The organism is Cyclonatronum sp., assembly GCF_022565315.1.
In the GTDB taxonomy this organism is placed as follows: domain Bacteria; phylum Bacteroidota; class Rhodothermia; order Balneolales; family Cyclonatronaceae; genus Cyclonatronum.
This window is the reverse complement of the sequence record NZ_JAIUMX010000017.1, coordinates 1-47,069: the sequence shown is the minus strand read 5'-3', so window position 1 is coordinate 47,069 and position 47,069 is coordinate 1. Positions and strand designations below refer to the sequence as shown.

Sequence of the window (47,069 nt, the reverse complement as noted above, 5' to 3'; positions counted from 1 at the left end):
GGTGACAACGTAAACCTGACGGTAGATCTGATTCAGCCTATCGCTATGGAAGATGGTCTTCGCTTCGCTATTCGTGAAGGCGGCCGCACCGTAGGTGCAGGTGTTGTAGCAAAAATTCTTGACTAATCACCTCAGAGGTATTCGTGTACGGGTGTAGCTCAATTGGCAGAGTGTCGGTCTCCAAAACCGGTGGTTGGGGGTTCGAGTCCCTCCACCCGTGCTAATTCCAGTAATAATTTACTATGAGTAAAATTAAAAATTTCTCTGAAGGCGTAAGGAAAGAGTGGAATAAAATTTCCTGGCCAACGCAAAAAGAATTACAGGACAACACCGCAATCGTGGTGTTGTTTTCTATTATTCTGTCACTGTTTATCTTTTTTATTGATCAGATATACACCAAAGCTCTTGAATTCATTTTTGGATGACAGAACAAAACGACATACAATGGTACGTCATCAGGTGCTTTTCCGGTCATGAAAAAAAGGTAAAAGAAGCACTTCTTGAACGGTTTCGTGAAGAAGGTGCAATCGACAAAGTCGAACAGGTACTTATTCCTACTGAAACTGTAATTGAAATAAGAAGCGGAAAAAAACGCCAGCGCGAGAAAAACTTTTTCCCAGGGTACATCATGTACCAGGGAATCTATGATGAATCTATAAATGACATTGTGTCCGGCACAGCTTCGGTTATCGGTTTTCTTAAAGGGGGTAAAACTCAGGAAAGGCCAACGCCACTCCAGGAAAGTGAAGTAAACCGTATTCTGGGCAAAGTACTCAAGGATAAAGAAGTAGTAGCCAGCGGAGGATTGGTTGAAATCCCCTTTAGAAAAGGCGATCTGATAAAAATTACGGATGGTCCTTTTGTGAATTATGACGGAACAGTTGAAGAGGTTTACCCAGATCGCATGAAGCTCATTGTTCATGTGAGTATCTTCGGGCGTAAAACCCCCGTAGAGGTAGACGTTAATCAGGTTGAGCCCGATTAAGAAACGGGTTTAGAAAGCAGAACCGTACCAGCTGACATACGAATTATAAGGTCAAGAATTAAAATAAAAGCATCATCCTATTATGGCGAAGAAAATTGATAAAATAATCAAACTCCAGATTAAAGCCGGTCAAGCTACTCCGGCCCCACCTGTAGGACCTGCACTTGGTCAGGCCGGGGTGAACATCATGGAGTTTTGTAAGGCCTTTAATGCAAGAACGCAGGACAAGATGGGTACGGTTACACCGGTAGTAATCTCAGTTTACTCCGATAAATCATTTACTTTCGTAACCAAGACACCTCCTGCTCCTGTACTTCTTAAAAAAGCTGCAAATATCCAAAGTGGTTCAGGCGAACCAAACCGGGTAAAAGTGGCAACAGTAACCTTCTCCCAATGCCGGGAAATCGCTGAGCAGAAGCTTCCTGATTTAAACGCATATGACGTTGAATCAGCTGCCGAGATGATTGCCGGTACAGCACGCAGCATGGGTCTACGTGTAGACCGCAGTAAGTAATTCTAACATTCAAGCTCAGAAGTAATGTCGAAAAAAGGAAAAAAATACAAAGAAGCTGCCTCTTTGATCGAAGCAGGCAAAGAGTACAGCCTTGAAGAAGCTGCTGAGTTAATTGGCGCAACTTCAAAGGTTAACTTTGATGCTTCCGTAGATATTGACGTACGCCTGGGTGTTGATCCTCGTCAGGCCGACCAGATGGTAAGAGGTAATGTTTCTCTTCCTCATGGTATCGGAAAAGAAGTACGTGTACTCGCATTGGTAAACCCTGCCAAACAGCAGGAAGCCCGTGATGCTGGTGCAGATCATGTTGGCCTCGACGACTACATCGAAAAACTCGAATCCGGCTGGGCCGATATCGACGTTATTGTAGCAACACCTGATGTAATGGGTAAGCTTGGTAAACTCGGACGTTTCCTGGGCCCCAGAGGTCTGATGCCTAACCCCAAAAGTGGTACTGTAACGATGGATCCGGGTAATGCAATCAAAGAAGTGAAAGCTGGTAAAATAGACTTCCGTGTTGATAAATACGGTATCCTTCACACTTCGATTGGCAAAGCCAGCTTCAGTGCAGATAAGCTTGTCGATAACGCGAAAGCATTCATAAACACAGTTGTAAAGCTTCGCCCGGCATCAGCAAAAGGTACTTATGTAAAGAGTATTTATTTGAGTACCACAATGGGGCCAAGTATAACTGTTAACCGAACGGTTGCTTTAAAGTAATCATCCAAAAATAAGCTTAACATGGCAACATTAGAGCAAAAAAAAGCATCTGCCGAAGAAATTTTGGAGGTACTCAAGCAGTCTGATGCAGTGTATCTTGCTGAATACACCGGCATGACAGTTGCAGAAGTTAGTAATCTTCGTCGTGAGTTTCGTAAAGATGGTATTACCTATAAGGTTTTTAAAAATACTCTTGTAAAGCGTGCGATGGATGAAGTTGGCGGATATGAGGATGTTTATCCCTATCTGGAAAATCAGACAGCGTTTATGTTTGCGTCTGGAGATCCTGCTAAACCTGCCAAGATTCTTAAGGAGTACCTTAAGTCAAACAAGAAACCCTTATTCAAAGCTGCCTACATTGATGGTGTAGTTTACGGCGAAACTGAGCTTGATGCGCTGTCAACAATGAAGACCAAAGAGGAAGTCATTGGAGATATCATTGGTTTGCTTCTGTCACCAATTACCAACGTAGTTGGCGCACTTCAGGCACAGGGTTCAAACATTGTTGGCGCATTGAAAACAATCGCCGAAAAAGAAGAAAATTAAATCACGTTACTTAATAAATACAACAATCGGAGTTATACAATGGCTGACGTTAAATCATTAGCAGAACAATTAGTTAACCTCACCATCAAGGAAGCCAACGAATTGGCTCAGGTTCTTGAAGAAGAGTACGGTATTAAGCCTGCTGCTGCTGCAGTAGCTGTTGCCGGTCCTGCAGCTGGTGGCGATGCCCCTGCTGAAGAAGAGCAAACCGAATTTACGGTTATCCTTAAAGAAGCCGGTGCTAAGAAAATCGGCGTTATCAAAGAAGTTAGAGCTGTAACAGGTCTCGGCCTCAAAGAAGCCAAAGATCTTGTTGACGGTGCACCAAGCACCGTTAAAGAAGGTGTCAGCAAAGATGAAGCTGAGCAACTCAAGGCTAAACTCGAAGAGGCTGGTGCTACTGTAGAATTAAAATAATTAATCTACATAGCGTTCTTTTTTACCCAATAGCCAAGCCCGTAAGGGTATTGGCTATTGGTGTCTGATTAATACATGCTTGTTGTGGCTAACCTGCATCGCAACATGTGTGTATTTTTGCGTTTATTTTATACCCATCAACAAATCGTGAGGTATCCTTGAGTAAAGAGACCAACATTCTTCCGTTTACGAACCGCATTACGTTCGCGAAAACAAAAAAGGTGCTCGATTACCCCGATTTTCTGGATATCCAAATTGCTTCATTCCACAGGTTTACCCAATGGAATATTGCACCGGATGACAGAGAAGAGGCAGGTCTGCAGCGTATTTTTAACGAACATTTTCCAATAACAAATTCCAGAGAGCAAAACATACTGGAGTTTCTGTTTTATTCCATTGACACTCCAAAATACACTATTGAGGAATGTGTAGACCGAGGCCTTACCTACTCCGTACCGTTAAAGGCTAAATTACGGCTTTCTTCCATAGATCAAAGCGATGAAGCCTCCGAAACCATTGAACAGGATGTGTTTCTCGGCGAACTCCCCTGGATGACAAATCGCGGTACTTTTGTGATTAACGGCGCTGAACGCGTTATTGTTAGTCAGCTGCACCGCTCCCCGGGTGTGTTTTTTGGCATGTCTATGCACCCTAACGGTACACACTTGTACTCCGCACGGATTATCCCTTTTAAAGGGTCCTGGATCGAGTTCACTACCGATATCCGGGACGTATTATGGGCTTATATCGACCGTAAGAAGAAGCTCCCCCTCACTACCCTGCTTCGTGCTTTAGGTTTTTCAAGTGATTTTGAAATCCTGAATCTTTTTGATCTCTCTGAGGAAGTAAGTGTTAAGTCCCGTAAGGCTTTCGGAAGTGTTGTAGGAAAACGACTCGCTACCGATATCTATGAAGAAGTTGTGCAGGAAGTCGTAGATGATGAAACCGGTGAAGTTACTGAAGCTGTTACGCGGGAAGTAAGGCTTGCCCGTGAAAAAGAGCTTGAGGATTCGGATTACGAAATTCTCAAAGAACTTGATATCAAATCGGTTCATATCCTAAAAATTTCGCAGGAAGATGCCGATCGGTCCGTAGTGATTAACACACTTCGCAAGGATACCTCAACGGATCAGGAAAGTGCACTCGCTGAAGTTTACCGTCAAATCAGAACAGGCGAAATGCCTGACATTGAGACTGGTAAGGCTGTTATCGAACGTCTTTTCTTCAGTGATAAAAAATACGATCTTGGTGAAGTAGGTCGCTACAGGCTAAACAAAAGGCTTCGTATCGATGAGTCTCTTGATGTGCGTGTCCTCACAATCAATGATATTATCTGCATTATCAAAGAACTGATTCGTCTTAAAAACATGAAGTCAGTCGTAGATGATATCGATCACTTAAGTAACAGGCGTGTTCGTACTGTAGGTGAGCAACTTGCACAACAGTTCGGGCTTGGTCTTGCTCGGATGGCAAGAACTATTCGCGAACGCATGAACTCCCGGGATGCGGAGCAATTTACACCGCAGGATCTTGTTAATGCGCGTACGATTTCCAGCGTAATTAATACTTTCTTCGGTACAAATCAGCTGTCTCAGTTTATGGATCAAACGAATCCGCTTGCTGAGCTCACCCACAAACGGCGTATGTCGGCCCTTGGCCCGGGCGGTTTAACACGCGAACGTGCCGGATTTGAGGTTCGTGATGTTCACTATACCCATTATGGTCGGTTGTGTCCTATTGAAACACCTGAAGGCCCGAATATTGGTCTGATTTCCTCACTTTGTGTTCACGCAAAAGTGAATGATTTCGGTTTTATTGAAACGCCATACCGTAAAGTAACAGACGGAGTTGTTACTGATAAAGTAGAATACCTTGCAGCCGAGCAAGAAGATGAAACCATCATTGCACAGGCAAATGCAACACTGACTGAAGAGTCAACTTTTGCATATAATGAAATTTTCTCACGCTTCAGAGACAGTAATGTTGGTTTGGCAAGCCCGGATGAAGTGGAGTATATGGATGTTGCACCGAATCAGATTACATCAGTTGCGGCCTCAATGATTCCGTTTATTGAGCATGATGATGCTAACCGTGCACTCATGGGTTCGAACATGCAACGGCAGGGTGTTCCCCTTCTTCGGCCGGAGAAACCAATTGTCGGAACCGGTATGGAGTATCGTGCTGCAAAAGATTCACGTGCTATTGTATGCGCAGAAGGCGACGGAGAGGTTGTTTATGTTTCTGCTACTGAAATCCGCATTCGTTACAACCGAACCGAACAGGAAAACTACGCCTATTTTGATGATGGCGTTGTTAGTTACAAACTTCGCAAGTTTGAGCGAACCAATCAGGATACCTGCGCAAATCAGCGGCCTATTGTGAAAGTAGGCGATACTGTTACTCAGGGAAGCCCGATTGCAGATGGTTGCGCCACAAACGATGGCGAGCTCGCCCTCGGGCGTAACCTGCTTGTAGCCTTTATGCCCTGGCGCGGTTATAACTTCGAGGATGCGATTGTGGTGAGTGAGCGTGTGGTATCTGAAGATATTTACACTTCAATTCACATTTCCGAGTTCGAACAGCAAGTACGTGATACCAAGCGCGGAGAAGAAGAGCTTACAAGTGAAATCCCAAATGTGAGCGATGAAGCTACCCGTAATCTGGATGAAAACGGGGTTATTCGTGTTGGTGCGAAGATCAAACCGGGTGACATTATTGTTGGTAAAATTACGCCTAAAGGCGAAAGCGACCCGACTCCGGAAGAGAAACTGCTTCGTGCTATTTTTGGCGATAAAGCCGGTGATGTGAAAGATGCTTCCCTCAAAACCCCCCCGGGCGTTTCAGGTGTGGTTATAGGTACGAAAATGTTCAGCCGTAAAAAAGATGAGCAGCTTTCAAGAAAAGAAGAAAAAGAGCTTGTTGAGCGAGAAAATCAGCGTTTAGCTGAAAAAATAGCGAAGCTTAATGCCGAGTGGGCTGCCCGAATGTATCGCCTTCTCAAGGATAAAACCTCGCCTGGCATCGTTGATGTTCTGGGTATCGAAATTCTGCCGAAGGGTGATAAATACCGCAAGCAGATGTTTGATGATATCGCTGAACCTCTGTCTGTTAAAGCACGCCAGCCCTGGTGTACCGACGATGAAGTTAACCGTTTGGTAGCCGTTCTTTTCGATAATTATACCGAAATCCGCCGGCGTTACGAATCTGAAGCAAAGCGCAATAAATACCAGATTCAGGTTGGTGATGAGCTTCCGGCAGGTATCGTTAAGAAAGCCAAAGTTTATGTTGCCAAAAAGCGTAAGCTTCAGGTAGGTGATAAAATGGCCGGCCGCCACGGAAACAAAGGTGTTGTGGCTAAGGTTGTACCTGTTGAGGATATGCCGTTTCTTGAAGACGGCTCCCCTGTTGATATCGTACTGAATCCTTTGGGTGTACCATCAAGGATGAACCTGGGGCAGATCTATGAAACGATTCTTGGATGGGCCGGCAAAAAACTCGGCGTTACTTTTGCAACCCCAATTTTCGACGGTGCCAAGTACGACGACGTTCAGCATTGGTTGCGGGAAGCAGGCTTGCCTGCTGATGGCCGAACATTCCTTTACGATGGCCGGTCAGGCGAGCGGTTCGCACAGAAAACAACGGTTGGCGTTATGTACATCATGAAGCTTAACCACCTTGTTCAGGATAAAATGCACTCCCGCTCAATTGGCCCGTACTCACTTATTACACAGCAGCCGCTGGGTGGTAAGGCACAGTTTGGTGGCCAAAGGCTTGGAGAAATGGAGGTATGGGCACTTTATGCCTATGGTGCCGCCAATATCCTTAAGGAAATGCTTACTGTGAAGAGCGACGATGTGAAAGGACGCTCCAAAGTATATGAGGCTATTGTGAAGGGCGAAAACCTTCCGGACGGTAACACGCCGGAGTCTTTCAACGTGTTGCTTAAAGAACTGCAGGGTCTCGGCCTTGAAGTAACAATTGAGCAATAGGCCCGCAAAGCTTAGAAAAGGATATCATCCTACCGAGTTTAACGATTAATTCAAAACGGAGGTGGAACTTTGTCACATACTGTAAGCGACACCGTTTCCAAAGATTTCAAGTCAATTAAAATCTCCCTTGCGTCGGCAGAAGCAATTCTGTCGCGCTCAAGGGGTGAGGTGCTAACACCCGAAACCATCAATTACCGCACTTTCAAGCCGGAGATGAACGGCTTGTTTTGTGAGAAAATTTTCGGCCCTGTAAAGGATTGGGAATGCCATTGCGGTAAATACAAGCGCATTCGCTATAAAGGAATCATCTGCGACCGTTGTGGCGTGGAAGTTACCAGAAAAGCCGTACGCCGTGAGCGTATGGGCCATCTGAGCCTTTGCGTACCTATTGTACATATCTGGTACTTCAAGTCGCTTCCTAATAAGGTGGCCTACCTGCTGGGTCTGTCGTCCAAAAACCTGGATAAAATTGTTTATTACGAGAATTTTGTAGTAATCAATCCGGGAATGGCACGAGATCTTGGGTATAAGTATGGCGATATGATTACCGAAGAAGAATATTTCGATATCATGCGTCAGCTGCCCGAAGAACACAGCGAGCTCGACGACGACGATTCAGATAAGTTTTCAGCCAAAATGGGCGCGGAAGCTATCGAAGCAATGCTTGCCAAAATTGACCTCGAAAAAGATATTTATAAGTATCGCGAACAGGTCAAAAATGAGACATCAATGCTTCGCAAAAAGAAAACACTGAAGCGTCTTCAGGTTCTCGAAGCATTTCGTACGGCTAATAAATCAGTCGAAAACCGCCCCGAATGGATGGTTATGCGCGTTGTACCGGTTATACCACCGGAATTACGCCCGCTCGTACCTTTGGAAGGCGGCCGCTTTGCGACCTCAGACCTCAATGATCTGTACCGCCGGGTAATTATCCGCAACAACCGCCTTAAGCGTCTTATTGATATTAAGGCTCCTGATGTAATCCTGCGCAACGAAAAGCGTATGCTTCAGGAAGCAGTTGATTCCTTGTTCGATAACTCACGTAAAACCAACGCTGTACGTAATAACAACCGTCCGCTGAAATCACTTAGCGATATGTTGAAGGGGAAAGGCGGTCGTTTCCGTCAGAACCTGCTTGGCAAGCGTGTCGATTACTCCGGCCGTTCAGTAATTGTAGTAGGCCCGGAGCTTAAAATGCATCAGTGCGGTCTGCCTAAAGAAATGGCTATTGAGCTTTATAAGCCATTTGTAATTCGTCACCTTATCGAGCGCGGTTACGTGAAAACCGTAAAAAGCGCAAAGAAAATGGTGGACCGTCGCGATGAGGTCATATGGGATGTGCTTGAAAATGTGATTAGCGGGCACCCCGTTCTGCTCAACCGTGCACCAACACTTCACAGGCTTGGTATTCAGGCATTTCAGCCTGTACTAATCGAACATAAAGCTATTCAGCTTCACCCGCTTGCATGTACAGCGTTTAACGCTGACTTTGACGGGGATCAGATGGCTGTTCACCTTCCGCTTAGCAACGATGCCATTCTTGAGGCGTCGGTTCTGATGCTCGGTGCCCACAACATTCTTAATCCCGCAAGTGGTGGCCCTATTACGGTACCTTCTCAGGATATGATTCTGGGTCTGTACTACATGACCAAAGTAGGCCCGAGTTCTGAAACAGACGAGAAAGTTTTCGCTTCACCTGATGAAGTAATCATCGCTTTCGATCAGGGAAAACTCACTCTTCATAACAGAATTAAGGTAAGACTGCGCGCAGGTATTGATGGTGTTGATGCTGATGAAATAGTACCAACAACATCAGGAAGAGTTCTTTTTAATGAAATCATTCCGAACGATATTGGCTTCAAAAACCTCACTTTCGGAAAGAAAGAGCTGCGTAATCTAATCGGTGAAGTTTTCACAGCCGTAGGAACTGCCCGTACAGCTCAGTTTTTGGATGATATGAAGTATCTCGGGTTTGAAAATGCAACCCGTGGCGGTTTGTCATTCAGTTTGGAAGACATCGTGATCCCGGATACAAAAGCTGAACTCATCGAAAAAGCTCAAAATGAGGTTCGTCTTATTCAGGATCGTTACGATAATGGTTTCATTACCGATAACGAACGATATAATCAGGTTATCGATAAATGGACGAGCACAACAAACAGGGTTTCTGAAACCCTGTTTAACGCACTTGCCAACGATAAAGAGGGATTCAACTCGGTTTATATGATGGCCGATTCCGGCGCCCGTGGTTCCAAAGAGCAGATTCGTCAGCTTGGCGGTATGCGGGGTCTGATGGCTAAACCGCAAAAAAGTTCCCTTGAATCGTCAGGCAGTGAAGTTATTGAAACTCCGATTCTTTCTTCTTTCAAGGAAGGCCTTACGGTACTTGAGTACTTTATCTCAACACACGGTGCGCGTAAGGGCCTTGCCGATACCGCTCTTAAAACAGCCGACGCCGGTTACCTTACACGCCGGCTTGTGGATGTATCGCAGGATGTAGTCGTTACCGAGCATGACTGCGGAACCCTTCGCGGGATTCGTATTTCTGCACTTAAGGATAACGAAGATATCGTAGAAAGCCTGGAAGATCGTATTGTTGGCCGAACTTCAATGCATGATGTGTACGATCCGCTAACGGATGAATTGCTGGTGCGTTCTAATCAGCTTATCAGTGAGCAGATTGCCCGTAACATTGCGCAAACCTCGATTGAAGAGGTTGAAATCCGCTCGGTACTTACCTGTGAATCAGCACGCGGTGTATGTTCTATGTGCTACGGTCGTGACCTTACCCGTGGCAAACTCGTTCAGGTTGGTGAAGCGGTAGGGGTAATCGCGGCTCAGTCAATTGGTGAACCGGGAACGCAGCTTACCCTTCGTACTTTCCACGTTGGGGGTACCGCTGCCCGTCTTGAAGCCGAATCGCAGCATAAAGCTAAATTCAACGGCAAGCTTGAATTCGATAACCTTCGTGTAGTAAACTACAACGACGGCGAAGAAGAAGTGAGCGTCGTACTCAGCCGGGGAAGCGAAATTAAGGTTGTTGATGATACCGGAAAGGTACTTAACACACATACTGTACCTTACGGTGCAGAAATGCTTGTGGAAGACGGCGATATGGTGATGAAAGGACAGCCCCTCTGTAAGTGGGACCCTTACAACGCCCGTATCTACTCTGAAATGAACGGAACCGTGACCTTCAAAGATATCATCGATGATGTTACCTGTGCTGACGAAAGTGATGCACAGACCGGTTTCAAAGAGAAAGTGATTATCGACAGTAAAGACCGTTCGCTCGTACCGACCCTTATTATTAACGATGGTACCCGTGACAAGGAAATTCCGCTGCCGGTGCGTACGCACATCGTTGTTGAAGACGGTGCAAGCGTTGCCGCAGGGCAGGTAATTGCCAAAATTCCGCGAAAAGCAGCTAAATCGAAAGATATTACCGCTGGTTTGCCGCGTGTAACCGAGCTGTTTGAGGCGCGTCCGCCAAACGACCCGGCTACCGTTTCTGAAATAGACGGTATTGTGAAGTTTGGCAATCGGAAGCGTGGTTCGCAGGAAATCATCGTTACCAGCAAAGACGGTGTAGATCAGCGTACGTACCTTATTCCGCTGTCCAAGCACATCCTCATTCAGGAAAACGACTTTGTAACGGCTGGTCAGGCGATGTCTGAAGGAGCTATCCTTCCACAGGATATCCTCAACATACTCGGTCCGTTTGCAGTACAATCTTATATCGTGAATGAGATTCAGGAAGTTTACCGGCTTCAGGGTGTGAAAATCAACGATAAGCACATTGAAGTAATCGTGCGCACCATGATGCAAAAGGTAGAAATCACTGAACCCGGTGATACCATGTACCTTGAAGGCGATAAAGTTGACCGCTTTGAAGTAGCACGAACAAACGACAGCCTCATAGGCAAGTTTGTGGTTACTGATGCCGGCGGATCGGACCTGTCGCTTGGAACACTGCTCACACGCCGTGAAGTTCGGGAAATAAACTCTCAGCTCATCAAAGAAGACAAGCCTGAAATGGAGGTTCGCGAAGCCGAATCTGCAATTTCCCGACCGATACTGTTGGGTATTACCCGGGCCGCTCTTTCTACTGATAGCTGGCTTTCGGCTGCTTCCTTCCAGGAAACAACCAAAGTGCTTACTTCGGCTGCGGTTGAAGGTAAATCTGACTTCCTGCTTGGTCTCAAAGAAAATGTTGTGGTCGGCCATCGTGTACCTGCCGGTACAGGTATGCGTACCTACCAAAATCTTATCGTGGGACCAATGCAGCAGCAGCCCGCAAATGATGCAGAGGAGCGCAGCAAGTCTATTGCTGATATTCTCCGTTCGGAAGACTAAACGTCTTTTCCGTCTTACTGAAAAACATCAATTTAGCCCTGATACTCTTTGGAGTGTCAGGGCTTTTTGTTAGTATATTTATTTCGCGCATAAACATGAAGCCTAACATCCCGCACATACGTCAGAAATGAATCAGATCATCCGCTTTGGGGTGTTTCAACTCCTACAGTAACCATATTAACTGAGTTTTTTCTATGTTTCAAAATGAGTTACAGGATTTGTACAACGAACTGTTTGTGTTTCGTAATGAAATGGCGTGCAAGTTTGATGCTGATACACGTCTGATCGTTGTAAATGATGCTTATGCGCAGGCTTTAAATTCAACTGCTGAGGAACTTATTGGCAGAAAGTTTATCGATCTGATCCCAGAAGATGAGCACGAAGAAGTTATTTCTCATCTGAAGGCTCTTACCCTTAAATCGCCCGAACGAACCTACGAACATAAAGTGATTCTGAAAGACGGTACCGAAAAATGGCAGCAATGGTACGACCGTGCAATTTTTGACGAGCAGGGAGACCTTAAATACTTTATCTCACTGGGTCGGGATATTACAGATAAAAAACTACTCGAGCTTGAAATAGAGCACAGAAACCGGTTTCAGGCTATTCTTGCTGATCTTGCCATAAGGCTCGTGAACCTGCCTGTGGCTGAGTTTGATGCCGCTATGGATGATGTCTTGTCAATCATCGGAATTTATACACAAATGGAGTTCGCTTTTGTCAACTTCAGAAACAGTTCAGGTGAAATAAAAAAACGATTTTACTGGACCGAACACAAAAACGTTGACGATCAGCTTAAACAATGCAGCAGTGTCTTTGCGGCTTTTGAAGAGCTGATTAAGGAGAGAAAGCTGGAAACGCGGTTTATCGAAGATCTCGGGAAGCTTCCGGAAACCAACAAGATGAGAAGCAAGCTGGGAAGCATGGGAGTGAAATCCGTAATTACAACTCCTTTACTTCAAAACGGGCAGCCTGTAGGTGTAGTAGCATTTTTCACCATTAGCGAGAAAAGGTATATCTCTGAAATTGAAGCCCGGCTGCTGAAGGTACTTGCAGAGCTCATAACCAACGTTGAAGTTCGAAGGTCTTATGAAAACAGGCTGATTGCAGCACGAAATGAAGCTGAGTCAGCAAATGAAGCAAAATCACAGTTTTTGGCAAACATGAGCCATGAAATCCGAACGCCTCTAAATGGAATGCTGGGGATGGCAGGCTTACTTTCAGGCACAAAGCTGGATGAACGTCAGCGAAAGTATGTTAATGTACTTACAACAAGTGGCGAAAGCCTGCAGTACATCATCAATGATTTGCTGGACATGAATAAGCTGGGCGGTGAAAAGCTCTTGCTCGACCGCTCGGTATTAAGGCTGGGTGATGTGATTACTGAAGTCACTGAACTCATGAAAGTTGATGCCATGGAGAAAAAACTTGCCTGTGATATTGAGATTCATGAAGGCACAACCGGCTTTATTTTTCGCGGTGCTAAACTGAGATTCAAACAAATTCTGATCAACCTTGTAAGCAACGCAATTAAATTTACCAGTAAAGGCGGGGTAAGAATTGAATGTACAGCCTCACAAAGTGATGAAACTCCCGGGAAAATAAAAGTTTTGTGCCGTATTACTGATACCGGGATCGGTATAGAGAAAAAAGATTTTGGAAAGCTGTTTAAGCCTTTTTCGCAAATTGATCCAAGTACAAGCCGTAAATACGGCGGTACCGGCTTAGGTTTGCATATAAGTAAAACGCTGGTTGAAAACATGGGCGGAAAGATAGGAGTCGAAAGCACCCCGGGAATCCGCACAACGTTTTGGTTTTATGTGTTTTTTGAACAGGTAACAGAAGCAGAAGCTGCTAAAATACCAGGTTTTACTGAAAAAGAACGACCGCTTGGTATAGATGCATTGCTTGTTGCTTTTCCCGCCGGTAGTGTACGCAGCCTTCTTCGGGAATTTGAAGTTCTACAGCTGAGAACCAACGCAGTTAGGGATATTAATGAAGCGAAAAAGTTTTTAGATGAGGTAGGAAGAGGGGGGCCGGAGTACATTTTTATGGATTTTAGTACCGTTGGCCGGGATGCTCTTGTTCTAACGGATGAGCTCAAAAATGATTTCAGACATATGAACCGAAAAGTCATTTTGATCGCAAATCCCAATGATGATACAAGTAACAACTGGCTTGATGAACACGACATCCATTACATTTTAAAGCGTCCGGTAACAACGGAAAGCCTTAGTCAGGTCATTTTTGATGATTTGCCTGTTGGTAAAACGGGCCGTACCGGAACAGCCGGTACCAGTACACACAGCGATAAAACGCTGAAAAAGAGCAGCGGAGCTGACAGAGATTCAAAGCCAGAAAAAGGGGGGAAACCCAAAGTGCTGATTGCCGAAGACAATAAGGTGAATCAGGAGCTGATTTCGGTAATCATGCAGGAGTTAAATGCGGCCTTTCATATTGTTGAAAACGGATTTGAAGCAGTTGAAGCCGTACAGGAAAACGATTATGATATTGTATTGATGGATTGCCAGATGCCGGAAATGGATGGTTTTGATGCAACCAGAAATATTCGTGCTCTTAAAGATCCTGTAAAGAAAAAAATTCCGATCATTGCTGTAACTGCTCATGTAATGTCTGGCTATCAGCAAAAGTGCGAAGCAGCAGGAATGAACGGTTACATTTCTAAGCCTTACAGCGTGAAAGATCTGCAGGCAGCCATTTATGGCAGAAAACCGACCTCTGCCGTTTTGCATGGCGAAGAATTTCGTGCCCTTAAAGTCATCAATTATGATCTTTATAAACAACGGTTCGGCAATGATACAGAACTGTGCAGCAGAATTCTTCGGCGCTTTGTAGAAGAAACGGAGAAACAAATTCCACAAATAGACCCGCAGTGGGATGAACGCAGTTATCACAAATTGTTCGACCTCGTGCACAGTATCAAAGGTGCATCCGCAAATATTGACGCAGAGCGCTTATTTAGTGCTGCTCAAAAACTTTCAGCTTCCATTGAGCGCAGGCAGGATGCAATTATCCCCAAACGGATTGAAAGACTGAAGAATGAGTTTACAAGGCTTCGTAATAAGCTTGAAGACACAAACTTTAGCGTTACAGAAAAGGGCGATCAGAACTGAATCTGAACGCCCTCAAAGTACTTTTTTAAGTAATTCCGAATTCCGCGTGTTAAATTTTCTCGCGGCTTATGTTTGACAGCAGGTCTTCAGCTTCGCGCAGTAAATCTTCTGCTTTCTTTTTTGCATCCTGAACCACTTCGTCGCTCTGCGCTTTGGCTGTGTTAACAGAAAAATTTTCATCTTTAAGTTCATCAATCAGACCTTTAAGTTCATCAATGTAGGTCTGTATCTGATAGCTGAGCCGGCTCCGGGTATTACTGCCTTTATCGGGCGCGAGCAATACTGCTGTAACGGATCCGAGAACTGCCCCGGTTAGTAAACCGAATCCAAAACCTCTTGAAAAATTTGCCATGATAGTGTGTAATCGGGTTTAGTGAGCTGTTTCAATTGTAGTATATATAAGCAAAAAATAAGTCATTGTCATGCAGTTTAAGCATTCCGCTGCTTTGATTTCGTTCTGAAGCTATAGCATCAGCTTTTATTCAGCAGCTGAAATCTGCTGCCGTGCCTGTTTCTCGCTCACTTTAACGGCTTTGAGCAACCGGTATTTTGTGCGGGAAATACCGGCATAAATTACCGGTACCACAAACAGTGTGAACACAGAGGCAAAGAACAGACCCCCGATTACCGCCCGTGCCAGCGGACTCCAGGTCTCGGAGCCATCACCTATGGCCAAAGCAAGCGGAATCATGGAGAATATGGTTGTGAGCATGGTGAGTAGTACCGGGCGGAGCCTTCTGCCGGCTGCGCTCAGAAAGCGTTCAAGGTACTCCTCCGGGCTCATATCGGTACGGGTGTTCTGGTTGATGTAGTCAACAAGCACAATACCGTTGTTCACCACAATCCCAACGAGGATGAGCATACCGATACCAGCGGGCACGCTGAACGGTGTGCCGGTTGCGTACAGCATCAGATAGGCACCAAAGAAAGCCAGGGGTATCGTGAACAGAATCACGAAGGGGTCGCGGATGCTCTCAAATTTGGCAGCCATCACCATAAAGGTGAGCACAATTGCTGCAAGCAGGGCCAGAAACAGCTCCCGCTGACTGCTCTGCTGATCCTGAATGGCACCGGTAAATTCGTAGCGGTATCCGTCAGGCAGTACAATTTCTTCTTCGAAAAAGGCTATGAGGCGGTCACGGTGCACTGCTGCGCTGCCCTGAACCCTGATGTTCACATCAAGCCGGGTTTCGCGGTTCGTTCGCCGGATGGTGTTGAAGCCTTCAAATTCTTCAAAAAAGCCCACGGCCTGCACCGGAATTCCCTGCTCGCCAACCCGTGCAACCTGCAGCCGGTTCAGGCTTTCAAGGCCTCTGCGATAGTGGTCTTCCAGGCGTACTTCAATCGGGAACTCCCGCCCGTCGATGCGGAATTGCCCGACCTGTGTGCCGCGGGTCTGGGTTTTGAAACTGTTGGCAGCTTCGTTAAATGAGCTGCCCATGCGGCCCAGGGCAAAGCGGTCGAGCTGATAAACCACTTCAGGCAGGGTGCCAACGCGCGGGTTGTCAACGGCAATAACGGTGCTGTCCTGCAGCATTACGGTTTCGATGCGGTCGGTAAGTCCCTGAAGGATGCTCACATCGGGGCCGATCAGGCTCACGGTAATATTCCCCATGCCCTGTCCGAAACCGCCTCCGCCTCCGCCGCCGGGACCAAAGCCCTGCTGACCAAATACCCGGATGGTAGTGTCGTCGTAAATGAGTGACCGGCGAAGCTCCATCGCAACTTCATCGGTAGTTTGGGTGCGCTCGCGGGAGGGAACGAGCGAAACCGTAATCCGGCCCACGTTGCTTTCCCTGCGCCAGCCGCTCCGGCCGATGGTCGTTACGGTTGTCTGAACCCGCTCATCGTCGAGCAGCCTGCCGGTAATATCCCGCAGGGTTTCTGCGGTTTGGGTAAGCTGCGCGCCGCTCACGAGGGAAACATCCACCACAAGGTCGCCGGTGTCGTTATCGGGGAAAAACTCTCCTTCAACCTGCGTGAAAAGCCAGCCAATGCCAAACAGCACGCCGAGGATAAGCAGTACGGTGTAACGCTTGTGCAGCAGCTGCCAGCGGAGAATCCGCTCGTAACGCCCCTGCGTTTTTTCGATGAAGCGAAACATAAAGCTGTTCGTGTTCACGCTGTCAGGCCGCAAAAACTTCGAAGCAAAAACCGGCAGCAGCACAATTGAAGCGATGAACGAAAGCGAAATGGCATAGGAAATGGTGAGCGCCAGATCTTTGGCAATCTGCCCGGTAAAGCCGCTGAGGAAAAAGATCGGGATGAAAACCGCCAGGGTCGTAAGCGTTGAGCCCAGCAGCGCTTCCTTCATTTCGTTGGTTCCGTTGAGGACCGCCTCAAAAATGGCCTCTCCCTTTTCGATTTTGGCGATGATGTTATCGAGCACCACAATCGAATTATCCACCAGAAGCCCGACCGCCAAAGCAAGACCGGTGATGGAGATAATGTTGAGCGTTACCCCGCTGAAATACATGGCCGCAAAGGTAGCCGTCATCGAAATCGGGATGCTGAAAGCTACGATGGTCGCGGCGCGGTAGCTTCCCATAAAAATAAACAAAATGAGCGCTACGAGCGCCAAAGCCACGAGGGCCGATTGGGTGAGGTTGCGGATGGAGTTCTCAATAAACTCTCCCTCATTGTTGAGTACCTGCAGGTTTACCCCCGGCGGCATGATGGCTTCAATTGAGGGAATAGCCGCAATTACATCCATCGCAACGTCAAGCGTGTTGGCGTCGGATTGTTTCTGAATGTCAAGCGTTACGCTGTTCAGGCCGTTTACTTCCACGAGCGCCGTGATGTCCACAAAGGTATCAATCGCTTCCCCCACATCCGAAAGCCGCACCGGTACGCCGTTTTCGGTAAACCGGATGATGGTGTCGTTTATTTCTTCGATCGAGCGGTAAATGGCTTCTGCGCGTATGCTGTAGCTTTGCCGGTCGCTCACCAGGTTGCCGATGGGGATCTGCACATTGTTGCCGGAAAGCGCCCGCTCAACATCTCCGGTTACGACCCGGTGCTGCGCCATGCGTTCGGGGCTCAGGTTCACATAGATGGCCCGCTGCAGCCCGCCCTGCGTTTCGGCGGAGGCTACGCCCTGAATGCGCTCGAACATGGGCTCAATCATGGTTTCGCTCAGCAGGCGGAGTTCATCGAGGCCGCGGTTGGCAGCCGACACGCTCAGGCTCATAATCGGGCGGCGCTCGGGGTCGAACTGAAAAATCAGCGGCTGACCCGCCTCACGCGGTATGGTTGCCCGGATGCGGTCGATGGCTTCCCGCGCATCCATTTCCACCCGCTGTGCGTTGGTTCCGCCTTTTAGGCGCATCACCAGAAACATCCCTCCCTTGCGCACCGTCGTTTCGATGCTTTCAACGCCGTCGATCGAGGCTACCGCGTTTTCGATGGGGATGGCGAGGATTCGTTTGATGTCCTCAGGGGCAACATCACGGTAATTCGCTGAAATGGCCACCACCGGAATATCGATGTTGGGCAGCAGCGTAATTTTGAGGTTGGCCAGGGCAAACAGCCCGAATCCGATGGTGAGCAGGGTCACCATCAGCACCGTAACCGGCCGCCGCAGGAGTTTGTAAATGATGCCTTTTGTATTCATAAGAGATGTGTTGCGTGTTGCGGAGGGGAGATGGGGGGAGCGGCTTGCTATTCAGCCAGCGGATCTGATTTGGTGTTGGTGCTGAATCCGAGTTTCTCGAGCATGCGGTTGAACAGGTAGTACAGGCAGGGCACGAAAAACAGCATCAGGATGGTGGATGCGGTTAGCCCGCCGATTACCGTGCGTGCCATCGGGCTCCAGGTTTCGGCGCCTTCACCCAGCTCAAAAGCCAGGGGAATCATACACAGAATAGTTGTTGCGGCCGTCATGATGATGGGCCGTAGCCTGCGGCTTGCTCCGGTGATGATGGCCTTCTCCCGGCTGAGGCCGCGCGCCTGCAGAATCTTGATGTAGTCGATCATCACGATGCCGTTGTTCACCACAATACCGGAGAGCAGAATGAGGCCTATGAGCGCGGTTACACTCACCGGTGTGCCGGAGATGGCCAAAGCCGCGAATACGCCCGAAAGTGCGAGCGGAATGGTAAAAATGATGATGAAGGGCTCGAGCAGGCTTTCGAACTGTGAGGCCATCACCATATAAGCCAGCGTTGCTGCTACAATGAATGCGATGAGCAGGAAGATGAACGACTGCCGCTGCTCGTCGGCTGTACCGCCGATTTCGAAGCGGTAGCTGTCGGGCCACTGAATCTGATTGAGCCGCTGCGTTACCAGGTTGGTTGCGGTCTGAAGATCAATGTTGCCCAGATCCGCCTGAATTTCGGTTACGCGTTCCTGATTGATGCGCAGGATGTTCGACGGGCCGGTGTAGCGCTCAACCCGCGCGAGGTTCGACAGGGGCATCCATGTGCCGGCATCGGTGCGAATTTGGATGCGCTCAAGGTCAGCCGAGTTCACGGTTTCGGCGGCTGCCAGCTGCACATTTATATCGAACTGCAGCCCCTGATCGATGAAGGTAGTTGCCGTGTTGCCGCGGATGGCATCGCTGATGGCGTTGGCCACCTGCGCGGTTGTGAGGCCGTTGCGGCTGATGCGCTCGCGGTCCATTATCACGCGAAGCTCCGGGCGGCCTTCGTCGGCTGAGGAGGAGGCAGCCACAATGCCGTCAATTTCGAGCATGGCAGCCATCACCCCGTCGGAAAGCTCCCGCTTGGTTTCCAGATCAAAACCGAAAATATTCACGATCAGGCCGTCGTCGCCGTCGGGGTTGAGCGGATTCTGCCGCAGTTCGCGGGTCGTTGCGCCGGGCACTTCGCGGAGGTCGTCGAGCAGCTGTGCCACAATAGCCAGCTGACCCCGGCTGCGCTCCCGCGAGGAAACCAGCTCCACCCGGATGATGCCGCGGAAGCCGCCCGGAAACTCGGCCCCTTCAACCCCGCGCTTATCCCCGTAATCGGAAACAATCAGGCGGGCTTCGGGTATGGTTTCCTGAATGATGCGCTCCGCATGTTTGAACGACTCTTCCAGCTCAAACAAATTCACGCCGGGCTCACGGGTGAGCTCAATCACGAAGGCGTTTTCATCCACCTGCGGGAAAAACTCCCCGCCAAGATTGAAGATCAGGGGTGTTGTCAGTATCAGGAACAGAATGGCGATACCAACCACGAATCCGCTCTTGCCCAGCAGTTTTTCCAGAGTGCTGGCGTATGCCGTGCTGAGTCGTTCAAAAAACGGATTTCTCTTTTCCTGAAATCCTTCATCTTCCTGATCCGGTCCGGATGCCGCTGCCGTATTATCACTCACCTTTTTCGTTTTCCCTTTAAACAACCTCGAGGTCATAAGCGGGATGAGGGTCAGGGCCACAACCGTTGAAACCCCGAGGGCGAAGGAAATGGTGAGGGCGAGGTCGCGGAACAGAAAGCCTGCAATGCCCGGCACAAAAAGCACGGGCAGAAAAACCACAACAGTTGTGAGGGTTGAAACAATGATGGGCCCGGCTACTTCCTGTGCGCCCTTCACCGAGGCTTCATCACCCTTGTATTTGTCTTCCCTGAACCGGAAGATGTTTTCGAGCACCACCACGGCATTATCCACCACAAGGCCCACGGCAAGCGTGAGGCCGGAGAGCGAAATCACGTTCAGGGTAACGTTTCCGAAATCCATGATGCTGAAGGTCGCGATGATGGATACCGGAATGGAGATCGCCACAATAATGGCCGTGCGGAAGCTCCTCAGGAACAGCAGCAGGATGGTTACCACGAGCCCGATTGCGATCAGGGCGGTGATGTAAATGTTGCGGATGGAAAGCTCGATAAACTCGGAGCGGTCGGTGAGCACTTCCAGCGAAACGCCGGCGGGGAGGGTGCGGCGGATGTTATCGAGCTCGGTGCGCACATTCTGAGCGGTCGAAACGATGTTGACGTCGCTTTGCCGGTACAGATTTATGATCACGCCTTCCTCACCCTGTACCCGCACGTTTCCGATCGGCTGCCGCACGCCGTCTTCCACTTCGGCGATGTCGCGCAGGCGCACCGGCTCGCCGTCGCGAATGGCCACGATGGCATCGCGGATTTCTTCGATGTTCTGAAACTCGCCGGTTGTGCGCAGCGAGTAAACGAGGCGGCCTTCTACCAGTTCACCGGCGGGCACCTGCACGTTTTCCTGACGCAGCCGCTGTGCTACCGAGCCGATATCGAGGTTGTAGGCCAGAATCTGATCGGTGTTCATCCAGATATTAATCTGCCGTTCGAGTCCGCCGCTCGTTTCGGCGGAGGCAACCCCGGGGATGCGCTCAAAGCGCTGCTCAAGCTGCTGCGTGGAATAGGTGCGCAGCTCCACCGGACTCCGGGTGTTGGAGCTGAGCGTGAACACCATCACCGGCTCCTGATTGGGGTCGTAGGCAAAAATGATGGGCTGATCGGCATCATCGGGGATGATGCGCCGGGCAAAATCGACCTGTTTCCGCACATCATTCTGTGCCACAAACAAATCGGTGCCCCAGTTGAAGTAGAGTTTGATAACCGAGGAGCCCTGACTCGACAGCGAGCGCACACGGCGCAGGCCGCTGATGCCGCCTACAAGTTCTTCAAGAGGGCGGCTGATGAGGGTTTCGATGTCTTCCGGGGCTACACCGTCGTAGGTGGTGTAGATGGTGATGGTGGGGAAGGAGACATCGGGGTAGAGGTTCAGATTGAGGCGGGAGAGGCCGAACATACCGAAACCGATCACCACCAGCGCGAGCATGATGAAGGTGACGGGGCGGGCGACGGCTATTTTTGGAAGCTGCTTCATAAGAAAATTTCAGGCGTGCGGGTAATCGGTTTCAGAACGGAAGTGATGTTTGATGTACCGCTTACTCGCTGGCAGCAGTCGTATCTGATTCAGTCGAAATGGGAATTTCGCGCGCAGGCCGCGGGGCACGGCTGCCGGCTACGCGGATGCGGGAGTTGTTTTCCAGGCCGCCCTGCCCGGTAACGATCAGGCGGTCGCCGTCACGAAGGCCGGAAACAACTTCAATGCGGTCGCCCTGCTGCAGGCCGAGCTCAAGCTCACGAAGCACAGCAACGGTATCGCCCTGTGCCACAAAAGCGTTGAAAGCCCGGTTAATGCGGATGGTGTTGGTTTCGGGATCCAGAATGGTCTGCACGTTTTCGACCAGCGCGTTCCGGGGTATTACGATGCTCTCCGGGTTGGTTTGCACTACGATAGAAGCTTCGGCAAGGCTGCCGGGCAAAATGACATCGCGCATATCGGTGAGGCTGATAACCACCTCGGCCAGACCGGTTACCGGATCAAGGCCCGGGCTGATGCGCGAAACCACGCCGCGGGCCGAGTGATGGGCTTCGCCGGTGAGGCGGATATCAACCGTCTGATTGAGCCGCACCCGGCGGCGGTCCTGAAGCGGAAGGAACAGCCGGATTTCGTAGCCGGCCAGGTTTGAGATTTCATAAATCACGCTGCCCACCGAGGCAAGGTCGCCCGGGCTGATGCTGCGCCGGGTAACAACGCCGTTTACCGGCGAGCGCACTTCGGTAAAGGCCAGGCTTTCCCGGCTCTGCGTGAGCGAAGCCCGCGCGGCTTCGTACTGCGCCTGCGAATTGAGATAAGAAACCCGCGCTGATTCAATCTCTGAGCTGCTGATCAGGTTGCGGTCAAACAGGGTTTGTGCGCGGGTGAACTCAAGGCTGTCGCGGCTTACGGCGCTGCGGGCCTGCTCAACCTGACGCTCATCGCGCCGTACCTGATCCAAAATCGTGACATCGCGCAGCCGTGCCAGAACGGTGCCCACACGAACAGTATCGCCCAGATCAGCATGGATGCTGCTTACACGCTCGGAAACCTGAGGCGAAACCCGCACCTGATCCTGTGCCTGAATGTTGCCAAACCCCCGAACAATTTCGGATATGCTGCTTCTTGAAATTTCGGCGACCTGTACGCTGGTGCCGCGCTGAAAGGCGCTGGGGTCAAAACCACCCGGGCGCTGCTGATCCCCTGATGAACGGCCTGAGCAGGAGGCCAATGCGATAATAAGGAGTGCTGAAAAAAGGAGACGAATCACGATAAAAATAGAGTTGTGATGATTGTTGTTTGAGAAGTTGAAAATACAGCGGGATAATAAAGCGATTGGACGAACGGATGCTTCACCCGTTCGCGTAAATTCGGCTGATTCATATTATTTAACACTTGGGCTTTTAATGACGACTGTAGCGGATTTTTATGTAAAAAAGAAAAGGCTGTAAAAAACCGGTTTAGAGAGCTAAACAGCCGGGCATGAAAGTGTAAGCGTATCAATGACATGAACATAGTGGGTAAATTAACCCTGTAAATCTGCTATTCGTTGCAGTGCAGGAAAAATAAGCTCTTTGCAGCTGCCCGCGGTTAAATCCATGGCAGCGCAGCGCATGAATGCCGTTAAAAATCCGTACCTTTGCCGTATCAGAAATCCGGCCCGTGTGCCGGCCAAACCGGAGATTAATTCAGGAAAACTTTACCCATGAAATTTTTTATTGACAGCGCAGACCTCAGCGAAATTAAAGAAGCCGAAGCCATGGGCGTTCTTGACGGGGTTACCACAAACCCGTCACTTTGTGCCAAGGTTGGCGTCCGTGATTTTGAAGGGCATGTAGCCAAAATCTGCGAAATGGTAGCTGGGGATGTCTCTGCGGAAGTTGTTTCCACCACCTACGCTGAAATGCTGGAAGAAGGCCGCCGCCTCGCAACGATTGCGGATAATGTGGTTGTCAAAATTCCGCTTATCAAAGACGGCATTAAGGCTATCAAAACCTTTTCGGAGGAAGGCATCCGCACCAACTGCACCCTCTGTTTCTCATCTACGCAGGCGCTGATTGCCGCCAAAGCCGGTGCGACCTACATCTCGCCCTTCCTCGGCCGCCTCGACGACATCTCGCACGACGGCCTCGCCCTGATCGAAGATATTGTGACCATTTACACCAACTACAGCTTTCAGACCGAAGTGCTTGCGGCGAGCATCCGCCACCCGATGCACGTAGTTGAGTGCGCGCGCATGGGCGCTGATGTGGCAACCATGCCCCTCAGTGTGATGGAAGGCCTGCTGAAACACCCGCTCACCGACAGTGGCCTGGAAAAATTCCTTGCCGACTGGGATAAGCTTCAGGCTTCCCTCAAGTAATTTTTTAGGGTGAAGGGCTTCTGCTTCATCCTGCATCAAAATCAAAAAAGCCCGTTACCTTTACAGGAAGACGGGCTTTTTTGGTTTGATGATTTTTTAGGGCGATGAGCGTATCCATCACCCTTTTAAAAAAGCTACTGTTGTACCGTTTTAGATCAGCCGATTTCGCCGGTGAGCAGTTTTTCCGCAATTTTGGAGGAGGAAAGCACGCCGGGAAGGCCTGCACCGGGGTGTGTGCCTGCGCCCACGAAATACAGGTTAGGCGACTCCTCGCTGCGGTTGTGCGGCCGGAACCAGGCCGATTGCGTGAGCAGGGGCTCGACCGAAAAAGCTGAGCCGCGGAAACTGTTGAGGTCGCGCTCGAAGTGAATCGGATCGATGTAGTGCTCAGCGATGATGTTTTCCTGAAGGTCGGGCAGGTAATTATCCTCGAGGAACTGCATGATGGCGTCGCGGTACGGCTTGGCGGCTTTGGTCCAGTCGGTGCCGGAATCCAGGTGCGGCACCGGTGAGAGCACGTAAAACGACTCGCAGCCGTCGGGCGCGATTGTCGGGTCGGTGATCGTGGGCATGTGCAGATACAGCGAGAAATCTTCGGAGAGGGTTTTCTCGTGGAAAATATCTTTGAGCAGGCCTTTGTAACGCTCACCCAGAATAATGTTGTGATGCTTCAGTTTGGTATCGAGGTAGCGTTTTTTGGTGCCGAAGTAAATCACAAACAGCGACATGCTGTAGTGCATGCGGTCGAGCTTGCGGTTGGTGTACTTGCGCCGGTTTTCCTCTTTAATGAGGTGACGGTAGGTGAAGGGCACATCCGCGTTTGAAACGACGGCATCGGCAGGGTGGAAGCTGCCGTCTTTGAGCTTCAGCCCTTTGGTGATGCGGTTTTCGATCACGATTTCATCTACTTCGGTGCTGAGATGGATTTTGCCGCCGAGGTCTTCAATCAGGTCGGTAAGTGCTTTTACGATGGCGCCGGTGCCGCCCATGGCATAGTGCACGCCCCATTCCCGCTCGAGGTAGTGAATCATGGCGTAGATGGAGGTGGTATCGAACGGATTGCCGCCAACAAGCAGGGGATGGAAAGAGAAGCAGCGGCGGAGGAAATCATCCTGAATAAACTGCGAAACGTACTTATACACGCTCTTATACGACTGCAGCTTGATGAGGTCAGGCGCGACCTTGAGCATGTCGGTAAATTTCAGGAAGGGTACATCAGCAAGTTCGGTAAAGCCCTTATCGAAAATGGCCTTGGTTGTGGCCAGGAAATCGAGATACCCCTGCTTGTCGGCAGGGTTGCGTTTTTCGATTTCTTTCAGGGTGAACTCTTCTTCGCTGTTGTAATCGAAAAACTCGCCCTGATGGTCAAAAATGCGGTAGAACGGCTGACAGGGCACGAAATTGATGTAATCTTCGCGTTTGCGGCCGGCAGCTGCGAAGATGTCATCAAACATAAAAGGAGCGGTGATAACGGTCGGGCCGCCGTCGAATTTGAAGCCATTTACCTCATAAACATAAGCACGGCCGCCGGGCTTATCACGCTTCTCAAACATCTCAACATCGAACCCCCGAGAGAGAAGCCGTACAGCTGCGCCTAATGCGCCAAAACCGGTGCCAATAATCAATACCTTCTTGCTCATATAGAATTTTTTTTGGAAAGGAAAGTGAATCTGCCTAAACCTGTAATCACGGTGTAAACGTTCAGGGAAAGCCGCATGGGTGGAATTTGTGAAGAATTTGCCATCCCCTAAAAATGAAAGGTATTTATTTTTAGGAGAGGTCAAATGTTTCCTGCAATAGTGGTTTATTTTTGTATTTTTACTTGAGAATACGGTGGGGCAGGTTAAGCATATATAACAGACTTATCTAAAGGCGAAAAGAACCTGTCATCATAATCAGGGCATATTAATGACTAAGTATGTATCTGAGAAATTTCAGCTTGCTAATGTATCTCTCACACAACATGTTAATATCAGATGGCTGAGTTTTTATTTTGGTTTGGAGTTGTAGTAGTAGTTTATACGTACCTCGGGTATCCGGTATTAATTACGGTGCTTACACTTGGTAAAAAAGGTTATCAGGCCCGGGCAGAAGCAGAGGGGTTCGAGCCTTCGGTAAGCCTGATAATTTCGGCATGGAATGAAGCTGACTGGATTCGCCAAAAGGCGCGTAATACGCAGGAAATTGACTATCCGGCTGATAAAATTCAGGTTATCTTTATGACTGATGGTTCAGATGATGATACCCCTGATATCCTGAAAAATGAATTCCCCCAATTTGAGACCTATCACAAACCGGGCCGTTCCGGCAAAATAGCCGCAATGGAACGGGGAGTTACATTTGCAAAAACCCCCATCCTGATATTTTCTGATGCAAATACAATCCTGAATACAGAGGTGGTGCGGAATATTGTGAAGCACTATGCCGATGCAAATATTGGGGGTGTTGCCGGGGAAAAACGCATAATTATGGAGCAAGAGGAAGCCGCCAGTGGTGCAGGGGAAGGAATTTACTGGAAGTATGAAAGTTACCTGAAAGACCGGGATTACGCGTTTCACTCGGTAGTAGGGGCGGCCGGTGAGTTGTTTTCAGTACGCCGCGACCTGTTCGAAAATGTGGAACCGGATACCCTTCTCGACGATTTTATTATTTCTTTAAGGGTAGCAGGAAAAGGCTTCAGGGTTGCATATGCCCCTGATGCCTACGCAAGTGAGCGGCCATCTGCTGATACAGAAGCTGAAATGACACGTAAAGTAAGAATCTCTGCCGGAGGCATTCAGTCAATTGTAAGGCTTCGCTACCTGCTAAATCCTTTCGGGCGATTTAAGCTGTGGTTTCAGTATATTTCACACAGGGTGCTTCGCTGGACCCTTGCTCCTTTAATGCTGCCTGTGATACTACTTGCCAATATCGGGCTGGCTGTTGAAGGCGATATTTTTTATGTGGCACTCCTTGCACTTCAGCTTGCATTCTATGCAGCAAGTATTTTAGGGTATCTGCTTGAAAAGAAAAAGATTAAGCTTAAAGTTCTGTTTGTGCCTTTTTACTTTTCAATGATGAATGTGAGTGTGTATCTTGGTTTTTTGAGATATATAAGAGGTCAGCAGTCAGTTAACTGGGCAAGAGCCAAACGTGCGACTTGAGACTATTTGCGTAGAAGTACTTCTAAAAAACGGAACCGTTTTGTATGAATTGTTTGATTTTGGATGATGAGCAGGTATCCAGGGATATCCTGAAAAAACTTATTAGTCGGGTACCACAGCTCAAGCTTGCCGCGAGTTGCGAAAGTGCTTTGTCAGCTATCGACATGATGTCAGAGAAGGCTGTTGACCTGATTTTTCTGGATGTGGAAATGCCGGAAATCAGCGGAATTGAGTTTCTCAACACTATCAAAAATAAACCCCTCGTTATTTTTGTGACCTCTAAAGAGGAATACGCTGTAAAGGCTTTTGAGCACGAAGCTGTAGATTATCTGGTAAAACCCCTTGATTTTCCGCGTTTTCTCAAAGCTGTTAATAAAGCCCGCGATATTTTTGAAAGCCGGCAGACCGTTCAGGAGGGTATGAATAACCTGTTCGTTAAGAAAGATAATCAGCTTGTTAAGATCAGGTTCTCTGATATTCTCTACATTGAAGCCGCAGCAGATTACATGATTATCTATACCGAGCAGGACCGTTTCATTGTGCATATTACCATGAAAGCACTTAACGACAGGCTCCCGTCGAATCAGTTTATTCGCGTTCACCGAACCTATACCGTTCGTTTTGATAAAATTGAAGCAGTTGAAGACAACACCATTGTAATCAGGAAAAAGGCAATCCCTGTTGGCGGCTCTTATCGTGAAGTACTGTTTAAAAAGCTTAACCTGCTTTAACCCCTTCCCCGTTTGTGAATATACGTACGTACCGGCTCGAAGATTTACCCTTGTAACGGCATTGATACCCTGTTCTACCCCACAACAGAAATAGCTGTATAAGTCTTTCGTCGAAGATAAATGCGGGTTTGTCGAATTAAACGCACAATCTCAGTATTAGTTGGTAATTTGAGTATGAGTGATGGTTTGAGGAAGGAGGCTACAAGCCGCTCAAATCAATTTTATTTAAATTTTTTCTGAGGTAGTACAATGAAAGTTTTTAAAATATACCTGATAGTGTTTATTGCGCTGCTGCTGGGAACGGCCTGTTCGCACAGTATATCGGATCCAAAGGATTCCGATAAAGATGGTTTCAGAAGTATGCGTATCCCGGCGGGCTTCACTTTTAATACAACGAACGAGATTACCATAAATGTGGAGCGCGGCGGAATACAGGGTGATATAATCGCAACGATCCTTTCAGCTCACCCAGCCGATAACGGGCGTATCCTTCAGCGCGCTGCAATTAATAATGGCAACAGCCGGCAGTTTACTATGAGCATACCGGCTCATCTGAACTCCGTTTGGGTTGCAACCAAATCGCCAGGCGAGCTCACCACATTCCAGAAGCTGGAAATTGGCAGAGGGGGTACCTTTACTGTAGCAGCAGGAGCCGAAACGCAACAACGTGGTATTGGTGATGCCGGGCTTGCCAGCGTGCCTAATGGCTGCGATGCAGGATGCGACCAGATCCTTACCGGCAATATATCCGGAAGCCCGCTTGAAATTCTCGGAAACGATGTTATCTGTCTGGCCGAGGGTGCCACATTTAACGGATCATTACGCTTTCAGGGCGGAAATGCATCATCAACGGGTGAGTTTCGCGTTTGCGGTGAAGCAACGATTACGCAGCTCGAGTCATGGGGTGCATCCCGGCCAAATTTTGAAATTGGAACTACCGGTGTTCTGAGCTCCGGTAATTTTGCTATCAATAACGTCCAATCTAAGTTTGACAACTTTGGTACCGTCAACTTCTCTCAAAATACGCTGGGTTTTTCCTACACGATTAACAATTATGGTGTTTTGAATGCTGTTAATTTAAATCTCAACAGCGGTGCCGTGCTGAATAACGAAGGCACATTAACCGTAAGCAGCAGCATGAATAATAATTCAGGTACGATTACGAACAACGGTTTTTTTAGTGTAGCCAACACGTTCTCGAATAACTCAACTGCATTAACCACAAACTCGTGTTCGTTTGAAGTCGGTCAGAACTTCCAGCAAAATGCACAGTTCGTGAATAATGATTTCCTGAATATTAACGGCCCCTTTGTGCTCAACTCCGGCAGCGGCATTTTTAATGAAATGGGCCCGGGAGCCCTTGTTGTTGCGCAGTATTTTACGGCAAACAGCCCCCTTGCCGGACCATCTTCGGCCTATGCCCGCCTCAATATTGCAAATTCCGCAACGGTTAACAGCGGCGGTAATATTCAGAATCTCATTGACCTGTGTGTTGAATCCGGCAACGGCATAACCAATTTCGGAACAATCGCGAGTTCGGTTACTTTTTGTGATGCCTTTATTCCGGAGTCGTCTTGTAACCCGGGTGCGGGTACGGCGGGTGTTGTAGATTCTGATGGTGATGGTGTACCCGACGATGAAGATGCCTATCCCGATGATCCGCTCCGTGCGTTTAATAATTACTTCCCTGCTGCAAACACCTATGCCACCGTGGCCTTTGAAGACCTCTGGCCCGGCCTTGGCGACTACGACATGAACGACCTTGTAATCGATTACAAGCTGAACGAAGTTACCAATGCGGCCAACGAGGTAAAAGATATGATCTTTGATATCCGGGTTCGTGCTACCGGAGCATCGGTGAGTAGTGGTGTTGGTGTGATGCTGCCCGTGCCCCCATCTGCTGTACAGTCGGTAACAGGTCAGGAAATTGGAAGCGGTATCGTAACACTGAACCCTAACGGTACTGAAGCCGGGCAATCGAATGCTGTGATCATCTTTGCTGACGATGCAACCCGTACGCTTGGCCGTTATCAGAACACGGTGAATCCTGACCGCCATGTTCCGTATCATGAATTTACGGTGACTATTACCTTCGAAAATGCAGTTGACCGATCTGTTCTGGGAACATCTCCGTTCAATATCTTTTCCTTCCGTGTGCTTGAACGCGGCAGAGAAGTTCACCTTCCCGGTATGCCCCCTACTGACCTTGCTGATGCTGAATTGTTTGGCACAAACGATGATAACACAAACGTTGCAGCTGGTCGCTTTTACAAGAGCCATGAAAACCTGAACTGGGCGATTCACGTATCTGAAAGCATCCCTTACCCGCTTGAAGGTGTCGATTTGACCAATGCTTATCTGAACTTCCGCAACTGGGCAGAGTCAGGTGGCGAATCGAGTATAGACTGGTACCTGGATCTGATCGGCAACCGCGAAGAAAGCTTGTTGTATATTAGAAATGAGTAAACTTTCTCCGTCAGTTCGCAACCGGTTTTTAACTTAAAGAATCAGGCAGCAAAATGAGCAGTGCGAAATGTTCGCACTGTTCATTTGCTGTTTAAAAATCAGGTTACGCGGTACATCACATCTCTTAATCGCAAAATAGGCAAGAAACATTTTTACAATGTACATGACAACATTTTTTGTGTAGCCTGTTCGCAGGCGTTTCGATGATTCACATAAAGGTTTTACCGATGAGCAACCGAATTCCGGAAATTTTGCCCCTTAACCAAGTAGTAACAGAGCATGCGTTACCAACTTATTGATCAGCTTATATCTTCGCTTAATATAGCGGCTGGTCATCAGACTTTTCTAAACGAACTTAGTCAAAAGCTTTCTGGCATAGCTGAAGAAGTGGATTTCGACCGGATCACGCTTTATGATATCACGCATGAGCGCTCGGAAAAGGCTGAAGACTCAGCCTTTTTTTCTCAAATGCTGCAATGGCAGGAGAGTGGTCAAATTGAAGAGGGTAACCTTGATGCATCCGAAATACCTGTAAACCCCTACTTTGAGCGGTGGGCAAAGCTTCTTTCGGAGAATAAAGTACTTTACGGCCCCCCTGATTCATTTCCGGATGTTGAGGCTGAAGTTCTGGAAGCAATGGGGATCAAATATGTGGTAATAGTGCCTTACCTGCACGATAATCAGCTCGAGGGCTTCGCTGCATTTGAGCGCACGCGTGATAAAAACGACGAATTACGTGCTGCAAGTTTTCATCAGGATGAGTTCAGGTTAATCGGCCGCTGGCTTTTTAATATCATTAAATCACGCAGACAGATCCACAAACTGGAAATCACAAACCATTCCTACAGTGCACAACTGGATTCAAAGAATCAGATTCTTGCCAACCTGAGCCACGAAATACGAACACCAATGAACGGTATCGTAGGCCTTGCAGAGCAGCTTGAAGACCTTGAAAATGATATCAGTAAAAGATCTTTTCTGGAGTCAATTAAGCTTTCTGCTGCGAACCTGATGGAAGTACTGTCTGATATTGCTGATTTTTCAAGTTCAGAAACAGAAGTGAGTCAGCTGGCGACCGATCCCATTGATGTTCGCGAAGACATTCGGGCAGTTATGGAACTTTTTCGGGAAAAAGCCATGGATAAAGGCCTGCGATATGAGGTAAACATCAGTGACAGAGTACCTGATTTGATAGAATCAGATTTTGTGAAAATGCGCAACATCATCAAAAACCTCACTGATAATGCGATTAAATTTACTTCACACGGGCAGGTAACAACCAACCTTGATTCTGAAACCGCAGGTGATCATCACTGGCTCATCATCCGCATAAAAGATACCGGAATCGGGATTTCCAAAGACAAGCAGGAATATGTTTTTGAAAAATATGCTCAGATAGAACAGGGCTTTACACGTACGTACAGCGGTATTGGCCTTGGCTTAAGTATCGTAAAGAACACGGTGAATATGCTCAACGGCCAAATCAGCCTTGAAAGCGAAGCCGGAAAAGGCTGCCTTTTTGAAATACGTCTGCCCGTTAAACCGGTACAGCGGAAGGAGCCCAAAAAGGCAAGCTATGAGTCTCTTGAAAATATGCGTATTTTAGTAGTAGATGATCATCCGATTAACAGGAAAGTGGTTACCACTATCCTCGATAAATGGAATGCGCAGTATGCGATAGCATGTAACGGGCAGGAAGCTGTAGAAATAGCAACAAAGCAAAATTTTGATATCATACTCATGGATATTCAAATGCCTGTAATGGACGGTTATGATGCAACACTAAAAATACGTGAATTGCGTGGCAACGAAGTTACTATACTCGCTCTCACTGCCTCAATTTTAAAGGAAGATGAAAAACATTGTCTGGAAGTTGGCATGAACGGTATCATTCGTAAACCTTTCTTTCCCGACAACCTGAAGCAATGGCTCAACAGCCGTAATAATGAACAACCAAAAGAATACAGCGATATGTCTGACCATGAAAATGAAACTGTAACAGACCTGGCTTACCTGCGCGATATTTCAGACGGAAACAAAGAGTTTGTAGATGAAATGGTGAATCTGTTTATAGATCAGTCTGAAGGGCACATCAGTTCCCTGCGTGAAGGTGTTCAAAATGCTGATTATGTTGCCGTTTCGGCAGCAGCACACAAAATGAAACCGGTACTTGGCTACGTTGGTATTGATCTTGAAAAGTCGGGTATCAAACAAATTGAGACGGTTTCGAAAAGCCATGGCGATATTGAAGTTATCGAAAAGTTAATCGACGAACTCGAGGCCCTTATCAATAAGGCAAACAGCGAACTGAAGCGGTATTTAGAACAATCATAAATTTATCCTAATTATATTTAATTATTATGTTCGAGCATATTAAAGTTCTTATCATTGACGACGAAATAAGTATCAGAAAACTACTTGAATTCTATCTAAAAAAACATTTTACTGTTATCACCAAAAATAATGGTAAAGAAGCAAAAGACTGGCTTGAGGAAGGTAACCTGCCAACTGTAATTGTGGCTGATTTGAATATGCCTGAAATGGACGGATACGCGCTTATGGAGTACTTGCGTACCAACGATAAATATGACGGAATACCCCTCATGATTTTGTCAGCAAATGAAAGCAGCTCCGATCGGATTCGTTGTTTTAAGGCTGGTGCTGATGATTATGTAATTAAACCCTTCAATCCCGAAGAACTATATTACAGAATCTTCAATAAAATGAAGCGTGTCAATAACATTTAGATTTTAAATTATAGTCTGCCTGCATGAATCGGAAAATCAATTTATTGATAAAAAGAGTCTTTGATGTACTTGTAGCAGGTATATTACTTGTTCTGCTTTCTCCTCTTTTGCTGATTGTTTACCTTTTACTCAAAAAGGAATCAAAAGCACCTGCTATTTATATTTCACAAAGAGTGGGATCGAATTATCATATTTTTGATCTGTATAAGTTCAGAAGTATGGTGCCTGACGCTGATAAACAAATGGATATGCTCAAAGATTTGAATATGTATAGCAGCGATAAGGTGGCGGAAAAAATGAAGCAGAAAATGAGGAAGCAGGATGCAGAAGGAGGCGAAAACCTCAAGGAAAATCAGGATAAAATTATCCTCTATATGGATGACAAGGTGGTGGATGAATCCGACTATCTTATTGAAAAGGCTACCAAAGACGGAGCTGCGTTCAAAAAAATCGGTAACGACCCGCGAATCACCAAACTCGGTGCTTTTATCCGGAATACCAGCATAGACGAGCTACCGCAGCTTTGGAATGTTGTAAAAGGTGATATGTCAATTGTAGGCAACCGGCCTCTGCCGCTTTATGAGGCAGAAAAACTTACAACTGATTTTGCTTCTAAACGTTTTCTCGCACCTGCCGGACTCACAGGTTTATGGCAGGTAACCAAGCGCGGCAAAGGTGATATGACGGAGGAAGAGCGCATAGCACTTGATGTAAAATACGCAGAGGAATTTAGTTTTTGGTTTGATATTAAAATCATGCTTATGACGATTCCCGCTTTGTTACAAAGTGAAAATGTATAGTACAGTTTAAGTCTGAAATCTTACAATCCGGAGCAGTTAAAATGACAAAACGAATCGCCATTGAAGCACAGCGTATTTTCAGGCCCAAAAAACATGGCATGGATATGGTTGCGCTTGAAACTGTGAGGCAGCTGATAGAAATGCAGCCACACGGCTTTGAGTTTTTCGTTTTTGTAAAGCCTGATCGTGATGTTTGTGTGGCTTCGAAGGGTTGCGTGAACATTATTGAACTTCCGGCTACAACCTATCCCTATTGGGAACAGGTTGCCCTGCCCGCTGCTTTAAACAAATACAAGATTGATCTGCTGCATACCACAAGTAATACTGCACCCGTTAGCCCAGCAGTACCTCTGATTATAACCCTCCATGATATCATTTATCTTGAGAAGGGGGGCGTAAAAGGGGCTACCTGGTATCAGAAACTCGGTACACTTTACAGAAAGTGGAATGTTCCCCGTGTTGTACCGAAAGCGAGTGCACTAATCACAGTTTCAGAGTTTGAAAAAAAACGAATCCTTCAGCATTTTGGCCCCGATACAAAGGTCAATGTTGTTTATAACGGCATTTCTGACCGTTTTTTTCAGGAAAGTGATGCAGCAGAAATCCGGCGGGTTAAAGAATTATACAACCTTCCGGACAACTTCGTTTTCTTTCTCGGAAATACGGATCCTAAAAAAAATCTCCCTAACGTACTCAAAGCATCTCTGAGGATATTAAGGGAGGGGCCCGAAAACCTTTACATGGTAATTGCTGATTACGATCTCGTGCGGCTCAAGACCATGCTGAAGGAGCAAAATGCCACCGAACTCGAATCAAGATTTGTGCTGCCCGGCTATATTAAAAATACGGACCTGCCAGCTATTTACACATCTTCCGCGTTGTTTTTGTACCCTTCACTCAGAGAAAGCTTCGGAATACCTATTATCGAAGCTCAGGCTTGCGGTGCTGCTTTAATTACATCGAATACTTCTTCCATGCCGGAAGTTGCCGGGCCAAAAGCATTGCTTGTTGACCCCCGCAATTTTAATGAAATTGCCGATAATGCGATTAGAGTGCTTCGCGATCAGAAGCTGAGGCTTCAGCTCATAGCTGACGGAAAAGAAAATGCAGGCCGCTTTTCATGGAAACAGACAGCCCTTGGTACTTTAGGGCTGTATCGTCAGGTATTGTCGCTATAAGCTATTTTCTACATATACAATTAAGATTAAAATGATTTTCCCTGTTAGTGCCCGCAATGCAATGGTAAGTTCTTTTACCTTGCTATTTCTGATGGGTGCACTTATTGTATTTCTGCAACCGATGCAAACACACGGGCAGGCGCTCAATGTTCGCACGGAAGTTGAACGGGGGGATGATCCCAGACTTGTGGCACGTTTGCAACAGCTTGCTTGGGAAAATCATGAATCCAACAGAGTTGCCGAAGCTCTTGTTGTACGTTCAAGTTATGGGGTGCGTAATGCCAGGCTCGAATGGCTCGATGCCTTCACATTTACCTATAACTTTTATCCCGAACAGCTTCAGGATCAGGGCGGCCCTGATCTTTTTAACCGGGCAGGTATTGCCTTTAATATAAATCTTGGCCGGCTCGCAAGAACTCCGGGACGTATAAGAATGGCAATATCAGAGCGTGATGTGTACCGGTATGAGCTGGAGGTACAACGCAAGCGTATGAATAATGAAATTATTCAGCGCTATTCTTTTTTTCTGCTAAGTGCTGAATTATACCAGCTGTTTCTGGAAGCAGTGGAAAACTCACAAGCAGTTGTAAATCAGGTGCGGGAAAGGTTTGAGATGGGAGATCTGAATATTGAGCAGCTTCAGCGAGGCGAAGAGTATCTTATTCTTGACCGGCAGAGGCTGATTACAGCAAGAACAGACTTTTTTAAAGCAAGGTTTGCTGTTGAAGAACTAATTGGTGTGCCTATAGCATCGGTTTTTGAAGAAGTGTTTGGTGACGATCTGATTGAGAGCAATACGAACGGGCAGGATGGTGCTCAGCCCGGTAATGAGACGGATGGCAGCGAAGAACAACACGATGAAGAGGCTGAGGAATAGAAAATGGATGTAATTCAATTTTTAAGAACGCTTTACCGGTATTTGCCGCTGCTCATATTGTTACCAATTGTAACAGTGCTGATCACGTATGTTTTTGTGCGCAATATGGAAGGGGAGTACCGTGCAAGAGCGGTAATCTCAAGTGGCATTATCGAGAGTCAGAGCGGGCCGGGTACAGATTCACGCATCAACCGGGATCAGATTGCGTTTCGCTATGCAAACTTCATGGAGCTTATAAACTCTCGGCCGGTTATCAGCCTTGTTTCTTTTTCACTGCTGCGGCATGATCTGCGAAACCCCGGGCGCGGTTTCAGGCCGGATTCCGACGAGTTTAACGCCATATCACCGGAAAGAAGAGCCGCCCTGATAGATTCGCTCACTTTCTATATTGAAACCGCAGAGCCGCTCGATCTCACGCAGGGCTATGGGCAAACCGTTTTTGAACTGCTTTCGGCTAAAGGTTACGATCCGGGCACCATCTCTGACCGCAGCAGGATTCAGCGGCTTGGCCAAAGTGATTACATACAAATACTGGTTGAAACAGAAAATCCGCGCCTGTCTGCTTTTATTGCAAATGAACTGGCTGATTTGTTCATCAAATACTACCGGTACAAACAAAATCAGTTGCTCGGTGTTAATATCGATTTCTACCTTGAACAGGTAAGGCTTCGTGAGATTCAGCTCGATGAGCGCTCAAGGCGGCTCCAGAATTTCAAAGTTGCCAATAGTATTACTAACCTGTATGAGCAAACCAAAGCTATTGCCGTTCAGATTTCTGACTTTGAATACCTGCGGCAAATGGAAACCCGAACATTCCGGGGTGCCCAAAGCCTAATCGATAGTCTTGACGTAGTTTTGCGTGATAATTCCGGCCGTGATTTCACGGAAGGAAGACAGGCAGCCCTCAACGCTCAGATAGCAGCAGCCCGCCGGCAGATGTCGGAGCTTAACCGCCGCCGTGTGAATGCTGTAATTCGTGGTGAGACAGGGCTTGCTGAACAGCTTGAACAGGAAGTAAGTGAACTTCGTGACCTTCAGTATGTTTCGGTTGCTAACCTGAATAACCAGGCAATTGCCGACCCCAGAGTAGCAAGGGAACAGCTCATCACACAGCGCATGCTGCTTTCTCTGGATAAAGAGCAGGCCAGAGTTGCCCTCGAAAATATCCAGCTTGAACTCACCCGGCTGGCTAACCTCACCCGGGAGTTTGCCCGGCTCGAGGCCATTCAGGATACTTATGTGCGCGAAATTGACCTCGCTGAGCGCGACTATCTTTCTATGCTCGACCGCCTCAACCAGTTCCGCCTCACCCAGCAGCAAACCCTGAACAGCGGGGCTCAGGTGGAGCAGATTGAGCGTGCCATGCCTCCGCGCAATCCGCTACCGTCGAAAAAAATTCTCATAATTCTGGTAGCAGGTGCCGGAAGCTTTGGGTTTGCCCTTGTGTCTGTATTCATCATTGAGTACTTCGATCTCACAATTAAAACCGCACGGCAGCTGGCTAATGCACTTGAAAAACCTGTTTTCGGCATCATACCGGTACTTGAAGACGACGAACTTGATATACCCGGCATGTTTGCGCAATCAAGCTCAAACCTTACGATAAAGGCAACCTTGTCGCTGGTAAGGCATCTTCGAAGCAATATTCTGCCTTATGCTGAAGGCCGGCGGCTAATTATATCAAGCACGCAGCCTAAAACAGGCAAAACCTTTCTTTCCATTCTGCTCAGTTACGCCCTGGCACAGACAAGCCGTAAAGTTCTGATTGTTGATGCAAATATGCTCAGCAATAAACTTACACAAACCTTCCAGAGTGAGCCTATGTTCGAGCGGTATCTAAGGGGAGAGGTAAATCTTGAACAAGCCATAAGCCCTACTTCGCATGAAAATATATACGTACTCGGTTGTGATATTTCAAACCTGACCATCAATGAAATAGCGCCAAAAGCACAGCTCGAAGTTGCCTTTGAACGCCTAATTGATGGTTTCGACAGTGTTATAATTGATTCAACCATGCTGGTAAAACACAACAATACCCGTGAGCTGCTGCCTTTTGCCGATAGTATCATTCTTTCTTTCGCGGCCGGTGAAGTGGTAAACGGCCTCGACCGCGAGCTTGTGGTTGAACTCAACGATGCGCCTATTTCTTTTGAAGGCTGTATTCTCAATAAAGTTGATCTTAATCAGATTGAAGATGTTTACGGCGAATTAAATAAAAAACGCAGCTATCCGAGGCGTGTGTTCAAACAGATCATTCGTGGCAACATCAAAGGTGCTTTCCGGTTAAATCAGCCCGCTGATAAAATTGACTGAGTTTAAGCCGGCTCTCCGGAAACCTGGTTCAGGCGGTCATCCTTTTAATTTAAGACAGAAACGCTCATGCTCGAATTAATCCTATATGCTTTTCTGGCTGTACAGATTGGTATCTGCTTTTATCTGCTGCTGCCTTTCTTATTTGTTTTAACCTCTTCTCTCATGCCGGTTAGCAGTGAAGATGCCGCGCTTGCTTCAGGCGCTGTTCCTTCTGAAACACCGGGCAGCAGTTCAGGTGAAACAGGCATTGCCTGCGTAATCACGGCTTATAAGGAAAAAGAATTCGCTTTTTTGCTGGTGGATTCCCTGCTAAAGCAGAGCTACAGTAATTATCGTATTTTTCTGGTAGCCGATCGTTGTGAAGCCGAAGAAAATGACCCCTTCAACGATAAACTAAGCATCATTTATCCGGAGAAGCCCCTCGATTCTAAAGTGAGTTCACTTCGGATGGCTATGTCGCAAATTGATGCCGATAAGCTGCCGTACACGCTTGTTTTTGATCCTGATAATCTTGCACATCCTGAATATCTGGCGGAACTTAATGCAGCGCTTCTTAAAGGCTATAAGGCCGTTCAGACCCGCCGGACCGCCAAAAACCTGAACACTAACATGGCCTGTATCGATGCAGCCGGTGAACACTATTACCACATCACCCAGCGGCTTGCGCCTTTCAGGCTGGGTAGTTCGGCTACCATTGCAGGCTCAGGCATGGCCATCGAAACCAGCCTGTACAGCCGCCTGCTCGATGAAACCCAGCAAAGCTTTGCTGAAGGCGAGGTAATTGTAGCTGAGGATAAAATTCTTCAGAATCACCTGGTTATGATGAATTTTATCATTGCCTATGCGCCCAACGCAATTCTTTATGATGAGAAAGTTGTCTCGGCTGCTCAGGTGCAGCGACAGCGCACCCGCTGGATTAATTCCTGGTTCGGATACTTTAAGGAAGCTCTTGCCCTTGCGGTATTCGGGGTGAAGAAACTTTCATCTAACGCCCTGCTCTTCGGCCTAATGATTTCAACTCCCCCGCTATTTCTGCTGCTGCTGGCCGGTGCTTTTCTTGCGTTACTGAGCTGGTTCCTCACTCCTGCCTTTGCACCCTACATGAGCGCTTCCGTAATCGTATTCGGCCTCACCTTTATGCTGTCGCTGTACATGGCACAGGCTGACCGCCGAATCTGGAAAGCCCTGTTTTCGGTACCGCTTTTCATTTCCCGACAGTTGCTGGCCATGCTGAATATTAAGAAAGCCAATACCTCATTTATGGAAACAACGCATGAAAAAAGACTTACTATTGAGGAAGTAATGGCTGATATTGGTGTATTCAAAAGAGTAAAAAGCTGACAGAGGTAGTTTATCATGATTATCAGACCCTTTAAACAAGAAAGCGAACGAGAAGATACTGACGGCAGCAAAACCAATGTGCCGGAAATAGACGCTATTGACAGGCTGCGAATGCTTGCAGCAATAGGGCTGTCGGCGGCCCTTTCGTTAGGATTCTTCTTTAAAGTTGTTTTTTGATTGATGCGTAAGGCATCCGAAATATTTAGTCTTAATCCGGTCAGGCATCAGTTGTTATGCTGCCTGCCTCCGGAAGATCTGTGTTTTGGAGATTTGGTGCTGTGCCGCTTGGTTTTCACCCTAAACCGGGTTGGTAAGCATCATGCCTGATTTTATTCTGGATACCAGAAAAGAAGCCCCGGAACATAAAGACAAGCCTGCCTTTCTCAAATGGTGGCTTTATAAAGTTATTATTCGCGAAAAGCTTCAAAATACGGCGGGTCTGATTTTCTTTTCTCTGGCAGCTGTGTTTATGGGTGTTGTTGCCGGTAAGCTGGGTGTGGTGCCTATGGTTTTAATAGCCGGAGCAGCTATCGGTATTCCTGTAGGGCTTGGGGTTATTTTTAATCTGAAATTCGGGGTTATACTCCTGTATGTGCTTCTCTTTACAGTGCTTGGTGTTACCCGCCTCATTCCGGGAATTCCTTTCGGTATTTCATTTGATGCAATTACTGTAGGCCTGCTTTACGGGCTTATTGTAAAACAGGCAACCGAACGCGACTGGTCTTTTGCATGGCACCCGATCGGTATTTTGGTATTGATCTGGATTCTGTACAACCTTGCGCTCGTAGCCAACCCCTGGGCGCAGTCCCGGCTAGCCTGGGTGTACACGATCCGCAGTATCGCGGCGATAATGATTCTGTACTACATATTGCTCTACACAATCGATTCGATTGCGTTCCTCAAATTACTCATCTATTTGTGGCTTGGGCTTGCATTTGTTGGTGCGCTCTATGGTATTTATCAGGATATTTTCGGCCTCATGGCTTTTGAATGGGCCTGGCTTACAGCAGATCCGGTTCGTTTCAGAAGGTATTATCAGTTCGGGAATGTGAGGGTCTGGTCGTATTTTTCCGGGCCGATGGTGTTTGGGGTGCTGATGTCGCTGAGCGCGGTTGCAACTATTTATATGGCAGGAACTGTGAAACGCCTCGGGCTTAAGATTGCTTTTGTTTTTGCTGCATTTATCATGCTTTACGGCATGATTGTATCAGGAACCAGAGCTGCCTATGTGGTACCGATTATTGCGATTGTAACCTTTGTGATTTTTAAAGGAGATAAGAGAATTTTGGTTGCTTCGGCTGTAGGTGGGTTTCTTTTTATGAGCTTCATCAACATACCTTTCAGTAATGACCGAATCAGGCAGTTCCAGAGTGCCTTTAAACCAGGTGATGATTCGTCTTTTGAAGTGAGGCAAATGAATCAGGCATTCATCAAACCATTTATCCGTTCACACCCGATTGGTGGTGGTTTGGGCAGTACCGGTGTGTGGGGGCAGCGGTTCTCCCCAAACTCCCCCCTTTCACAGTTTCCGCCCGATAGTGGTTATGTTCGTACGGCTGTTGAAGCCGGGTGGGTTGGCCTGCTCATTTTTAATTCCCTTTTATTTTTGATTGGTTATGAGGGCATCAAAAATTACTTTAAGATCAGAGATCCCGATCTTAAAATCATGCAATTGATGCTGATTGCTGTTTTATACGGCTTAATGCTTACCAATTATCCGCAGGAAACCATTGGTTCGCCGCCCATTAATGCTATCTTCTTTCTTTGTGCCGCGGGAGTTACCAATATCCTGAAAATTGATAATAAGCTTGCATTAGACCGGCAGCGCAGGCGTGATCTCGGAGAAGAGGTAGAAGAAGAACCCCATCTGATCGAGCGGCCGTCTTTGTTTGAATTCCTCAATTTGAAAAACCCCAACAGACCCTGAACGGCGAGCCTGTAACAGGCTTAGTTATTAAATAAAATAATGAGCGATTACCCACTTGTATCCATCATTTCCGTGAATTTCAACGGGCTGGCTTATACCCTTCAGATGATTGAATCGGTGAAGCAGGTGAGCTGGCCCAATGTCGAAATCATCGTGGTTGACAATGCCTCGAAGCAGCATCCGGCTGAAATTGAGAGCCGCTTTCCGGAGGTGAAACTCATCCGCAGCTCCGAAAACCTGGGATTTGCCGGCGCCAACAATCTCGGCGTTGCGGCCGCAAAGGGCGAATACTTCATCTTCCTGAACAACGATACCGAAGTTGACCCGGGGTTTATTGGTCCGCTCGTGGCTGAGTTTCAAAAAGATCCGAAGCTTGGTATGGCCTCCCCGAAAATTATCTTTGATGAGGAGGGCCGCCGCCGCATCATTCAGTTTGCAGGCACGCCGGGCATTAATAAGTTTACCATGCGGGAAGGGCACAGCGGCCACGGCGAGGAAGACAACGGACAGCACGATGTGGTGCGCGATACCGAGCTCGTGCACGGTGCCGCCATGATGGTATCGCGGGAAGTAGCCGAAAAAGTAGGCCTCATGCCCGATATCTTCTTTTTGTACTATGAAGAGCATGACTGGTGCGAAATGACCAAACGGCACGGCTACAAGGCAAAATATGTGGGTACTTCCAAAATTTACCACAAAGAGTCGCTTACCGTCGGCAAAAATTCGGTCATCAAATCTTTCTATATGGTGCGCGGCCGCCTGCTCTATATGCGCCGGAACACCAAAGGGCTTGAGTTTCTGTCGAGCCTGCTGTTTTTTATGATTGCTGCTTTCCCTAAGAATACCCTTGTACTGTTGATGCAGCGCGAGTTCCGCCTGCTTAAAGCCTACTGGCAGGGCGTATTCTGGCACCTGGGCCGCCGGCATGTTAAAGAAAATCCGCAGCTGGTAACCGATGCTTCGGGCAACGCCGCGGTGACCAACGTATCGGGTGAGCGCATCCGCAAATTTTAGATTTCTATCCTTATTATTTCTTAGAGATACAGTTCTATGGCACTATACGATATCAAAATTCATGTACAGAACAACTGGCTTCTGCCGATTGTACACAAACACCCCAAGCTTGCCGATCTTTATTATTTCCTGTTTTCAAGTGATTTTTCCCGTGAGCACCAAAAAGTGCTGAAGGGTAAATACATGCACCTGCAGGCCCTGAAGGAAAAGAAGCCGAATGCCTTTCACCTGCGCCGTCAGGTTCACCGCATCGAGAAAGGTCTCATTATGAAAAACCGCCGAAACGTTTTCGCAAGGGATTACATCGGGGATACGGTGAAAAATTACGAAGTGCTTTCAAATCATGTAACAGCAGGCGGGGATATCGATACCGAGCTGCTTAAGTGGGCTTCCAATGTGCTGCAGGCTTATTTTGATGCGGTTGATACAGAACATGCAGAAATTAAACCGGCCTATGAGCAGTTTCTGTCTATTCAGCACAAAATCGACTTCGACCCTAAAAAAGTTGACTATGTGCCTTATAAGCGGGCACAGGGCGTTAAGAGCGGTGTAACGTATGAGCAATTCCTCAAACTTACGCAGCAGCGCCGTTCCGTTCGATATTTTGAGCAAAAAGAAGTTCCCTACGAGCTGATCGAAAAAGCGGTACGGGCGGCAACATATTCGCCTTCGGCCTGTAACCGGCAGCCGTTCGAATTCCGCATTTTCACCGATGAACAGATGAAAAACATGGTCGGCTCCATCCCTATGGGTATCCGCCCGTTTTATGAAAATATCCCCGTAATGATTCTGCTGGTCGGCAAGCTTAGTGCTTACCTCAGCGAACGCGACCGGCACGTGATTTACCTCGATGGCGGCCTTTTTTCCATGAGTTTCGTTCTGGCCCTCGAAACCCTGGGGCTCAGTTCAGTTACCATCAACTGGCCCGATATCGAATACCTGGAGCAAAAAATGGAAAACCTGATCGGTGTTGCCGATGATGAGCGCGTGCTGATGTGCATCGGTGTTGGCTACGCCGATTCTGAAGGCGGGATACCGTTCTCTCAGAAAAAGACCCCGGATCAATTACTAAAACGGAACATCATTCGTGACGCATCCGCCGGCGCCTGACCCGATGCAAAAATGGTTCGACCGGGATCATCTCGGTGAGGACCTGAAGGGGAAGTCCGTAAAAGGAGGCCTGCGAACGGTCGGGGCGCAGCTGTTTTCATTTACCATCAACATCGTAACGACCATTTTTCTGGCCCGGCTGCTCCTGCCGGCTGATTACGGCCTTGTTGCCATGGTGACCTCCTTCACCGGCTTCATCCTCATGTTCAAAGACCTGGGGATGGCGCAGGCCATTATACAGATGGACGGGCTGAATCAGCGCCTGGTGAGCATGGTATTCTGGTTCAATTTCTTTGTTAGTATTCTGCTTGCCGTTGCCATAGTTGCGATGGGGCCGCTGCTGGTTTGGTTCTATGATGAGCCGCTGCTGCTTGGCATCACGTTTTACTACTCGCTCGCGGCCATTTTTGGTGGCCTCTCCACGCAGCATCAGGCGCTGCTCAGCCGGCAGATGAAATTCAAGGAGTTGTCAGAAATTACCATTGCAGCCTCATTTTTCAGCCTTATGCCTGCTCTGTGGATGGCCTACGCCGGCTACGGATACTGGGCCCTCGTTGCCATAAACGTGCTGAACCCCGGCATTGCTGCCGTGCTGCTATGGTTCCGCTGCGACTGGCGCCCAAACTGGACTGGTATTGACCGCTCAATCAAAGATTTTATCGGCTTTGGCGCAGGCATTTCGGGCTTCAACATGATCAACTATTTCTCCCGGAATCTGGATAACATCCTGATTGGCCGGCACATCGGTTCGGATGCGCTTGGCTTGTATGCCAAAGCCTATCAGCTGCTGATGTTGCCCATCACGCAGCTCCGTGATCCGCTTAACGCCGTTGCGACCCCGGCCCTGAGCTCGCTTCATACTCAGCCGGGAAAATACCGCCATTATTACGAGCAGTATCTTTTTCTGCTTGCATTCTTTTCCATGCCGATAGTGGCATTCCTGTTCATCACAGCTGATGACATCATCCTTTTCCTGCTGGGCCCTAACTGGGTTGAGGCCGCCATCATCTTTAAATTGCTGGCCATCACGGCCTTTATTCAGCCGACGGCCAGTACCCGCGGCATGGTGATGATTTCCTGCGGCCTCTCCACACGCTTTTTCTTCTGGGGCCTTTGGAATGCGGTTTTCGTTACCATCGCTTTCGTAGTCGGGATCTATTATGGCGGCCTGAACGGCCTTGTAATTGGCTATGCCATCGTAAATTATGTCATTCTCGTGCCCTCTTTGATGTACTGTTTCAAAGACACACCTGTGAGGGTTATTGATTTTTTCCAAACCATTGCGGCACCTGCTGTAATTTCAATACTTTCAGCAGCCGGCTTGTACTGGCTGGTGTCACTAAACCTCCAGCTTAATCTGTTCGCCGGAATTATGCTGTATGCTGTATTTTACGGCCTGCTGTATTTCGGACTTTGGTTTCCGATGCAGGCGCAGCGAACGCGGATTCTGGGAATTGTTGATCTTGTTAAATCACTGTTAAACAAAAAACTATGAGTAAGCCATCATTTCTGATTGTAGGTGCCAATTTCACAAACAAAGGCGCTGAAGCAATGCTTAAAACCGTGCAGCATCAGATCTTACAGCGCTATGATAATGCTGTAATCTATGCCATTTGCCACGAAAACGAAGCTGAACTTGCCAGCACTCAGGGCATTGTACCCCTGTATGTTGACCGTTCCTCCCTGTCTGTTTTTTTGGGGAAAGTAGCCGGCAAACTGAGGAAAATATTTCGGCTAAAGTCTAAGCCTTACGCCGATTATACCCCGGTTGAAAAGCTCAGCCAAATCAAAAACCTGAAAACGGCAATTGATGCAAGCGGCTTTGCCTACGGCGATAAAGGCGGGTACATTCAGCCGCTTGAGACCATGAAAGTGATGGATTATTGCGAAATGGTTGATGCCCCCTATATTTTTATGCCACAGGCCTGGGGCAGCTTTAAAGACCATCAGGTGGCTGAAAACTGTCGGAAAATGCTCACCCGCACCGATACTTTTTTCGCCCGCGATGAGGTGAGCCGTACCTACCTGGCCAACCTGCTGCTGAAACCTGCCAAAGAGGTTTACCTGCTGCCTGACATTGCTTTCCATTTTCCGATCCCTACCCTCGACGGTAATGAAATTCTGAAAAGCTGCGGTTACGAAAATCCGCTCGACCGGCCGGTGCTGGGCATTTCGCCCAATATGCGCATCTACGAAAAATACCCGGAGCGCGGTCGTGAAAACGAGTACCTGAAGCTGTTGCTCGATGTAATCGAAAGCCTAAAAAACAGCTACCACATCGTACTCATCCCCAACGAAATCCGTCCGGAAGGCTCTGCAGATCGGGACGACGCCTACCTGTGCAAAACACTTTACGACGCTATTTCGGGTCAGGAGAACATCACCCTGATAAGCGGGTATCGCTCAGCAGAAGAAATTAAGGCCGTAATCCGGGAAACTGATCTTTTGATTGCGTCCCGTTTCCACAGCCTTATTTTTGCCCTGAGCCTCGGCATTGCCTGTATGGCCATCAGCTGGAGCCATAAATACCGCGAGCTCTTCGCCCTCTTCGAGCTCGAGCATTTTGTTGTTGAACACAAAGACATGAACGCGCAGTACGTGCTGCAGCTGTTTGGCGAGCTTGAAAGCAGCAAAAATGAAATCGAAGCCAAAATCAATAAAACTCTGCCCGAGCTAAAAGCAAAAAATGCAGGGGTATTTGATTTTTTGTGATGCCCGACTCAATGATCTGCCGGGTTTTCACAACATCTGATGAATGTAGGCCCGGAATCCTGACTGTAGCCAAATATTGAAAGCAGTTCGCAACGCACCTAATTAATTCAAAGAAATCGGATATGACGGATTACAATGTTTCCTATCTGGACCGGTACACCCGGCTGGAAAAAGATTTAAAAGTAAAGATGAACTACAAACCTCTGCCTGCCGGCAAGGTTCACCCTTTCGAACAGGTTTATCTTTCCAACATATTTGAGCAGCTGGTACTGTGGGATGATTTTTATACGTATAACTGGTACGTAATTAGCGCGTCAAAGCCGTATGCGTATACATTCGGAGGACAGGATATTGTGATTTATTTGTCTAATGAAAATCATCTGATACCTGCTGAAATTTGTGAGGCAAAAGCTGTCTTTACTCCCTACCTGCCGGATAATGCTCCTGAAAACTGCTTTGCGATTCCCTTGGGGTACAACGGCTCATTAATTGAACAGGCCATTGTTTCCATTGAAGACAGACCTGTTGACGTTTTCTTCTCCGGTAATGTACACAGGCGTCGTTTGGTTTTCGCAGCAGGGGTAAAATTTTATGAGCTGTGGACCCGCCTTTTTTTAAGAAATAAGGTGAAAACTAATTTTAAACTTGTGCGGCGATTTACCGGCGACCTTAGCCCAGATGAATATTCAAAAAGCCTGATGGATGCCAAAATTGCTCTTGTGCCCGAAGGGCATCAGTCAAATAATACCTACCGTTTTTTTGAAGCATGCAAGTACGGGAATATTGTACTGACGGCACCGCTTTATAATTACTGGTTTTACGCTGATTTTCCCGGTCTGAAAAGCGTAAACTGGCTCACTTTGCCATTCAGGGTCGGAAAGCTTTT

At 47.7% G+C, this 47,069-nt stretch carries 31 protein-coding genes, 1 tRNA gene and 2 pseudogenes; 29 read left to right on the top strand and 5 right to left on the bottom strand.

Annotation, left to right across the window (positions count from 1 at the left end):
- The 11 genes and pseudogenes from tuf to LAT75_RS04965 form a co-directional block, all read left to right on the top strand.
- Positions 1-126 (top strand): annotated as a pseudogene (gene tuf, locus LAT75_RS05015) (elongation factor Tu); the annotation flags it as partial.
- A 21-nt stretch (positions 127-147) separates the two neighbouring features.
- Positions 148-220 (top strand) — tRNA-Trp (locus LAT75_RS05010).
- A gap of 22 nt (positions 221-242) precedes the next feature.
- On the top strand, positions 243-425 hold the full coding sequence (gene secE, locus LAT75_RS05005; RefSeq protein ID WP_291481534.1) for a preprotein translocase subunit SecE: 183 nt from the start codon (positions 243-245) through the stop codon (positions 423-425).
- The gene (gene nusG / locus LAT75_RS05000) at positions 422-985 is read left to right on the top strand and encodes a transcription termination/antitermination protein NusG (protein WP_291481533.1); all 564 of its coding nucleotides are present in this window, start codon (positions 422-424) and stop codon (positions 983-985) included. The genes secE and nusG overlap by 4 nt, the downstream gene beginning before the upstream one ends.
- An 82-nt stretch (positions 986-1,067) precedes the next feature.
- Positions 1,068-1,499 (top strand): 50S ribosomal protein L11, encoded by a 432-nt coding sequence (gene rplK, locus LAT75_RS04995; protein ID WP_291481532.1) that lies wholly within the window; start codon positions 1,068-1,070, stop codon positions 1,497-1,499.
- Between the two features lie 24 nt (positions 1,500-1,523).
- Positions 1,524-2,219 (top strand): 50S ribosomal protein L1, encoded by a 696-nt coding sequence (gene rplA, locus LAT75_RS04990; protein ID WP_291481531.1) that lies wholly within the window; start codon positions 1,524-1,526, stop codon positions 2,217-2,219.
- A gap of 21 nt (positions 2,220-2,240) precedes the next feature.
- Positions 2,241-2,765 carry a 50S ribosomal protein L10 gene (gene rplJ / locus LAT75_RS04985; protein WP_291481530.1) on the top strand — a complete coding sequence of 175 codons (525 nt, stop codon included), beginning with the start codon at positions 2,241-2,243 and terminating at the stop codon, positions 2,763-2,765.
- A gap of 39 nt (positions 2,766-2,804) precedes the next feature.
- Positions 2,805-3,182, top strand: coding sequence for a 50S ribosomal protein L7/L12 (rplL, locus tag LAT75_RS04980; RefSeq protein ID WP_291481529.1), 378 nt, complete (start codon positions 2,805-2,807; stop codon positions 3,180-3,182).
- Between the two features lie 158 nt (positions 3,183-3,340).
- The gene (gene rpoB / locus LAT75_RS04975) at positions 3,341-7,171 is read left to right on the top strand and encodes a DNA-directed RNA polymerase subunit beta (RefSeq protein ID WP_291481528.1); all 3,831 of its coding nucleotides are present in this window, start codon (positions 3,341-3,343) and stop codon (positions 7,169-7,171) included.
- Positions 7,172-7,240: 69 nt separating this feature from the next.
- On the top strand, positions 7,241-11,527 hold the full coding sequence (rpoC, locus tag LAT75_RS04970) for a DNA-directed RNA polymerase subunit beta' (RefSeq protein WP_291481527.1): 4,287 nt from the start codon (positions 7,241-7,243) through the stop codon (positions 11,525-11,527).
- 194 nt (positions 11,528-11,721) lie between these two features.
- The gene (locus LAT75_RS04965) at positions 11,722-14,661 is read left to right on the top strand and encodes a response regulator (RefSeq protein ID WP_291481526.1); all 2,940 of its coding nucleotides are present in this window, start codon (positions 11,722-11,724) and stop codon (positions 14,659-14,661) included.
- Positions 14,662-14,710: 49 nt separating this feature from the next.
- On the opposite strand, the gene LAT75_RS04960 is transcribed toward LAT75_RS04965, so the two are convergent.
- From LAT75_RS04960 to LAT75_RS04945, 4 genes are all read right to left on the bottom strand, one after another.
- Positions 14,711-15,013 (bottom strand): YtxH domain-containing protein, encoded by a 303-nt coding sequence (locus LAT75_RS04960; RefSeq protein ID WP_291481525.1) that lies wholly within the window; start codon positions 15,011-15,013, stop codon positions 14,711-14,713.
- 126 nt (positions 15,014-15,139) lie between these two features.
- On the bottom strand, positions 15,140-18,274 hold the full coding sequence (locus LAT75_RS04955) for an efflux RND transporter permease subunit (protein WP_291481524.1): 3,135 nt from the start codon (positions 18,272-18,274) through the stop codon (positions 15,140-15,142).
- Positions 18,275-18,321: 47 nt separating this feature from the next.
- Positions 18,322-21,465: an efflux RND transporter permease subunit gene (locus LAT75_RS04950; protein ID WP_291481523.1), complete on the bottom strand. Its 3,144-nt coding sequence runs from the start codon at positions 21,463-21,465 to the stop codon at positions 18,322-18,324.
- Positions 21,466-21,526: 61 nt separating this feature from the next.
- Positions 21,527-22,732, bottom strand: coding sequence for an efflux RND transporter periplasmic adaptor subunit (locus LAT75_RS04945; protein WP_291481522.1), 1,206 nt, complete (start codon positions 22,730-22,732; stop codon positions 21,527-21,529).
- Between the two features lie 435 nt (positions 22,733-23,167).
- On the opposite strand from LAT75_RS04945, the gene fsa reads away from it, so the two are divergent.
- Positions 23,168-23,824 (top strand): fructose-6-phosphate aldolase, encoded by a 657-nt coding sequence (gene fsa, locus LAT75_RS04940; RefSeq protein ID WP_291481521.1) that lies wholly within the window; start codon positions 23,168-23,170, stop codon positions 23,822-23,824.
- A 155-nt stretch (positions 23,825-23,979) separates the two neighbouring features.
- Here fsa and LAT75_RS04935 read toward each other — a convergent pair whose 3' ends face one another.
- On the bottom strand, positions 23,980-25,464 hold the full coding sequence (locus LAT75_RS04935) for a phytoene desaturase (protein WP_291481520.1): 1,485 nt from the start codon (positions 25,462-25,464) through the stop codon (positions 23,980-23,982).
- A 336-nt stretch (positions 25,465-25,800) separates the two neighbouring features.
- Between LAT75_RS04935 and LAT75_RS04930 the strand changes: the two genes are divergently transcribed.
- From LAT75_RS04930 to LAT75_RS04850, 17 genes and pseudogenes are all read left to right on the top strand, one after another.
- Positions 25,801-26,967, top strand: a complete 1,167-nt coding sequence (locus LAT75_RS04930) for a glycosyltransferase family 2 protein (protein ID WP_291481519.1) — start codon at positions 25,801-25,803, stop codon at positions 26,965-26,967.
- 44 nt (positions 26,968-27,011) lie between these two features.
- Complete coding sequence (locus LAT75_RS04925) at positions 27,012-27,698, top strand: LytTR family DNA-binding domain-containing protein (RefSeq protein ID WP_291481518.1); 687 nt, start codon at positions 27,012-27,014, stop codon at positions 27,696-27,698.
- 249 nt (positions 27,699-27,947) lie between these two features.
- Positions 27,948-30,164, top strand: coding sequence for an LruC domain-containing protein (locus tag LAT75_RS04920; protein WP_291481517.1), 2,217 nt, complete (start codon positions 27,948-27,950; stop codon positions 30,162-30,164).
- Positions 30,165-30,443: 279 nt separating this feature from the next.
- Positions 30,444-32,498 (top strand): sensor histidine kinase, encoded by a 2,055-nt coding sequence (locus LAT75_RS04915; RefSeq protein WP_291481516.1) that lies wholly within the window; start codon positions 30,444-30,446, stop codon positions 32,496-32,498.
- Positions 32,499-32,524: 26 nt separating this feature from the next.
- Positions 32,525-32,911, top strand: coding sequence for a response regulator transcription factor (locus LAT75_RS04910; protein ID WP_291481515.1), 387 nt, complete (start codon positions 32,525-32,527; stop codon positions 32,909-32,911).
- A gap of 23 nt (positions 32,912-32,934) precedes the next feature.
- Positions 32,935-33,711, top strand: coding sequence for a sugar transferase (locus LAT75_RS04905; protein WP_291481514.1), 777 nt, complete (start codon positions 32,935-32,937; stop codon positions 33,709-33,711).
- 41 nt (positions 33,712-33,752) lie between these two features.
- Positions 33,753-34,889, top strand: coding sequence for a glycosyltransferase family 1 protein (locus tag LAT75_RS04900; RefSeq protein ID WP_291481513.1), 1,137 nt, complete (start codon positions 33,753-33,755; stop codon positions 34,887-34,889).
- Between the two features lie 31 nt (positions 34,890-34,920).
- Complete coding sequence (locus LAT75_RS04895; RefSeq protein ID WP_291481512.1) at positions 34,921-35,766, top strand: TolC family protein; 846 nt, start codon at positions 34,921-34,923, stop codon at positions 35,764-35,766.
- A gap of 75 nt (positions 35,767-35,841) precedes the next feature.
- Positions 35,842-38,079, top strand: coding sequence for an AAA family ATPase (locus tag LAT75_RS04890; protein WP_291481511.1), 2,238 nt, complete (start codon positions 35,842-35,844; stop codon positions 38,077-38,079).
- 66 nt (positions 38,080-38,145) lie between these two features.
- Complete coding sequence (locus LAT75_RS04885; RefSeq protein ID WP_291481510.1) at positions 38,146-39,420, top strand: glycosyltransferase; 1,275 nt, start codon at positions 38,146-38,148, stop codon at positions 39,418-39,420.
- Positions 39,421-39,435: 15 nt separating this feature from the next.
- Complete coding sequence (locus LAT75_RS04880) at positions 39,436-39,597, top strand: hypothetical protein (protein ID WP_291481509.1); 162 nt, start codon at positions 39,436-39,438, stop codon at positions 39,595-39,597.
- Between the two features lie 142 nt (positions 39,598-39,739).
- Complete coding sequence (locus LAT75_RS04875; RefSeq protein ID WP_291481508.1) at positions 39,740-41,347, top strand: O-antigen ligase family protein; 1,608 nt, start codon at positions 39,740-39,742, stop codon at positions 41,345-41,347.
- A 39-nt stretch (positions 41,348-41,386) separates the two neighbouring features.
- A complete protein-coding gene (locus LAT75_RS04870; protein ID WP_291481507.1) occupies positions 41,387-42,361 on the top strand; it encodes a glycosyltransferase family 2 protein in 975 nt (324 codons plus the stop codon).
- A gap of 36 nt (positions 42,362-42,397) precedes the next feature.
- Positions 42,398-43,471, top strand: a complete 1,074-nt coding sequence (locus tag LAT75_RS04865; RefSeq protein ID WP_291481506.1) for a nitroreductase family protein — start codon at positions 42,398-42,400, stop codon at positions 43,469-43,471.
- Positions 43,449-44,966, top strand: coding sequence for a lipopolysaccharide biosynthesis protein (locus LAT75_RS04860; RefSeq protein WP_291481505.1), 1,518 nt, complete (start codon positions 43,449-43,451; stop codon positions 44,964-44,966). Before LAT75_RS04865 ends, LAT75_RS04860 begins: the two co-directional genes overlap by 23 nt.
- A complete protein-coding gene (locus LAT75_RS04855; RefSeq protein ID WP_291481504.1) occupies positions 44,963-46,183 on the top strand; it encodes a polysaccharide pyruvyl transferase family protein in 1,221 nt (406 codons plus the stop codon). Before LAT75_RS04860 ends, LAT75_RS04855 begins: the two co-directional genes overlap by 4 nt.
- Positions 46,184-46,371: 188 nt before the next feature.
- Positions 46,372-47,069: pseudogene (locus LAT75_RS04850) on the top strand (hypothetical protein); the annotation flags it as partial.

Coding starts and splice junctions, on each gene's coding strand:
- LAT75_RS04935 (WP_291481520.1), bottom strand. CDS start 25,464: ATGAGCAAGAAGGTATTGATTATTGGCACCGGTTTTGGCGCATTAGGC.
- LAT75_RS04865 (WP_291481506.1), top strand. CDS start 42,398: ATGGCACTATACGATATCAAAATTCATGTACAGAACAACTGGCTTCTG.
- LAT75_RS04905 (WP_291481514.1), top strand. CDS start 32,935: ATGAATCGGAAAATCAATTTATTGATAAAAAGAGTCTTTGATGTACTT.
- nusG (WP_291481533.1), top strand. CDS start 422: ATGACAGAACAAAACGACATACAATGGTACGTCATCAGGTGCTTTTCC.
- LAT75_RS04880 (WP_291481509.1), top strand. CDS start 39,436: ATGATTATCAGACCCTTTAAACAAGAAAGCGAACGAGAAGATACTGAC.
- LAT75_RS04900 (WP_291481513.1), top strand. CDS start 33,753: ATGACAAAACGAATCGCCATTGAAGCACAGCGTATTTTCAGGCCCAAA.
- LAT75_RS04870 (WP_291481507.1), top strand. CDS start 41,387: ATGAGCGATTACCCACTTGTATCCATCATTTCCGTGAATTTCAACGGG.
- rplA (WP_291481531.1), top strand. CDS start 1,524: ATGTCGAAAAAAGGAAAAAAATACAAAGAAGCTGCCTCTTTGATCGAA.
- LAT75_RS04950 (WP_291481523.1), bottom strand. CDS start 21,465: ATGAAGCAGCTTCCAAAAATAGCCGTCGCCCGCCCCGTCACCTTCATC.
- rplL (WP_291481529.1), top strand. CDS start 2,805: ATGGCTGACGTTAAATCATTAGCAGAACAATTAGTTAACCTCACCATC.
- LAT75_RS04910 (WP_291481515.1), top strand. CDS start 32,525: ATGTTCGAGCATATTAAAGTTCTTATCATTGACGACGAAATAAGTATC.
- LAT75_RS04960 (WP_291481525.1), bottom strand. CDS start 15,013: ATGGCAAATTTTTCAAGAGGTTTTGGATTCGGTTTACTAACCGGGGCA.
- secE (WP_291481534.1), top strand. CDS start 243: ATGAGTAAAATTAAAAATTTCTCTGAAGGCGTAAGGAAAGAGTGGAAT.
- LAT75_RS04875 (WP_291481508.1), top strand. CDS start 39,740: ATGCCTGATTTTATTCTGGATACCAGAAAAGAAGCCCCGGAACATAAA.
- rplJ (WP_291481530.1), top strand. CDS start 2,241: ATGGCAACATTAGAGCAAAAAAAAGCATCTGCCGAAGAAATTTTGGAG.
- LAT75_RS04955 (WP_291481524.1), bottom strand. CDS start 18,274: ATGAATACAAAAGGCATCATTTACAAACTCCTGCGGCGGCCGGTTACG.
- LAT75_RS04895 (WP_291481512.1), top strand. CDS start 34,921: ATGATTTTCCCTGTTAGTGCCCGCAATGCAATGGTAAGTTCTTTTACC.
- LAT75_RS04855 (WP_291481504.1), top strand. CDS start 44,963: ATGAGTAAGCCATCATTTCTGATTGTAGGTGCCAATTTCACAAACAAA.
- LAT75_RS04915 (WP_291481516.1), top strand. CDS start 30,444: ATGCGTTACCAACTTATTGATCAGCTTATATCTTCGCTTAATATAGCG.
- LAT75_RS04965 (WP_291481526.1), top strand. CDS start 11,722: ATGTTTCAAAATGAGTTACAGGATTTGTACAACGAACTGTTTGTGTTT.
- rplK (WP_291481532.1), top strand. CDS start 1,068: ATGGCGAAGAAAATTGATAAAATAATCAAACTCCAGATTAAAGCCGGT.
- LAT75_RS04920 (WP_291481517.1), top strand. CDS start 27,948: ATGAAAGTTTTTAAAATATACCTGATAGTGTTTATTGCGCTGCTGCTG.
- fsa (WP_291481521.1), top strand. CDS start 23,168: ATGAAATTTTTTATTGACAGCGCAGACCTCAGCGAAATTAAAGAAGCC.
- LAT75_RS04885 (WP_291481510.1), top strand. CDS start 38,146: ATGCTCGAATTAATCCTATATGCTTTTCTGGCTGTACAGATTGGTATC.
- LAT75_RS04930 (WP_291481519.1), top strand. CDS start 25,801: ATGGCTGAGTTTTTATTTTGGTTTGGAGTTGTAGTAGTAGTTTATACG.
- LAT75_RS04925 (WP_291481518.1), top strand. CDS start 27,012: ATGAATTGTTTGATTTTGGATGATGAGCAGGTATCCAGGGATATCCTG.